This is a genomic window from Thermus brockianus (assembly GCF_021462505.1).
Classification (GTDB): Bacteria; Deinococcota; Deinococci; order Deinococcales; family Thermaceae; genus Thermus; species Thermus hydrothermalis.
This window is the reverse complement of the sequence record NZ_JAKEDV010000004.1, coordinates 51,446-104,123: the sequence shown is the minus strand read 5'-3', so window position 1 is coordinate 104,123 and position 52,678 is coordinate 51,446. Positions and strand designations below refer to the sequence as shown.

The window sequence follows — 52,678 nt, the reverse complement described above, 5'->3', positions numbered from 1 at the left end:
TGACGGGCTTCAGCCCGTGGCCCACACCTGGATTGCCCCCGTCAACCCCCTCTTCAACCCCAACGTCCGGAAGTACGAGTTTGACCTGAAGAAGGCAGAGGCCCTCCTGGCTGAGATGGGCTGGCGCAAGGGCCCGGATGGCATCCTGCAGCGCACCGTGGGCGGGCGCACCGTGCGCTTTGAGATTGAGTACGTGACCACCGCCGGCAACGCCATCCGCGAGCGCACGCAGCAGTTCTTCGCCGAGGACCTGAAGAAGATCGGCATCGCCGTCAAGATCAACAACGCCCCCTCCGCCGTGGTCTTTGCTGACGACTACATCCAGCGCGCCTCCGAGTGCAAGTGGACGGGGATGTTTGAGTTCGCCTGGGTCTCCAACCTGCAGGAGGACGGTGGCCTCTTCCAGTACAGGAACCTGAACACCGGGGCCATCATGGTGCCCACCAAGGAGAACAACTACCAGGGGCAGAACATCGGCGGCTGGCGGAACGACGAGTTTGACCGCCTCACCAGCCAGGCGGTGCTGGAGTTCGACGAGGCCAAGCGGAAGCAGCTCTTCGCCCGGGCGCAGGAGATCTGGGCCGAGGAGCTCCCCGCCCTGCCCCTCTACTTCCGCGCCAACCCCTACGTGGTGCGCCAGGGCCTCGTGAACTACGTGGCCAGCGCCTACTCCGGCGGCTACGGCTACCCCGGCTGGAACGCCTGGGAGATCGGCTGGGCCAGCCGCGGCGCCGTGAAGAAGTGGGACCAGGCGAAGTACGCGCTTTCCATCCGGTAGTCCGGGTGGTATAGTGGGGCCCGCTGGGGTTAACCCCAGCGGGCTTTTTGGTGCCATAAACGGGAGGTACAACGGTGTTTGCCTACACGGTGCGCAGGCTTTTGCAGATGATCCCTTTGCTCTTGGCGGCCAGCGTGGTGATTTACACCCTCTTGGCCCTACAGCCAGGGGACCCTTTGGAGGAACTTAGGCGGCAAAACCCCCGCATGACGGCGGAGCAGTTTGAGGCCCTGAAGCGGGCCTACGGCCTGGATAAGCCCCTCCATATTCGCTACTTCAAGTGGCTTTCCCGCGCCGTGCAGGGGGATTTGGGCTATAGCCGTACCTATGGGATCCCCGCCGCCGAGTACATCTTTGTCCAGCGCTTGCCCAAAACCCTCCTCCTCTCGGGGCTGGCCCTGACCCTGGCCCTGGTGGTGGCCATTCCCGTGGGGGTCTTCTCGGCCGTGCGTCAGTATTCCTTGGCGGACTATGTCATCACCTTCCTCTCCTTTGTGGGCTTTTCCATGCCGGTCTTCTTCCTGGGTATCCTCCTTCTCTACCTCTTTGCCATCTGGCTACCTGACCATATCCCCGGCTTTCCCCGCTTCCCCACGGGGGGTGTTCCCGGGGTGCTTTGGGAGGATGTGCGTTCGGGTGCGGTGAGCCTTTGGGGGTTTCTTGGCCAGTGGGCCTGGCACCTCGTCCTCCCCGTCATCGCCCTTTCCTCCTTGCAGATGGCCGAGTGGACCCGGTTTATGCGGGCCTCTCTCCTGGAGGTCCTCTCCCAGGACTACATCCGTACCGCCCGGGCCAAGGGGCTTTCCGAGCGGGTGGTGCTCTACAAACATGCCCTGAGGAACGCCCTCATCCCCATCGTGACCCTGGTGGGCCTGGCCATCCCGGGGGTTCTGGGCGGGGCCACCATCACCGAGACCATCTTCAGCTACCCGGGTATGGGGCGGGCCATCTTTGACGCTCTGGTGGAGAAGGACTACAACGTGGCCATGGCCGCCTTGGCCTTCTTGGCCCTAATGACCGCTCTTTTTAACCTCCTGGCGGACCTGGCCTATGCGGTGGTGGACCCCCGCATCCGCTATAGCTAGAGGTGAAACATGGCGACCGCAACCACATCCGCTAAGCCCAGGACCTTCTTTAGCCTCTTTTGGCGCCGCTTGCGGCGGCACAAGATGGCCATGGCGGGGCTGGTGGTCATCACCCTCCTCATCCTTATGGCCATTTTTGCCCCCTGGCTTGCGCCCTACGACCCCACGGCCCAGCCCACGGGGGAGGATGTGGGCCAGTACTACTTCAACCCGCCTTCCCGGGAACACCCCTTGGGCACCGATGACCTGGGGCGGGACGTCCTGTCCCGCATCATCTACGGCTCGCGCATCTCGCTCCTGGTGGGCTTTGCCGTGGCCTTCTCCAGCGTGATCCTGGGGACCATCATGGGCACGCTGGCAGGGTACTTCTCCGGGCGCCCCTTGCGGTTTTACCTAGGGCCCTTGCGCCGGGAGCGGGAGGGGTTTTATCCTTGGAGCTTCGCCCTTTGGCGGGTGGTTTCCTGGTTCCTCTACTACGGGGTGCTTTACTTGGCCCTTTCCATCGCCTGGGCCTTGGCCCAAGACGGCATCCGGGCGGGAAGCGTTGGGAGCTACCTGGGCTTTGGGCTCACCCTGGCCCTGGTGCTCTGGGCCGCCTGGTATGGGCTTAAGGGCCAGATGCGGCTGGACCTGGACGTGGCCATCAGCCGCCTCATTGACTTCATGCTCACCATCCCCACCCTGCCTTTGCTCCTGGTGCTTTCCGCCCTCCTCCGGGACCCTGGGGTCAAGGTGGGGCAGTGGGCGCAAGGGGTGTTTGGGGATGCGGCGAGCGTTTTCATCATCATCACCATCCTGGTGCTTTTCGGTTGGCTGGGCACGGCGAGGCTGGTGCGGGGGAACATCCTCTCCTTGCGGGAGCAGGACTACGCCACCGCCGCCCAGGCCCTGGGGGCCACGGACGCCCGCATCATGTTCCGCCACCTGGTGCCCAACACCTTGGCCCCCCTCATCGTCCAGGCTACCCTGCAAGTGGGTGGGGCGATCCTTACGGAGGCGGCGCTTTCCTTCCTGGGCTTTGGCATCCAGCCCCCGGTGGCCACCTGGGGCAACATGCTGACCAACGCCCAGGAGTACATCTTCACCGCCCCTTGGCTGGCCTTGCCCCCTGGCTTCATGATCTTCATCACCGTCTTGGCCTTTAACTACCTGGGGGACGGCCTGCGGGACGCCTTGGACCCGAGGAGCCGGCTTTAGGAGCCTTAGAGCTTAGGGACCGGCTAAAGCCGGTCCCTTTTACCTTCTTGGCATCAGGCGCTCTTCCGGGTAGGCCGCCTCCACGAAGTAAAGCCCTTGGGGAGGAGCCGAGGGGCCAGCGAGGCGGCGGTCTTGGGTTTCCAGGATGGCCTTTAGGCTTTCCGGGGGGCGCTTCCCCAGGCCCACCTCCAGGAGGGTGCCCACCATCCCCCGCACCTGGCCCCTGAGGAAGCTGGTGCCCCTGAAATAGAAGTGGACCTCGAGGCCCCCCTCCCCCTCCACCACAAAGACACGGGCTTCCAAGAGCTCCCTAACCCCCTCCCGCACCTCCTCCTTGGCGAAGCCCAGGAAGTTGTGCCGCCCTAGGAGGAGGGGCAGGGCTTCCTCCAGGGCCTTCAGGTCCAAGGGGCGCCGAAGCCATAGGACCCGGTGGCGCAGGAGGGGGGAGGGGTGGGGCCTTACGAGGACCCGGTAGCGGTAGGCGCGCCAAAGGGCGTCCTTGCGGGCGTGGAAGTCCTGGGCCACTTCCCTGGCGGCGAGGACCTTGAGGTCCTCCGGAAGGAGGCGGTTTAGGGCCTCGGGGACCCGTTCCACGGGGATGGAGCTGAGGAGGTCGGCGTGGAAGGGCATGGCCAAGGCGTGGACCCCAGCGTCCGTGCGGCCTGCGGCCACCGCCTTGGGAAGGGCGCCGATGGCGGCGAGGGCCTTTTCCAGCTCCCCCTGCACGGTGCGGAGGCCTTCCCTTTGCCGCTGGAGCCCGGCGAAGTGGGTTCCGTCGTACTCGGCCAGGATGAGGGTGCGGCGCACGCCTTCAGCTTAGTCCGTGCCCACGGGGGTCTTGGGGCTTTGGCCGTCCAGGGCCACCCCTTCCCCCGCCACCTTCACCGCCACCAAGTCCCCTACCCGGAAGGGGCTTTCCGGGCCTTCCTGCACCAGGACCTCCCGCTCCGGGGCCAAAAGGCGCACCCGGTAGGTGAGGTCGTGCCCCTTGAACTCCCGGGCCACCACCTGGCCCAAGGGGCCGCCTTCCTCCGGGGGGGCGAGGCGGAGGGCCTCGGGGCGTAGGGAGAGGAGCAGGGGCCCATGGGCGGGCTCGGCCAAGGGCACGGGGCCCAGGCAGGTTTCGGCGTGACGGCCTTTTCCCTCGCCCGATAGGAGGTTGGTGCGCCCCAGGAACTGGGCCACGAAGGGGGTCTTGGGCCGGAGGTAGACCTCCTCGGGGGTGCCCACCTGCAAGAGCTTTCCGTCCCGCATCACCCCCAGGCGGTCGGCGAAGGAGAGGGCTTCCTCCTGGTCGTGGGTGACCAGGAGGGCGGTGGTGCCCGTCTCTTTGAGCACCTTGCGCACCTCTTCCCGGGTGGCGGCGCGGAGGCTTGCGTCCAGGCTGGAGAAGGGCTCGTCCAGGAGGACGAGCTTGGGCCCGGGGGCCAGGGCCCGGGCCAAGGCCACCCGCTGCTGTTGCCCGCCGGAAAGCTCCCCCGGCTTGCGGTGCTGGAAGAGGGTCATGCCCACCCGCTCTAAGGCCTTCTGCGCCCTTAGAAGGCGGTCTTTCCCCTTAAGCCCGAAGGCCACGTTGCCCAAGGCGGTGAGGTGGGGGAAGAGGGCGTAGTCTTGGAAGACGAAGCCGATGCCCCGCCTTTCCGGGGGGAGGGGGGTGATGTCCTGGCCTTGGAGGACGACCCTCCCCCCGTCCGGGGTTTCCAGGCCGGCGATAACCCGGAGGAGGGTGGTCTTGCCGCAGCCCGAAGGCCCGAGCAGGGCCAGGATCTCCCCGGGGTAAAGGGCGAGGTCTATCCCCTTAAGCACCTCGTGCTCCCCGAAGCGCTTGCGGATGCCCTCTAGGGTTAAAAGCGGCGCTCGCTCCACAGCAACACCCCAACAAAGGCCGCCGAGAGGAGGACGATAAGGAGGGCGAAGGGGGCGGCCTCGGCGAACATGGCTTCTTGAGTGTAGCTGAAAACCCGGGTGGCCAGGGTGGCGTAGCCCATGGGGGCGAGGAGGAGGGTGATGGGGAGTTCCTTTACCGCCCCGATGAAGGCCAAGGCCCCTCCCGCCACCGCACCCCGCCAAAGCAGGGGAAAGGTGACGCGGAAGAAGGCCCCCGTGGGGGTCTCGCCCAGGGTTCTCGCCGCCTCCTCCAGGCGCCTCGGCACCTGGAGGAGCGCTCCCCTCACCGGGCCTAGGCTTTCCGCCAGGAAGTGGAAGGCGAGGACCAGGACCAAGAGGGGCAGGGTGCCGTAGAGGAAGGGGAGGCTTCGCAGGCTGAAGAAGATCCAGGCCAGGGCGAAGGCCAGGGGCGGGATGGCGTACCCCAGGTAGGCGATGCGTTCTAACATCCGGGATAGGCCAAGGGGGTACCGCGTGGCTAGGTAAGCGATGGGCAGGGCCATGCCCACGGCCAGGAGGCTTGCGGGTAAGGCAGCAAGGGCGGAGTGGAGGAGGGCTTCGCCGACCCCATAAAGCCTTTCCATGGGAAAACGCTGGGCCAAGTAGAAGAGCACGAAGAGGGGAAAGATCAGGCCGAAAAGAAGTGGCAGGGTTAGTACGAGATAGGCTATAGGGGCAAAGATGCCTAAGTGGACGGGCTTTGCTTTTCGGCTAGCTCCTCGTCCTGTACGCCCTATGGTGAGGCGTCGGAGGAAGAGCCCTTCTAGGGCGAGTAACCCTCCTGTGAGGAGAAGGAGCATTAGGGCTAGCCAAGCAGCGTATACCCGGTCAAAAGCGGCGTTGTATTGCAGGTAGATGGCGTAGGAGAAGGTTTCGTAGCGCAACAAGCTCACGGTACCGAAGTCCCCCAGCACGTGAAGGCCCACTACGAGGTAACCCGAAAGCAGAGCGGGCAGGAGTTGGGGAAAAGCTGCCCGGAGGAAAGCTTGCCATGGTTTGAGACCAAGTGTCCGTGCAGCTTCTTCCAGCGTGGGGTCCAAACCCAAAAAGGCGGCCCGGAGGGAAAGGAAGAGATACGGATAGGTAAATAGGGAAAGGATCAGAAGCGCTCCCCAATAGCCTTCTGGGCGTGGCAAGGGAAGGAGGCTGGACGGGCCTGTGGCTGCTAAATAGACATAGGCTCCCACGTATCCCGGAATGGCCAGGGGAAGGCTAAGGAGGGTGGTGAGGAGGCGTTTTCCTTTCAGATCTGTGCGCGTGGTGAGAAAGGCCAAAGGTAGGGCGATGAGGGTGGTGAGGGCCAGGACCCCTACGAGGAGGGCTAAGGTGTTGAGGAGGAGTTCTAGGTTTTTGGGTCGGAGGACGATTTCCCTTAGGGTGTGAGGGTCGGCCTCGAGGGCTCTAAGGACCAGGTAGACGAGGGGCAGGGCCACCCCGCCCCCCGTGAGGAGGGCGGGGATTAGGAAGGGTAGGAGCCCCGAGCGGTGGGTTAGCGGATGAACGTTCAAGGTCTAGAGGATACCCAGTTCGCGCATGAGCTGCAGCGCCTGTTCCAGGGGAAGCTTCTCAAAGTCCAGGTTTGGCGTCTTCTTGAGTGCCTCTTCCAGGGGCAGGAGCCTGGGGTCAGGAACCACGTCCTGAACCACGGGGTACTCACCGATGTTGCCCACGAAGTACTGCTGTCCCTTCGGGGAGAGGAGGTAGGTGAGGAAGCGGGTGGCAGCGCTCAGGTTGCGGCTGTTGCGGTGGATGCCCGCACCCGTCACCAGGGCGAGATTCCCTACATCTCCGTCCCGGAAAGATGCCATGCCCACCTGAAAGCCTGCCCGTTGGAAGCGTACCACGTAGTAGTGGTTGGTGGAGGCGAGGTCAATTTCTCCAGCCCGGATGGCGTCCACCATGGCTACGTTAGAGGAGCCGTAGCTTTTGGGGTTAAGGGCCTTAAAAGCGGTGAGCCATTGGCGTGCTGCCTGCTCCCCATGGAGGAGGATAATGGCAGCCACCATGTCCTGGAAGCTAGAGTAGGTGGGGGTCCAACCTATCCTCCCCTGAAGACCCTTTTCCTGGACAAAGCGGGGTAGGTCTAGAAGGCTTTGAGGCAACTCCTCAGGCTTGAACTTTTGGGGGTTATAAGCCAAGACCCGAAGGCGCACGGTTACGGGTACCCACCGCTTGGAAGCGGGGATGAAGCCCACCGGCCGCTTGAGGAGGTTCTCGCTTAGAGGGCGGAGGAGGTTTAAGGCGGCAGCACGGCCTAAGGCGCCGGATGTGTTTAGCCAGACCACGTCTGCCGGAGACCGGCTCCCTTCCTCTTGGAGGGCCGCAAGGATTTGGGCGTCGGATCCGTAGCGAACCTGGACGCGGATGCCGGTTTCCCGCTGGAACTGCTGCACCAGGGGACCCACTAAGCTTTCACCCCGGCCAGAGTAAATCGTAAGGGTTTGTTGCTGAGCCAAGCCTAAACCAAGGCCTGCCAAGCCAAGGAGACCTACGAGGAAACTTCTCCGCACCATGGTTACCTCCAAAAGGAGAGGGCGCCCTCTCGGGGAACCACTCTAAGGGGGGTGAGCTATAAAGTCAAGTATTCCGGTCGGATTTTCTAAGTTTAAAAGCGATAATCACTTGCAACCAGGGAAGGACCCCCGCCAGGTCCTGCGGCCAGAAGGGGGCTTCCCCCGAGTAGACCAGGGGCACGGGGTTTCGGGTGTGCCTGGGGTGCCAGGGCTCTTCGGCGTTGCCGTGGTCCGAGGTAAGGAGAAGCTCGCCCCCTTCGGCCAGAAAGCCTTCTAGGAAGCGGGATAGCTCCCGAAAGCGCTCCCCTAACGTTTCGGGGGCGCGGTGGGCCGCCAGGTCCAAAGCCCAGTATTCCAGGACCACGAGGTCAAAGGCCCGGGACAGGCTGGCCGCCCGCGCGCCCATGCCGTAGGGATCTGCCCAGAAGGCGGGGGGAAGGGCCAAGGGGTGGCCTAAGGGGAGGAGGGGGAGGCCCGCCAGGCTTGCCGCCTGGGCGAAGGCGGAAAGGAGAAGCCGCCTCCCTTCCGTGGCCCGCCTGAGGTATTCCGGCCGGTAGGCGTTGGCGTGGAGGACCTTTAGGCCCGCCTCTTTAGCCCAGGCGTAAAGGCTTCGCCGGAGGAGGGGTCTAAGCCTGGGGCTAGGGAAGGGCCCCTGGTGGTGGCCGAGGAGCTGGGCGGCGTTGACCCCGGTGAGGAGGGTGGTCTGCCCCGTGCCCGACTGGGGGAGGCCCTCCACCCCCAAGGTGGCGTCCAGGGGCTTAGGGGAAAGCTCCAAAAGGAGGGGGAAGAGGCCTTCTAGCGCTTCCCCGAGCCCCAGGCCGTCCACGAAGAGGAAGAGCACAAGGCCAGTGTAAAGGTGCTTTGCCTTTCTATGGGCTTGGGGGATTTGGGTATTCTGGAACCGGAGGTAAAGCTATGCCGGTGCGCCAAGCGAATGCGGTATGGGAAGGCGGTCTCCGTCAGGGCAAGGGTATCATGCGGCTCCAGAGCCAGGCCTTTGAGGGGCCCTATTCCTTCCCCTCGCGCTTTGAGGAGGGGGAGGGCACGAACCCGGAAGAGCTCATCGCCGCAGCCCATGCGGGTTGCTTCTCCATGGCCTTGGCCGCCAGCCTGGAGCGGGAGGGCTTCCCCCCCAAGCGGGTTTCCACCGAGGCCCGGGTGCACCTGGAGATGGTGGAAGGAAAGCCCACCCTCACCCGGATTGAGCTCTTGACCGAGGCGGAGGTGCCCGGGATTAGTCCCGAGAAGTTCCAAGAGATCGCCCAGGCGGCCAAGGAAGGCTGCCCCGTCTCCCGGGCTCTGGCGGCGGTGAAGGAGATTACCCTTCAGGCCAGGCTGGTCTAGGCCTCCCCTTTCCAGAGGAGGCGGCCGCAGGAGGGGCAGCGGGTGAGCTGCCCCTGGATCACCTTTTGCGCCACGTGGGTGGGGAGGACCACGTTGCACCCCTCGCAGCGGAAGACCTGGCCCTGCCGGGCCATGCGCACGATCCCCATGCCCTTGCGGGCCCGGCGGATGGCCTCGTACTCCTTGAGGACGGGGGCGGGGATGCCTTGGGCCAAGGCCGCCCGTTCCTCTAGCCTGGCCTGTATTTCCGCCTTAAGGGCTTCCACCCGCACCCGATTGGCCTCCAGGAGTTCCTCCAGCCTGGGCCTAAGCTGGGCGAGCTCGGCTTCCAAGCGGGCGATCTCGGCCTCCAGGTTCTCCATGGCCTCCATGATGGGGGTGGAGAGCTCCAGGAGCTCGCGGATGCGGTCCTTGATCTGCTGGATGCGGTTCTCGTACTGGGTCTGCTCCCGGGCGCTTTGCGCTTGGCGCTGCTCGGCCTCCGCCTGCTTTTCCTTGGCGGTGAGGTCCTCTATGTCCAGGCTGTGGCGGTTGTACTCCTTCCGTAGCTCCGCCTGGCGCTCCAGCAGGTCCTCCAGTTCCCTTTCCAGGGCTTCCACCTGGGACTTTACGGAAAGCAACTCCTCGGGGAGGCTTTCCGCTTCTTGCTGGAGCCTATCTATTTCCAAATCCTTCTCTTGGAGCCCGAAGAGGGCCTTGAGCGCCTCATGTTGTCCCCTGTGGGGAGCGTCCGGCCCGTTCACGCTTCCCATTCTAACCCCGTGAGGAAGGGGTTCGTGCGGGCCTCGAGGCCCAGGGTGGTGGAGGGCCCGTGCCCCGGGTGGACCTGGGTGTCCGGGGGAAGGGCGAGAAGGCGCTTTAGGGAGGCGAAGAGGGCCTGGGGGTCGGCTCCGGGAAGGTCGTAGCGGCCGATGCTTCCCCGGAAGAGGAGGTCCCCGGAAAAGACCGCTTGGCCTTTGGGGTCCAGGAAGGCCACGTGCCCAGGGCTATGCCCGGGGAGGTGGAGGACCTGGAGGCCAAAAAGCTCCATCCCCTCCGCCAGGGGCTCCACGGGCAAGGGGGGTTTGGGGATGGCGAAGCCCCAGGCTTGCGCCGCTTCCGCCGCCCGCTCGTAAAGGGGAAGGTCCAGGGGGTGGAGGTAGACGGGTAGGCCAAAGGCGGCCACCAAGGGGGCCACGGCCCCCACGTGGTCAAAGTGGGCGTGGGTGAGGAGGATGGCCTTTGGGGCGAGGCCCGTTTGGGCGAGGAGGGCCAGGATCCTCTCGGGCTCGTCCCCCGGGTCTATGAGGACCGCCCCCTCGGGGGTTTCCACCAGGTAGGCGTTCGCCGCCAAGGGGCCTAGGACCAGGCGGTGGGCCCTCATGGTTCCGTGGGTAGCCCCTCCTGCAGCCACTCGTGCATGGAGCCCAGGTAGTTCTGGGCCCTTACCCCCAGGCTCCGCAGGACGAAGAAGGCCACGGCGCTCCGGGCCCCGGAGTGGCAGTAGACCCCCACCTCCTGCCCGGGCTCCAGGCCGAGCCGCTCTAGAAGGCCTTCAGGGTTGAGGAAGTGCTCTAGGGGAACGTTCCGGCTTCCGGGGATGCGCCCGCCCCGGGGGCAGCAGGGGGGGTGGACCTTCCCCTGATACTCCTCGGGGCTTCGCACGTCCAGGAGGAGGGGGTGGCGGGCGGCCTCGTCGGCGGTGAGGAGCCAGTCCCGCCTTAGGCGGGCCTCCACCTGGGTGCGCTCGGGTTTGGGTTCCTCCGTTTCCGTGGCGTAGGGCTCCCACCCCTCGGTCCAGAGCTCCACCTCGAGGCCCCCCAGGCCCAGGAAGAAGGCGGTGCGGCAAAGCCGGCTGGTGAGGCCCTCATCGTAGAGGACCACGGGGCTTTGGAGGCCGAGGCTTTGGAAAAGCTCGGTGAGGCCCGCCTCCAGCGCTTTCAGCTCCGCCTCCTCCCGCAGGCGGAGCCGGGGGGCGGAGAGGTCCAGGTGGCGGGCCCCCGGCAGGTGCCCCGCCTCGTAGGCGGCCCGGGGTCGGGTGTCCACCAAAACGGCGCCTTGGGGAAGCTTCATGCCCTTGATTATAGGGGACGCAAGGGTAGGCGCTTCCGGATGAGGATACTTGACAAAAGGAGGCGCAGGTGATATAAGCGTAATCGGAGGTGATGCGTATGGCCCTGGTGCGTAGGGACGCTCGCCCTCTGGAGATCACGCCCTTTAGGACCTGGGGCCCCTTCTCCCTCCTGGAAGAGGCCAACCGGCTCTTTGAGGAGGTCTTGGGCGACTTGGGCCGGCCCGCTGTGGCCTACGTGGCCCCCGCGGACCTCTACGAGACGGACGAGGCCCTGGTCCTGGAGATGGCGGTGCCGGGCCTTGCCCCCGAGGACCTGGAGGTGAGCCTCGAGGGCAACAAGCTCACCGTCCGGGGCCAGGTGAAGCCGGCCCAGGACGTGGGGGTGCGCCGCTACTACCTCCAGGAGATCCCCCACGGCTCCTTCGTGCGCACCTTTACCCTGCCCGTGGAGGTCAAGGGGGACGAGGCCAAGGCGGAGTTCCGCCACGGCATCCTCCGGCTCACCCTGCCCAAGGTGGCGGAGGCCCGGGCCAAGCGGATCCCCATCCAGGTGGTCCAGTAAGGGCCTAAAGGGCTAACCCCCAGGCTAGTCCTGGGGGTTTTTAGCTTTCAAGGCCCCTTCCAGGCGCCTTAGGGCCTCTTCCAACACCTCGGGGTAGGTGGCGAAGTTGAGGCGCACGTACCGGTCGTACCCTTCCCCGAAGCTCTCCCCGGGGTTTAGCGCCACCCGGGCCTCCTGGAGGAAAAAGGCGGCGGCCTTGGGGATTTCCGTCTTTATCCAGGCCAGGTAGGTGCCCTCAGGGGGGAAGTGCCCTAGGCCCACCCGCCTGGCCCAGGCCGCCACCCGCTCCCGGTTGGCCTTAAGGCGGGCGAGGATTTCCCGGAGCCAGGGCTCCCCTTCCCGCAAGGCCGCCTTCCAGGCGGCCATGGCCAAGACGTTGGGGAAGGTATGGGGGAGGTGGCGCTTCAGGGCCTCCACCAGGGGCTTGGGCCCCACCACGGCCCCCAGGGGTAGCCCCGCCAGGTTGTAGGCCTTGCCCGGGCCCAGGAGGGTGAGGGTGCGCTCGGGGAGGAAGCGGGCCAGGGGCACGTGGGGCCTTTCGTAGGTGAGGGGGGCGTGGAGCTCGTCGGAAACCACGATGAGGTCGTGCCTGCGGGCGATGGCGGCGAGGGCGGCAAGCTCCTCCTCGGTGAAGACCCGGCCCGTGGGGTTTTGCGGGTGGCAGAAGAGGAGGAGGCGGCTGGCGAAGGCGAGGCGCTCTAGGCCGGGAAGGTCCAGGCGGTAGCCCTCCTCCGTTTCCCGCAAGGGGTTGGCGAGAAGGGTGCGCTTCTGCTCGCGGATGGCGGCGAGGAAGGGGGGGTAGATGGGAAGCTGGGTCAAGACCCCTTGGCCAGGGGCGGTGAAGGCGGCCACGGCGGCGTAAAGCCCCACCACCACCCCGGGCATGAAGGCCACCTCCCCTTGCAGGCCCGTCTGTTCCAGGAGGAGGGCCTTGAGCTCGGGGTCCCCTTCCCGGGGCGGATAGCCCAAAAACCCCTCCGCCCGCTCCTTCAGGGCCCGCACGATGGGCTCGGCCACGGGGAAGTCCATGTCCGCAACCCACAGGGGCAACACGTCCTCGGGGTAGGCGCTCCACTTCAGGGAGTCCTTGCGGGGCGGTAGCGTCATGGGTTTATCTTACCCGGGGCCTAGGTGTGGTCCTGGACCACCTTGAGCCCCAGGGCCTTTAGCCTTTCCACCAGGGCCCGCACCGCCCCTTTCACCCCCTCGGTGATGAGGGGGCTTCCAAAGCGGCTCACCCCGGCGTAGACGCCGTGGGCGCTTGGCCGCACCTCCAGGAGGAGGTCTTGGGTGAGGTCCTCCTCCTCGAGGTGGGTGAGGACATAAAACCCCTTTTCTCCCTTTGCGGTTTCCAAAAACACCGCCACCCCGCCCGGCACCGGCACGGGGGTTTTCCCTAGCTCCAGGGCCTCGGGCAGGCTTCCTTCCAAGAGGGCGTGGGCCACAGCGTACCTCCTTATGGGGGGCCAAGGGGTGGGGTCCTCCCCCACCTTGGTGAAGACGGCGTGGAAGAAGGGGCGCCCCGCTTCCCGCCACTTGAGGGCGTACTTGGTCCTCAGGTGGGCCTCGGGGGGCGGCTTCACCTCCACCCGGTAAAGCCCCGTCTTGGCCGCCTCCTCGAGGGCGAAGCGGAAGTACGCCTCGTGGTCCGTGGTGAGGAGGAGGCTTCCCCCTTCCCGAAGCCGGGTGGAAAGCCTGCGGAAAAAGCCTTCCTGGAGAAGGCGCCTTTCCTGGTGCCGCTTCTTGGGCCAGGGGTCGGGGAAGTTCACGATGACTTCCTGCAGGCTTCCCGGGGGCACCAGGTTCCTTAGGGCGAAGGGGCCTTCCCCGTGATAAAGGCGCACGTTTTCCACACCAAAGCGGCGCATCCTCCTGTAGGCCCTGAGGACGCTCGCCGCCGAAACCTCGGCCCCCAGGACGAGCCAACCCGGACGGGCCAGGGCGTACTCCAGGGTGAAGCGCCCATCCCCAAAGCCGATCTCCAAGGCCAAGGGGCCTTCCCGCCCGAAGAGGTCCCGGGGAGCGGGCGGCCAGGTGGGGAGGAGGGCGGGGCGCACCAGCACGAGGGGGCATTATACAGGGCTTTCAAACCCCTTTCACAGGCCGGGCCTAGGGTGAGGCTAGAGGAGGTGCCCATGGCCCTATTTGGAAGCCTCAATTCCCTGCCCCTGGAGGAAATTTTGCAGATGCTTTCCCACAAGGAGGGGGCCTTGGAGATTTGGAACCTCAAGGGGATGCCCGCCACCACCCTGTACCTCAAGCCGGGCTTTATCCGCTCCGTGGACCAAAACGGCAAGCCCCTGGATCCCGTGGCGGCCAAGGCAACCCTTCAAGCCCTGCTTTCCGCCCGGGAGGGGAGCTTTGAGTTCCTGCCGGGGGCAAGGCCTTCCCACAAGGTGCGCTTAAATCTGCCCGTGGAGAAGGTGCTCTTGGGCTTTATCACCCTCCAAGACGAGCTAGAGCGGTACCGGCCATTCCTGCCCCACCCCGAGGCCCTTTTCCAGGCGGCGGGAAACTTTCCCAAGGACCCCCGTTTTAAGGAGTTCTTCTGTCAAGCCCTTCCCCACCTGGAGCGAGGCGCCTCGGCGCAGGAGCTCGCGCAAAAGCTCCAGCTACCCCTGGACCACGTGCGCCTCTACCTATATCGGCTTCAGCTTTTGGGGATGGTGGAGCGCCTTGAGGGCCAGGAAAGGGGTCAACTTGCTCGGGGCTTGATGGCCCAGCTTAGAGGCCTGTGGAACCGAAAGGGGTAGCTATGCGCCTCTTGGTGGTGGACGATGACCCGGTGCAGCGCCGCCTCCTCATGCGGGCCCTAGCCCCCTTGGAGGTGGAGGTGGTGGAGGCCAGGAATGGCCAGGAGGCCCTGGACCTTTTCAGGGATGGCTTGCCCCACGTGGTCCTCACCGACCTCCATATGCCCGTGATGGACGGGCTGGAGCTCACGCGGCGGGTCAAGTCCCAAGACCCGCTCCTTCCCGTCATCCTCCTCACCGCCGACGGCGAGCGGGAGATGCGGCTAAAGGGGATTGAGGCGGGGGCGGACGATCTCCTAAACCGGCCCGTGGACCTGGCGGAACTCCGCCTTAGGGTCAAGGGGCACCTGGAAAGACGGCGCCTCCAGGAACGCCTGGAGGACCTGGAGCGCACCCTGCTCGCCCTCATGCGGGCGGTGGAGATGAAGGACGCCTACACCGCCGGCCACAGGGAAAGGGTGGCCCGCTACGCCCTTTGGACGGCGGAGGAGCTGGGTGCCCGGGAGGAGGAGCGTAGGGACCTCTACCTGGGGGCTTTGCTGCACGATGTGGGGAAGATCGCCATTCCCGACCACATCCTGCGGGGCGGCTACACCCTCACGGAGGCGGAGTGGCGCCTTATCCGGGAGCACCCGGTGAAGGGGGACGAGATCCTGAAGCCCCTCAGGGCCTACCCCCGCCTCCGCCCCTACGTGCGCTGGCACCACGAGAAGCTGGACGGCTCCGGCTACCCGGACGGGATCACCGAGGTGCCCCCTTTGGTCCAAGCGGTGGCCGTCGCCGACATCTACGATGCCCTTACCAGCGTGCGCACCTACCGCCACCCGGCAAGGCCAGAGGAGGCCCTGGAAGCCCTGAGGAAGGAAGCGGACCAGGGCCGGCTTTCCCAGGAAGTGGTGCGGGCTTTTAGGAGCGCCCTTTTGCGAAACCGCGCCCTGCGTTAAAGCCCGTACTCCTCCCAGCGGGCCTCCACCAGGGCCTGCACCTTGGGGTCCATGCGGATCCGCTCGGGCCAGACCCGCTGGAAGCCCTCCTCGGGGAGCTTCCGGGTGCCGTCCAGGACCAGCACGGGGCCTTCCACCCCGGGCATCACCCGGGCGTCCCGCTCGGGGTCAATGTTGTTGAGCACGGCCCAAAGGAGCTCTTCCGGGGTCAGGGCGGTGTCGGCGTCTGCGAGGAGGAGGAGGCGGATGCCGGCGCTTTGGGGTGCCTTTAGGAGCCTTTCCGCCACCTCCCAGGCCTGGTGGGGCCGCCTCTTCTCCAAGGCCACCCCCCAAAGCCCCGGCCACTGCCGTTGGGCGAGGGCCTCCGGGTCCTCCGGGAGGGCGGCGTGGGCCTTGGGGGTGAAGGGCACCTCTCCTCCTTCTTCGGGGAGCTTGCGCGTGCCGTCTAGGAAGAGCTTCCCCCCGAAGGCGAAGGCGCGGGCACTATGGTCCAGGACGTCCACGGGGCCCCGGAGGAGGAGGGTGTCGCGGCCGGGGAGGGCGTGCTTTAGGGCTTCCAGGAGGGCGGCGAAGCCGGGTTTCACGGGCACCTCCCCGTCCACCGCCACAATGACCTTGGCAAACATCATCTGTCCGAGGCCCAGCATCCCGTAGGCCACCTTGTAGGCCTGGCCCGGGTACGCCTTCCTTAGGCTCACGTTCACCCAGTTGTGGGCCACTCCCTCGGGGGGCATGTGGTAGTCCACCACCTCGGGCAACACGAGGCGCAGGGCGGGGAGGAAGAGCCTTTCCGTGGCCTCAATGAGGTAGGCGTCCTCCATGGGGGGTACCCCCACGATGGTGGCGGGGTAGATGGCTCCCTTGCGGTGGGTGAGGGCGGTGACGTGGAAGCGGGGGTAAAGGTCCACGGGGGTGTAGAAGCCCGTGTGGTCGCCAAAGGGGCCTTCCTCCACCAAGGGCTCCTCCGGGTCAATGTAGCCCTCGAGGACGAACTCCGCCTCCGCCGGCACCGGGAGGTCCACCGTGACCCCCCGGGCGAGCTCCAGGGGAGCCCCCCGGAGGAAGCCCGCCAGGTGGAACTCGCTCACCCCGGGCAGAGGAGGAAGGGGGGCGGTGGCGGCGTAGGTGAGGACCGGGTCCCCCCCAAGGGCCACGGCCACCTCCAGCTTTTTCCCCATTTTTTTGGCCTTCTCCAGGTGGCGCCGGCCCACCTTGTGGAGTTGCCAGTGCATGGCGGTGCTCCTTTGGTCCAGCACCTGCATGCGGTACATGCCGAGGTTGATCTCCCCCGTCTCCGGGTCCTTGGTGATGACGAGGGGCAGGGTGAGGAAGGGCCCCCCGTCCAGGGGCCAGCACTTGAGGACGGGGAGGCGGCTTAGGTCCACCGCTTCGCCCCGATAGACCACCTCCTGCACCGGGGCGCGGCGCACCCGCCTGGGGAAAAAGCCCCTGAGGAGGGGGAGCTTGGGGAGAAGCCCCATGAGGGCGGAAAGCCCCCCCTTGCCCGGGTTCAGGGCCAGGAGGGCCTCCACCTTCTTGGCCAGCGCGTCCAGGTCCTCCACCCCCAGGGCGAAGGCCGTGCGCTCCCGGGTGCCGAAGAGGCCGATGGCCACCGGAAAGTCCTTTTCCAAAACCCGCTCAAAGAGGAGGGCAGGGCCGCCTTGCTTCACCATCCGGTCGGCGATCTCGGTGATTTCCAGCTCGGCGCTCACCGGGACCCGGATGCGCTTAAGCTCGCCCCGGGCCTCCAGGGCTTCCAGGTAGGCCCTCAGGTTCCTGAACACGCCCCTAAGCTTACCCAAAGCCCCAAGGGGCCAAAAGGGGCCTAGACCTCCAACACCCGGTGCTCCAACCGGAAGGCTTCGGGGCTTCCGTGGACCAAGACCGCCTCCAGGCGCACGGGGAGGTCGTCCCGTCCGAGGAGGTAGCGGGCGCTTTGGAGGAGGCGGGAAAGCTTCCTAGGGGTGAGGGCCTCGAGGGGGGTGCCGAAGCGGTCCGTGCGCCGTTGCTTCACCTCCACCACCACGTAAACCCCATCCTTTTCCATAAAAAGGTCCACCTCCCCGAAGGGGGTGCGGCGGTTTTGCCCAAGGAGCCGGTAGCCCTTTTGCCGGAGGTGGGCCAAGGCCGCCTCCTCCGCCCACCGCCCCTTCACGGCGCCCACTCCTGGAAGAGGACCCCGTCCAGGTAGAGCCGGAAACGGGCCTCCCCTCGCACGGGGTAGGTGCCTTCAAGCCTAAGCCCCGCTTGGCCTATCCCCTCGTAGACCACCCGTTCCCCATTTCCGTCCAAAAGGACCAGGCGCACCTCCCGTCCCTCCGCTTCCGGCGGGAGGTCTAGGGCCAAGGAAACGCTCCTTTCCGCCCCAGGGGGAGGCGAAGGGGGCAGGAGCACCTCGCCCCGGACCGCTACCCGGAGGCGCACCCCGCTCCCTTCGGGCATGGGGGTGCCGGGGGCGGGTTCTTGGGCGATCACCGTGTCCTGGGGGGCGCCGGAGGGCACCTCCTCCACCTCCACCTTGAGCCCAGCGGCGTTGAGGAGGAAGAGGGCCTCCTTGCGGGAAAGCCCCACCAGGCGGGGCAAGGGCCAGGTGGGCCCGGAGGGGGCCCCCTGGGAGAGGAGGAGCCGCACCCCGCCCCCCGGGGCCAAGGGGGTGCCGGCCGGGGGGAAGGCGGCGAGGACCGTGCCTAGGGGTTCTGGGCTCGGGAGCTCCGCTATCCCCTCCACCCGGAAGCCGAGGGCCCTAAGCCTGGCCTCCGCCTCTTCCCGCCTAAGGCCCAAAAGCTCGGGTACCGGGTTCAGCCGCGCCTGGTTGAGGGTGAGGCGCACCGTCCGGCCGGCCCTTAAGCGGGTGCCGGGCGGGGGGTCTTGGGCCAGGACCACCTCCTTGGGCTTGGTGGGGTCGTTCCCCTCTTCCACCGCGAGCGTTAGCCCGGTGTCCTTCAGGAGGAGGAAGGCTTCCCGGGCGCTTTTGCCCACCAGGTCGGGGACGGTGTACTCGGGGGGGTTGAAGTAGCGGTAGAGGCCTTGGGAGAGGAGGAAAACCCCTAGGGCGAGGAGGAAGACCCCGGGGGCCACCCCCAGGAGGCGGGGCCTTCGCCCGGGCGTGAGGGAGGAAGCCTTTTTCCCCAGGGGCCAGGGGGCGAGGTAGGCGACGCCGTCTTCCGCCATGGCCAGGTGCTCCCGGCCGAAGCCCAAGGGGGCCAGGGCCTCCAGGGCCTTCTTGGGCGGGGCCTTGCGGGAAAGGGGCTTTTCCGGGAAGAAGGCGTAGTGGCGGCCGGGTTTGGCGGAGACGTGGGCCTCGAGGAGCCCCAGCTCCATGAGGCGCCTTAGGGCCGCCCGGTAGCGGTAAAAGCGCTCCTTGTCCTCGGGGGTCTTCACGTCAAAGAAAAAGACGAGCCCGCCCTCCACCCGGTAGAGGGTGATGCCCTCCCGGCTTTCCAAGGTTTCCAGCACCGGGTAGCGGTCGTCCAAGACCATGCGCCGCCGATTATACCCCCCACTTGTCCCCGCCCCGTATACTCTAAAGGGTTATGTGGGACGTGCTTGTGGTGGGCGGTGGACCTTCGGGCCTTTCTGCGGCCCTTTTCCTGGCCCGGGCGGGCCTGAAGACCTTGGTTCTGGATGGCGGGCGCTCCCAGGTCCTCCAGGTGAGCCAGGTGCCCAACTACCCTGGGCTTCTGGACGAGCCCTCGGGAGAAGAGCTCCTCGCCCGCTTGAGGGCCCACGCCGAGCGCTACGGGGCCGAGGTGCGCCGGGGGGTGGTGAAGGGGGTCAGGGACCTGGGCGGGGTGTTTGAGGTGGAGACGGAGGAGGGCGTGGTGGAGGCGGAAAGGCTTCTCCTTTGCACCCACAAAGACCCCACCCTCCCCTCCCTCCTGGGCCTTAACCGCAAGGGCACCTTCATTGACACCGACGAGGGGGGGCGCACCAGCTACCCCCGGGTCTACGCCGCCGGGGTGGCCCGGGGCAAGGTGCCGGGCCACGCCATCGTGAGCGCCGGGGACGGGGCCTACGTGGCGGTGCACCTCATCTCCGACCTGCGGGGCGAGCCCTACAAGGACCACGCCAAGTAGGGCCTTCCCTTTCTCATCCTTCCCCCGTAGGGTGGGGAAGGTATGCTCCGGCGCCTCCTCTCCCTCACCCGCCCCCTTTACTGGTACTACGAGCGCCGCCTCCTGAAGGAGGTGAAGGGGGGGCCCATGCCCCGGCACCTGGGCCTCATCCTGGACGGGAACCGCCGCTACGCCAAGGCCTTGGGGCTTTCCCCCACCAAGGGGCACGAGTTCGGGGTGCACAAGGCCTACGAGGTCCTGGAGTGGTGCCTGGAGATGGGCATCAGGACGGTTACCGTCTGGGTCTTCTCCACGGACAACTTCAACCGCCCCCCGGAGGAGGTGGAGGAGCTCATGCGCCTCTTCGTGCGGGAGGCGGAAAGGATGGCGGAGGACCACCGGATCCTGGAGCACCAGGTGCAGGTGCGGGTGATCGGGCGGCGGGAGGGGTTTTCCGAGGAGGTGCTCAGGGCCCTTGAGCGCCTGGAGGAAAGCACCCGCCACCACCAGGGCATGGTGCTCAACATCGCCATGGGCTACGGGGGGCGGGAAGAGATTGTGGATGCGGTGAAGAGGCTTCTCCTCGAGGCCGAGGAAAAGGGGCTTAGCCCGGGCCAGGTGGCGGCCTCCCTCACCCCCGAGGAGATCGCCCAAAGGCTTTACACCGCCGGGCTTCCCGACCCCGACTTCATCATCCGCACCTCGGGGGAGATAAGGCTTTCGGGGTTTTTGCTCTGGCAGTCCGCCTACTCCGAGTTCTACTTCGCCGATGTGCTCTGGCCGGAGTTTCGCAAGATTGACTTCCTGCGCGCCCTAAGGAGCTACCAGGCCCGGGAGCGCCGGTTCGGGCGTTGACAAAATGCGGGGCTTCGTATACCCTTACAGGCAAGATGCTGGCCCGTGCGAAAAAACTCGGCCGCCGGGGGGTAGGATAGCCCTCTAAGGGTACCTTATCCCCCGGCCCGAGTTCGGGCCGGTTTTCTTTTTAGGGAGGGGCGCATGCGGGAATGGAAGATTATAGACTCTACGCTTCGGGAAGGCGAGCAGTTTGAGCGGGCGAACTTTTCCACGGAGGACAAGATTGAGATCGCCAAGGCCCTGGACGAGTTCGGCGTGGAGTATATAGAGGTCACCACCCCCATGGCCTCCCCTCAGTCCCGCAAGGATGCGGAAGTCTTGGCCTCCTTGGGCCTAAAGGCCAAGGTGGTGACCCACATCCAAACCCGCCTGGATGCGGCCAAGGTGGCGGTGGAAACCGGGGTGCAAGGGATTGACCTCCTCTTCGGCACCAGCAAGTACCTACGGGCGGCCCACGGCCGGGACATCCCCCGCATCATTGAGGAGGCGCGGGAGGTGATCGGCTACATCCGGGAGCACGCCCCCCACGTGGAGGTGCGCTTCTCCGCCGAGGACACCTTCCGCTCGGACGAGCACGACCTCCTGGCGGTGTACGAGGCCATCGCCCCCTATGTGGACCGGGTGGGCTTGGCGGACACCGTGGGTGTGGCCACCCCGAGGCAGGTCTACGCCTTGGTGCGGGAGGTGCGGCGGGTGGTGGGGCCCAACGTGGACATAGAGTTCCACGGCCACAACGACACGGGTTGCGCCATCGCCAACGCCTACGAGGCCATTGAGGCGGGGGCCACCCACGTGGACACCACCATCCTGGGCATTGGGGAAAGGAACGGCATCACCCCCTTAGGCGGGTTCCTCGCCCGCATGTACACCCTGCAGCCCGAGTACGTGCGGCGGAAGTACAAGCTGGAGATGCTCCCCGAGCTAGACCGCATGGTGGCCAGGATGGTGGGGATAGAGATCCCCTTCAACAACTACATCACCGGGGAGACGGCCTTCAGCCACAAGGCAGGGATGCACCTCAAGGCCATCTACATCAACCCCGAGGCCTACGAGCCCTACCCCCCCGAGGTCTTTGGGGTCAAGCGCAAGCTCATCATCGCCTCCAAGCTCACGGGCCGGCACGCCATCAAGGCGCGGGCGGAGGAACTCGGCCTCCACTATGGGGAGGAGGAGCTTCACCGCATCACCCAGCACATCAAGGCCTTGGCGGACCGGGGGCAGCTCACCTTGGAGGAGCTAGACCGCATCCTCAGGGAGTGGATCACGGCATGAGCCTAAAGGCGGCGGAACTCTTCTTCGGTGAGGCCTATCTGTTGCAGGATTTTCTTAAAGGTTCCCTTGGGCAGCTCTCCGCTGTGGAAGGGTACCACCACCATACGCCCATCGGGATGCGTATAAAGGCGGTGGCTCCCTTTACCCATCCGTTCGGTAAAGCCCAGGCGTTTGAGCTTGCGAGCCACCTCCTCTGGCCTAGGCGGCATCCACGCTTACCTCGGCTACCTGGACATCGGCGGGCAGGGGTTGTCCCTCCGACCGGAGGAAGGTTAGAACCAGTTCCAGGGCTTCCTTGGCACGGGCCAAAGCCTCTTCGGGAGTTTGGCCGAAGGAATGCGCCTGGGGTAGGGCGGGGAACTCGGCGATCCAGTACCCTGGGCTTTCTGGGTCCTCGTAGACGAGGGCCGTGTACTTGGGCATACCCTCATTATAGGAGGTGGGCATGGGCTTAACCCTAGCGGAAAAGATCCTCTCCCACAAGGCAGGGCGCCAGGTACGGGCGGGGGAACTGGTGGTGGTGGAGGTGGACCAGGTGATGGTGGTGGACTCCATCGCCGGGAGCTTCTTCAAGCGCCTAGCGTACCTGGAAGCCACCCCCCGCTACCCCGAGCGGGTTTCCATCGTCATAGACCACGTGGCCCCTGCGGCCAACCTGGAGGTGGCCAAGGCCCAGAAGGAGATCCGGGAGTGGGGCAGGCGGCACGGCATCCGGGTCTTTGACGTGGGGCGGGGGGTGTGCCACCAGGTCCTCGTGGAGGAGGGCCTGGCCCAGCCCGGCTGGATCGTGGTGGGCTCGGACTCCCACTCCACCACCTACGGGGCTGTGGCGGCCTTCGGCACGGGCATGGGGGCCACGGACATCGCCCTTGCGGCGGCTTCGGGCCGCACCTGGCTAAAGGTGCCGGAGAGCGTCAAGGTGGTCTTCCGGGGAAAGCTTGCTAAAGGGGTCACGGCCAAGGACGCCGCCCTAGAGATGGTCCGCCTCCTCACCGCGGAAGGGGCCACCTACATGGCGGTGGAGATCCACCTGGTGGACGGGGCAGAAAGCCTTTCCCGTGGGGAGCGCATGACCCTGGCCAACCTCACGGTGGAGGCGGGGGCCAAGGCGGGCCTTGTGGTGCCGAGCGGGGAGATCCTGGAGATGTACCAGGTGCCCGAGTGGCTTTACCCCGACCCCGACGCCCAGTACGCCCGGGAGGTGGAGATTGACCTCTCCGCCCTCACCCCCAGGGTTTCCGTGCCCTTCTACGTGGACAACGTGCACGAGGTGGCGGCGGTGAAGGGGAAGCGGGTGGACCAGGTCTTCATCGGCACCTGCACCAACGGGCGCATAGAGGACCTGAGGGCGGCGGCGGAGGTGCTAAAGGGCAGGAAGGTGGCTCCTTGGGTGCGGCTCCTCGTGGTGCCCGCTTCCAGCCAGGTCCTGGAGGAGGCGGCCAAGGACGGCACCCTTCTCACCCTCCTCGAGGCCGGGGCCACCATCGGCACCCCGGGGTGCGGCCCCTGCATGGGGCGGCACATGGGGGTCCTGGCCCCCGGGGAGGTGTGCGTCTCCACCTCCAACCGCAACTTCCGCGGGCGCATGGGAGCCCCGGACGCCGAGATCTACCTGGCAAGCCCCCGGGTGGCGGCGGCGAGCGCCGTGGCCGGGTACCTCACCACCCCGGAGGAGCTGGAGGTGGCCCATGCCTAGGGTGTGGAAGTTCGGCGACCAGATCAACACGGACGATATCCTTCCCGGGAAGTACGCCCCCTTCATGGTGGGGGAGGACCGCTTCCACCAGTTTGCCTTCGCCCACCTAAGGCCCGGGTTCGCCCAGGAGGTCCGCCCGGGGGACATCCTGGTCTTCGGCCGGAACGCCGGGCTAGGCTCTAGCCGGGAGTACGCCCCCGAGGCCCTCAAGCGCCTGGGGATACGGGCGATCATCGCCAAGAGCTACGCCCGCATCTTCTTCCGCAACCTGGTGAACCTGGGCATCGTTCCCTTTGAATCGGAGGAGGTGGTGGATGCGCTAGAGGACGGCGACGAGGTGGACCTGGACCTGGAAAGGGGGGTTTTGCGGAAGGGCGACCAGAGCTTCGCCCTCCGTCCCCCGCCCCCGTTCCTCCTGGAGGCGCTCAAGGAGGGTTCGCTCCTGGACTACTACAAGAAGCACGGGCGCTTCCCGGGGGAGTAAACTTTGGGCATGGAGGACCTAGAGATCGTCTGTCCGGTGTGCGGCGAGGCCAGCGTGGTGTTGGCCGAGGACCTGGAGACCCTCGAGGTGGGGGACGTCCTGGAGTGCGAGGCCTGCGGGGCCTTCTTGGAGGTGGTTTCCCTGGACCCCTTGGAGGTGGAGGTGACGGAGGAGGGCCTGGAAGGCTTCTTCGTGGACTGCCCCCGTTGCGGCTACACCTTTGAGGTGTCCGAGGAGGACCAGGGCCAAGAGGTGCAGTGCCCCGAGTGCGGCTTTGGCTTTGTCCCCGACTGGAGCGAGGTGGAAGAGGAGGACGAGGAATGGTAGCTACTTGTCCCGAGTGCGGTGCGGAGATTCGCCTGGAGAACCCGGAGCTTGGCGAGCTTTTGGTTTGCGAGGACTGCGGGGCGGAGCTGGAGGTGGTGGGGCTAGACCCCTTGCGCCTGGAGCCCGCCCCCGAGGAGGCGGAGGACTGGGGCGAGTGAGGCCCTGAGGACCTAGGGGAAGGCTTCCTGGCCTTCCCCCTTTTCTGAACCATGCTGGCCATCCTGTACGACCGCATTCGCCCCGACGAGAAGATGCTCTTTGAAAGGGCCGAGGCCCTGGGCATTCCCTACAAGAAGGTCTACGTTCCCGCCCTGCCCATGGTCCTGGGGGAAAGGCCCAAGGAGCTGGAGGGGGTCACGGCGGCCCTGGAGCGGTGCGTGAGCCAAAGCCGGGGCCTGGCCGTGGCCCGTTACCTTACCGCCCTGGGCATCCCCGTGGTGAACCGGCCCGAGGTGATGGAAACCTGCGGGGACAAGTGGGCCACCAGCGTGGCCCTGGCCCGCGCCGGGGTGCCCCAGCCCAGGACCGCCCTCCTCACGGACACCGAAGAGGCCTTAAAGCTCATGGAGGCCTGGGGCTACCCCGTAGTCCTCAAGCCCGTCATCGGGAGCTGGGGCCGGCTCCTCGCTAAGATTACGGACCGGGAGGCGGCGGAGGCCATTTTGGAGCACAAGGAGGTCCTGGGGGGCTTCCAGCACCAACTCCTCTACCTGCAGGAGTACGTGCGGAAGCCCGGACGGGACATCCGGGTCTTCGTGGTGGGGGAGAGGGCCATCGCCGCCATCTACCGCAAAAGCCCCCACTGGATCACCAACACCGCCCGGGGCGGCCAGGCGGAGAACTGCCCCCTCACCGAGGAAATCGCGGAGCTTTCCGTGCGGGCGGCCGAGGCTGTGGGGGGCGGGGTGGTGGCCATTGACCTCTTTGAGTCCGAGCGGGGGCTTTTGGTGAACGAGGTGAACCACACCATGGAGTTCAAGAACTCCGTGCACACCACGGGGGTGGACATCCCCGGGGAGATCCTGCGCTACGCCTGGGAGGTGGCCCGTGGATAGGAAGACCGTTTCCATCGTGGGGGCCTCGGGGTACGCCGGAGGGGAGTTTTTGCGCCTGGCCCTTTCCCACCCCTACCTGGAGGTGAAGCAGGTGACCTCGAGGCGCTTCGCCGGCGAGCCCGTGCACTTCGTCCACCCCAACCTCAGGGGGAGAACGAACCTCAAGTTCATCCCCCCGGAGAAGCTGGAGCCCGCCGACATCCTGGTCCTGGCCCTGCCCCACGGGGTCTTGGCCCGGGAGTTTGACCGCTACGCCGCCCTGGCCCCCATCCTCATAGACCTCTCCGCCGACTTCCGGCTTAAGGACCCGGAGCTCTACCGCAGGTACTACGGGGAGCACCCCCGGCCCGACCTCCTGGGGCGCTTCGTCTACGCCGTGCCCGAGCTTTACCGGGAGGCCCTTAAGGAGGCGGACTGGATGGCCGGGGCCGGGTGCAACGCCACCGCCACCCTGCTCGGCCTCTACCCCCTCTTGAAGGGCGGGGTGCTCAAGCCCACCCCCATCTTCGTGACCCTCCTCATCTCCACCTCCGCCGCCGGGGCCGAGGCCACCCCGGCGAGCCATCACCCGGAGCGGGCGGGGTCCATCCGGGTTTACAAGCCCACAGGCCACCGCCACACCGCCGAGGTGGTGGAAAACCTCCCGGGCCGCCCCGAGGTCCACCTCACCGCCATCGCCACCGACCGGGTTCGGGGCATCCTCATGACCGCCCAGTGCTTCCTGCAGGACGGCTGGAGCGAAAGGGACGTGTGGCAGGCCTACCGCGAGGCCTACGGGGCCGAGCCTTTCGTCCGCCTAGTGAAGCAGAAAAAGGGCGTCCACCGCTACCCCGACCCCCGCTTCGTCCAGGGCACCAACTACGCCGACATCGGCTTTGAGCTGGAGGAGGACACGGGCAGGCTGGTGGTCATGACGGCCATTGACAACCTGGTGAAGGGCACCGCCGGCCACGCCCTCCAGGCCCTCAACATCCGCATGGGCTGGCCGGAGACCCTGGGCCTGGACTTCCCCGGGCTCCACCCTTAAGGAGGCGCCATGATCGTGGTCAAGGTGGGCGGTGCCGAGGGCATCAACTACGAGGCGGTGGCCAAGGATGCGGCCTCCCTCTGGCGGGAGGGCGTGCGGCTCATCCTGGTCCATGGGGGGAGCAGCGAGACCAACAAGGTGGCGGAGGCCTTGGGCCACCCGCCCCGCTTCCTCACCCACCCCGGGGGGCAGGTGAGCCGCCTCACGGACCGCAGGACCCTGGAGATCTTTGAGATGGTCTACTGCGGCCTGGTGAACAAGCGCCTGGTGGAGCTTTTGCAACGGGAAGGGGCGAACGCCATTGGGCTTTCCGGTTTGGACGGGAGGCTTTTTGTGGGCCGCAGGAAGACCGCGGTGAAGTACGTGGAAGACGGCAAAATCAAAATCCACCGCGGGGACTACACGGGCACGGTGGAGGAGGTGAACCGGGCCCTTCTGGACCTCCTTCTGGGGGCGGGCTACCTTCCCGTGCTCACCCCACCCGCCCTAAGCTACGAGAACGAGGCCATCAACACGGACGGGGACCAGATCGCCGCCCTCCTCGCCACCACCTACCAGGCGGAGGCCTTGGTGTACCTCTCCAACGTGCCGGGGCTTCTCGCCCGCTACCCCGACGAGGGGAGCCTGGTGCGGGAAATCCCCGTGGACCGGGTGGAGGACCCCGAGTACCTGGCCCTGGCGCAGGGGCGGATGAAGCGCAAGGTCATGGGGGCGGTGGAGGCGGTGCGGGGCGGGGTGAAGCGGGTGGTCTTCGCCGACGCCCGGGTGGAAAACCCCATCCGGCGCGCCCTGGCCGGGGAAGGCACCGTGGTACGCTAGGCCCATGGCGCGCTTTGCCCTGGTCCTCCACGGCCACCTTCCCTACGTGCGGGCCCACGGGATGTGGCCCTTTGGGGAGGAGACCCTCTACGAGGCCATGGCCGAAACCTACCTGCCCCTTCTTCGGGCCTTGGAAAGGCTTTGGCAGGAAGGGGTGGAGGCCCGCTTTACCCTGGGCATCACGCCCATTCTGGCGGAGCAACTGGCGGACGCCCGCATCCGGGAAGGCTTTGTCGCCTACGCCCGCGACCGCCTGGAAAGGGCCCAAGGGGACTACCTCCGCTACCAGGGCACGGATCTGGAGAAAAGCGCCCGCCACCAGGTGGGGTTTTGGGAGCTAACCCTAGACCACTTCCATGCCCTTTCCGGGGAGATCCTCCCCGCCTTCCGCCGGGCCCAGGACCGGGGCCAGGTGGAGCTCATCACCTCCAACGCCACCCACGGCTACTCGCCCCTTTTGGGCTACGACGAGGCCCTTTGGGCCCAGATCAAGACCGGGGTGGCCACCCACCGCCGCCACTTCGCCCAGCACCCCACGGGGTTTTGGCTGCCCGAGATGGCCTACCGCCCCAAAGGGTTTTGGAAGCCCCCGGTGGAGGGTCCCCCGGAGGGGCTCAGGGCCGGGGTGGACGAGCTTTTGATGCGGGCTGGGATCCGCTACACCTTTGTGGACGCCCACCTGGTGCAAGGGGGAAGGCCCCTTGCCCCATACGGAGAGGCTAGCGCAGGGCCGGTGGAGAGCGGGGAAGCCACCTTTTACGTGCACGAGCTGGAGTCGGGGCTTAGGGTGCTCGCCCGCAACCAGGAGACGGCCCTGCAGGTCTGGAGCGCCGACTATGGCTACCCCGGGGAGGGGCTATACCGGGAGTTCCACCGCAAGGACCCCCTGTCCGGCCTCCACCACTGGCGGGTGACCCACCGCAAGGCGGACCTCGCCGCCAAAGCCCCCTATGACCCCGAGGCGGCCTTCGCCAAGGTGCGGGAGCATGCGGCCCACTTCGTGGGCCTGGTGGGGCGGCTTGCCCAGGGGCACCCGGAAGGGGTGATCCTCGCTCCCTACGACGCCGAGCTTTTCGGCCACTGGTGGTACGAGGGGGTGGCGTGGCTGGAGGAGGTGCTTCGCCTTCTGGCCCGGGAAGAAGGGGTGAAGGCGGTGACGGCCAAGGAGGCGGTCCAGGGGCCTGCCCTCCGCACCGCCTTGCCCGAGGGGTCCTGGGGCCGGGGTGGGGACCACCGGGTCTGGCTCAACGGGGCCACCTTGGACTACTGGCGGCAGGTGTACCGGGCGGAGGGGGCCATGCGGGAGGCGGTGCGGCGCGGGGTTTTGCCCCCAAAGGTCCTGCAGCAGGCCATGCGGGAGCTCCTCCTCCTGGAGGCCTCCGACTGGCCCTTCCTCATAGACACCGGCCAGGCCCGGGAGTACGCGGAGGAGCGGTATAAGGCCCATGCGGAGCGGTTCTTCCGCCTCCTCCAGGGGGTTTCCCCGGAGGAGCTTAAGGCCTTGGAGGAAGAGGACAACCCCTTCCCCGAGGCCGAGTATCGGCTTTACCTGGGCCTCGAGGGGTAGGATAAGGCCGTGGTCCGGCATGCCATCGTGCAGTTCCGGCCGGAAAAGGGGCGGATCCGGGAGAGCCTTGGCCGTCTGGCCGAAGCCCTCCGCCTCCTAAAGCCCCACGCCCCTGAGGTGGTGGTCCTGCCCGAGGCCGCCCTCACGGGGTACTTCCTGCAAGGGGGGGTGCGGGAGCTCGCCCTCACCCGGTACGAGCTATTGGAACTCCTCTCCCAGGTGTACAAGGAGGTGGGGTGGGAGGGGCTTTTGGACGTGGTGGTGGGGTTTTACGAGCGGGACGAGGGGGCTTACTACAACAGCGCCGCCTACCTAGAGCTTCCCCACCGGGTGGTCCACGTGCACCGCAAGGTCTTCCTCCCCACCTACGGGGTTTTTGACGAGGAGCGCTACCTGGCCCGGGGCCGGCGGGTGGAGGCCTTCAACACCCGCTTCGGCCGGGCGGCCATCCTCATCTGCGAGGACTTTTGGCACTCCGTCACCGCCACCATCGCCGCCTTGGACGGGGCGGAGGTCATCTACGTGCCGGCGGCGAGCCCGGCCCGGGGCTTCCAAGGGGAGCGGCCGGAGAACGTGGCCCGCTGGCGGACCCTGGCCCAGGCGGTGGCGGCGGAGCACGGGGTGTACGTGGTCCTGGCGAGCCTGGTGGGGTTTGAGGCGGGGAAGGGGATGAGCGGGGGGAGCTTGGTGGCGGGCCCGGAGGGGCGGATCCTGGCCGAGGCCCCCCTTTTTGAGGAGGCGGCCCTCCTCTTTGCCCTGGACCGGGAGCGGATCCCCCCGGTGCGCTACGATAGCCCCCTCCTCTCCGACCTCGAGGCGGGCCTTCCCCTTCTCCTCCAAGACCTCACCCGGGTCCTAAGCGGGAGGCGGCATGAAGCTCCTTGAGGCCCCAAAGGCGCACGAGGTGTTGGAGCTCAACTGGCCCCTGGTGGCGGACTTCCTCACCCGCTTCCTCCGGGAGGAGCTCGCCTGGCGGGGCTACGGGAAGGCCATCGTGGCGGTTTCGGGAGGGGTGGACTCCGCCACCACCTTGGCCTTGGCGGTGAGGGCCTTGGGGCCAGGGAACGTCCACGCCCTCTTCCTGCCCCACAGGGACTCGAGCCCCCTTTCCCGGGAGCACGCCTACCTGGTGGCGGCAACCTTCGGCGTGGCCCTGGAGGAGGTGGACATCACCCCCATGGTGGAGGGGTACGCCGCCCTAACCCCCGACCTCACCCCCCACCGGAAGGGGAACGTCATGGCCCGGGCCCGCATGATCGTCCTCTTTGACAAGTCCGAGGCCTACAAGGCCCTCCCCTTGGGCACGGGCAACAAGACGGAAAGGCTTTTCGGCTACTTCACCTGGCACGGGGACGACACCCCTCCGGTGAACCCCTTGGGCGACCTCTACAAGACCCAGGTGTGGCGCCTGGCGGAGTACCTGGGGGTGCCGGAGGCGGTGGTGAAAAAGCCCCCCACCGCTGACCTCATCCCCGGCCAGACGGACGAGGCGGACCTGGGGGTGCGCTACCTGCGGGCGGACGTGATCCTGGAGCACTACCTCAAGGGCTACCCGGACGCCTACATCCTAAGCCTCGGCTACACCGAGGAGGAGCTAAAGCGGGTGAAGGAGCGGGTGAACCGCACCCACTGGAAGCGGGCCCTGCCCACCGTGGCCCTCCTTTCCTCCACGGCCATCGGGGAGTTCTACCTGAGGCCCTTGGACTATAGGCTTTGAGCATGGCGCGCCAAGTGGGCAAAGCGGGAAAGACGCTTTCTAGAAAGCTCTGGCGGGTGGCCGGGGTTTTGCTGGGCTTTGGGTTTTTGGTCTGGCTCTTGGTAAAGCTCTTGGTCCCCTGGGCGGGGTTTTTGGCGCTACCCGTGGCGGTTCTGGTGGTGGCCAGACTCCTCCAGGACAAGGAGGTGGAGCGGGCGGTGGTGGCCAATGCCCGGGGCTACCTCGGGGAGGCCCGTGTGGGCCAGGTCCTGGCCGGCCTCCCCTCCACCTGGCGGGTCTTCCATGACGTGGACCTGGGTGGGGAGAACGCCGACCACGTGGTGGTGGGACCGCCTGGGGTCTTCAACGTGGAGGTCAAGAACTATACCGGCAAGATCCGGGCCACCCCCAAGGGCCTTTGGATCCGGGGGGAGCGCCGGGATGACCTCGTCCGCCAGGCTTGGCGCCAGGCGCATAAGCTCCGGGAGCTTTTGGGGGTGGAGGTGGAGCCCCTTCTGGTCTTTGTGAGCGGGGAGTTGGAGGGCCGCCAAGTGGGCCGGCTTCCCGTGCTCCGCCCCGAGGAGGCGGTGCCCTACCTCAAAGGACTTCCCCCCCGCTTGGGCTTTGCCGAGGCGCAAAGGATAGCCCAGGTTTTGGAAAGGAAGGTGAAGTGATGGAGGACGCGGCCTTGCGGGCTTACCTGGAGAAGGCCCGGACCATCGCCGTCCTGGGCGCCCACAAGGACCCTTCCCGCCCCGCCCACTACGTGCCCAGGTACCTGTGGGAGAGGGGCTACCGCATCCTGCCCGTAAACCCCCGCTTCGCCGGGGAGGTGCTCTTTGGGGAAAAGGTGGCGGCGAGCCTAGGGGAGCTTTCGGAGGGCGTGGACCTTCTGGACGTCTTCCGCCCCCCTTCCGCCCTCATGGGGCACCTGGAGGAAATCCTGGCCCTGAGGCCCGGCCTCGTCTGGCTCCAGTCCGGCATCCGCCACCCGGCCTTTGAGGAGGCCCTGAAGGGGGCCGGCATACCCGTGGTGGCGGACCGCTGCCTCATGGTGGAGCACAAGCGCCTCTTTAGGGGCCCCATTCCCTTGCCGTGAGGCTTCAGGAGGTCCTCCTCGCCTGGTACCGGGAAAACGCCCGCTCCCTGCCCTGGCGGGGGGAGAAGGACCCCTACCGCATCCTGGTTTCCGAGGTCCTCCTGCAACAGACCCGGGTGGCCCAGGCCATCCCCTACTACCACCGCTTTTTGGCCCGTTTCCCCACCCTAAAGGCCTTGCGGGAAGCGCCTTTGGAGGAGGTCCTCAAGGCGTGGCAGGGGGCAGGGTATTACCGCCGGGCGGAGAACCTTCACCGCTTGGCCCAAGCGGTGGAGGCCCTTCCCAAAAGCTTCGCCGAGCTCCAGAAGCTTCCCGGCCTAGGCCCCTACACGGCGGCGGCGGTGGCCTCCCTGGCCTTTGGGGAGCGGGTGGCGGCGGTGGACGGGAACGTGCGCCGGGTGCTCTCCCGCCTCTTCGCCCGGGAAAGCCCTTCCCCAAAGGAGCTCTTGGCCCTGGCGGGGGGGCTTCTCCCCGAGGGGGAGGACCCCGGGGAGTGGAACCAGGCCCTCATGGAGCTTGGGGCCACGGTCTGCCTTCCCCGGAAACCCCTTTGCCCCGCCTGCCCCCTAAAGGCCTTCTGCCAGGGCCAGGGGGCTTGGGAGCGCTACCCGAGGCCGAGGCGGCGGGAAGTGCCGGAGGAGCGGCTTGCCGCCTTGGTCCTTTGGGGCGAAGGGGGCGTCTATTTGGAGCGGCTTTCGGGGCGTTTCCGGGGGCTTTACGGGGTCCCCCTTTTCCCGGAGGAGGAGCTTGGGGCTAGGGCCCAGGCCTTTGGCGTGGCCCCCCGGTACCTCGCCGAGGTGCGCCACGCCCTCACCCACCGGCGGCTTCGGGTAAAGGTCTACGGGGCCCTTTGGGAAGGGGTGGGGGAGGACCCCAAGGCGAGGCCCCTACCCAAGCTCGTGGAGAAGGTGCTGGGCAAGGTGCTTCCCCTCCTCGCTCATGCGGGCGTAGTCCCCTTCCCCGACGCAAAGCCCCACGGCGTAGAGCCCCGCTAGGCGCTTGAGCCGGAAGGTTTCCGCTTCCCACTCCTCCGGGTGGAAGGCGTGGTAGCGCACCCGGTAGCCGGGGGTGGTGGGGGTTTCCGGGACCGCGCCCTCCCTTTCCACGAAGCGGAAGCCCAGGGCCCTAAGCGCCTCAAAGAGGTCGGGGTAGCTGGCCTCGGAGAGCCTTCCCGCCTCCTCCTCCACCTCCCCCAGGAAAAGCCGGGCCCCGAGGAAGCTTCCCACGGCGAGGACCACCCGCTCGGCCAGGGCCGGGGGGCCCTCCCAGGTCCGCACCCCCACCGCCCGCCCTCCCTCCAGGAGGAGGTCCGTGGCCGTGGCCTGGAAGAGGTGGAGGCGGGGTTCGGCCTCGAGGAGGTACTTGGCCCGGGCGTGGAAGGCCCAGACCCGCTCGTCCTTAGGGTCGTAGGCCTTTTCCAGGAGGCTTTCTGGGGGAAAAGGGGGCTTTGGGGGAAGGAAGGGCATCATCACCGAGTCCAGGCTCTGGGTGAGGAGGCCCACCTCCACCCCGGCCCGGGCCAGGTGCCAGGCGGCCTCGGCCCCGGCGAACCCCGCCCCCACGATGAGAACCTGATAGCGGCGCATGGCTCAACAAAAAGGCCCTCCGAGAGGAGGGCGCGCTGGCGGGCCGTGAAGGACTCGAACCTCCAACCCCCGGTTTTGGAGACCGGTGCTCTGCCAATTGAGCTAACGGCCCCCGCCTTGGGGATTGTAGCACACCCTAGCGGCCAAGGGGAAGGGGGCGGTGGGGTAAAATCGTTCCATGCCCCGCCTCCTTGTGGCCGTGGCCCTTTGCCTTCTGGCCTTCGCCCAAGAGGCCACCCACCGGGTGGCGCCCGGGGACACCCTCTTCTCCATCGCCCGGCGCTACGGGACCACGGTGGAGGAGCTCATGCGGCTGAACGGGCTAGAGAGCTTCCTCATCCGGCCCGGCCAGGTCCTGAAGGTGAAGCCGGGGGAAAGCCCCCCTTCCCCGACCCACACCGTGGCCCCGGGGGACACCCTTTTCTCCCTTGCCCGGCGGTATGGGACCACGGTGGAGGAACTCATGCGCTTGAACGGCCTCGCCTCCCCCGAGCTCAAGGTGGGCCAGGTGCTTAGGCTTCCCGCCAAAGCGGAGGAGGTCCCGCCCGCCCAGGGGACGGGGGATACCCAAGGGGAAGGGGGAGGCGAAGAGGACTGGGACCCCGAAAGCCCCCTCCTTCGGGTGGTATTCCGCTACCTGGGGGTGCCCTACAAGTACGGGGCGAACTCCCCCTTGGCCCTGGACTGCTCCGCCTTCGTGGCCCAGGTGTACGCCGAGCTGGGCGTGTCCCTGCCCAGGACCACGAAAGAGCAGTACCAAGCCTTTTACCCCGTGGACACCCTGCGCCCGGGGGACTTGGTCTTCTTTAGCTTCGGGGGCAAGGAGGTGGACCACGTGGGGATCTACCTGGGCCGAGGGGTCTTCGCCCACGCCAGTAGCTACGGGAGCCGGGTGGTGGTGGAGAGCCTCGAGGCCCCCTTCTACCAGAAGGCCTACCGGGGGGCTAGGCGGGTGGTCCAGGAGGGGGGGCGCTAGGGCCAGTCGGGTACCTCTCCCCGCGCCTTCCTGAGGGCGGTGAGGAGGGCTTCTCCTGGCCTCCCTTCGCCCCGGAAGGCTTCCTGTTCCCGCTCCAGCCAGGCCTCGCCCGGGCGGAAGAGGACCCCTCGGGCCTCGGCCAAGGCCTCCTCCAAAAGGGCCCCGAAGGAGTAGAAGGGGGCGCCTTGGGGCAGGTCAGGGTCAAAGCCCTGGCGGCTCGCCGCCCGGCCATAGGGCCTTTCCCGCTCCTCCATGGTCCCCCCTTGGGCGAAGTAGCGCCTTAGCACCCGGTTCCAGTCCCCCACCCGGCTATAGGGGGCCATGGCCTGGTAGGCCCTTTCCAGGTCCTCCTCGGCGTAGGGGTGGTAGTGGTCCTCGTGGACCACGAGGTCCCGGGGAAGCCTGGGCCTTGGCGGGCCCTCCTCGTCGGGCACGCCCACGGCGAGCCCCGCCACGGGCAGGACCCCTGGGGGAAGCTTGAGGAGGTCAATGAGGGCCTCTATTCCGTTCAGTACCCCGCCGATGAAGCAGACCCCATACCCTAAGGCCTCCGCCGTGAGGGCCAGGTAGGCCCCAGCAAGCCCCGCATCCAGGATGGCGAAGTGGAGAGCGGTCCGGGGCCAAGGGGCCATGGCCTGGCCCCGGTGGGCGAGAAGCCTTTCCAGGCGGTGGATGTCCGCCAGGAGCACGAAGAACTCCGCCGCCTGCCGGATGTGCTCCTGCTCCCCGGAAAGCCTGGCGATGGTGTCCCGGAGCGCGGGATCTTTCACCCGGATGACGGAGTAGAGCTGGGCGCTGGCGTCCGTGGGGGCGCGCTGCAGGGCGAAAAGGAGCTTATTTAGGTCCCCCTCGGGAATGGGCTCGGGCTTGAAGCGGCGGACGCTCCGCCTTCGGGCGAGGACGGCCAAGAGGTCCACGGAGGCCAGGATACTACTTGGAGGGAAGCTCCATCCGCACCACCCTCCACCCGAAAAGCCCCTAGCCGAGCCCAAGCCAAGCCAGGTAGGCCCGCCACAGGGTTTCTCCAAAGAAGAAGGCCGCCACCCCCCCAAGGGCCAAATAGGGGCCGAAGGGGATTTTGCGTTGGCGGAAGAGGAGGCCCACCACGGCTCCGGCGAAGACCCCAAGGAAAAGGGCCAGGAAGGCGTAGGGCCCAAGCCAAGCCCCTAAGGCCCCAAGGAGCTTCACGTCCCCGTAGCCCATGGCCACGGGCTCCTCTTCCTCGCCCTCCGGCACCGGCCGGAAGGCCCAGTAAAGCCCCCCGGCCAGGGCCAGGCCCCCGGCGGCGAGGAGGGCCCCCTTAAGGCTTAGGAGGAAGTCCAGGTCCAGGGCGGGGGCGAGGAGGAGGGCGAGGGGCAGGAGGGGCAGGGTGAGGCGGTCGGGGAGGACCACGGGCTTCCCCGTTCGGGCGGAAAGGGCCCAGGTGAGGAAGGCCAGGGCCATCCCCACCCCGGGGCCCAAAAGCGCCCCGAAAAGGGCTGCCATATGCACCTGGTGGGGGCCCACGGGCACCTCCGCCCGGCCCTCTTGGAAGCGCCTCAGGAAGAGGTTGGCGTAGCCGGCGATGAGCCCAAGCCCCCCCGCCGCCAGGAGGGCCCCGTCCAGGGCTTCCCGGAAGGGAAGGGGAAAGGAGCGGAGCCAGGCGGAGAAGAGACCCAGGAAGAGGAGGCCGTAGGTGAGGGCATCGGGAAGCTCAAAGGTGTCCAGGTCAATGAAGGAAAGGGCCACCAGGAGGCCCAAGAAGGCGAAGACCAAAAGGGCTTCCACCGAGGGCGGGTAGAAGAGGGCGGCGAGGAGGAAAAGCCCCCCGGTTAGGCCCTCCACCAGGGGGTAGCGGGGGCTTATGGGCTTGCCGCAGTAGCGGCACCGCCCCTTAAGGGCCAGGTAGGAAAGGACGGGGACCAGGTCCATGGGGGAAAGCCGATGCCCGCAATGGGGGCAACGGGAAGGGGGGAAGGCGATGGACTCCCCTTTGGGCAGGCGGTGGATGACCACGTTGAGGAATGAGCCCACCACGAGGCCTAAGACCAGGGCGAAGAGGGGCCACATGGGGGCATTCTACGCACCCTGGGGTGGGGGGCGAAAGGCCTTTTGCCAAGCTTTCACGGCCCGGGTGTAGGATGCTTCCGTGACGCCGGAAACCGCTTACCAAAACCTCTTGGAGTTCCAAAGGGAAACCGCCTACCTGGCCTCCTTAGGGGCCTTGGCCGCCTGGGACCAACGCACCATGATCCCCAAGAAGGGGCACGAGCACCGGGCAAGGCAGATGGCCGCCCTGGCCCGGCTCCTCCACCAGCGCATGACCGACCCCCGGATCGGGGAGTGGCTGGAGAAGGTGGAGGGTTCTAGCCTGGTGCAGGACCCCTATTCGGATGCGGCGGTGAACGTGCGGGAGTGGCGCCAGGCCTACGAGAGGACCCGGGCCATTCCCGAAAGGCTTGCCGTGGAGCTTGCCCAGGCGGAAAGCGAGAGCGAAAGCTTCTGGGAAGAGGCGAGGCCCCGCAACGATTGGCAAGGTTTCCTCCCGTATCTGAAGCGGGTTTTCTCCCTCACCCAGGAGAAGGCAAAGATCCTCTATAGCCTTCCCCCCGCTCCTGGGGACCCGCCCTACGGGGAGGTCTACGACGCCCTTTTGGACGGGTACGAGCCGGGGATGCGCGTGGCGGAGCTTTTGCCCCTCTTCGCCGAGCTCAGGGAGGGATTGAAGAAGCTTCTGGACCAAATCCAGGGTAGCCCCAAGCGGCCCAGGACGGAGGTCCTCCACCGCCATTACCCCAAGGAGGCCCAGCGGGCCTTTGCCCTGGAGCTTCTTCAGGCGTGCGGGTATGACCTCGAGGCCGGCCGCCTGGACCCCACGGCCCACCCCTTTGAGATCTCCATCGGCCCCGGGGACGTGCGCATCACCACCCGGTACTTTGAGGACTTCTTCAACGCCGGCATCTTCGGCACCCTGCACGAGATGGGCCACGCCCTCTACGAGCAGGGCCTGCCCAAGGAGCACTGGGGCACCCCCAGGGGGGAGGCGGTCTCCTTGGGGGTGCACGAGTCGCAAAGCCGCACCTGGGAGAACCTGGTGGGCCGCTCCCGGGGCTTTTGGGAGCGCTTCTTCCCCCGGGCGAAGGAGGTCTTCCCCAGCCTCGCCGACGTGCACCTGGAGGAGTTCCACTTCGCCGTGAACGCCGTGGAGCCCTCCCTGATCCGGGTGGAGGCGGACGAGGTCACCTACAACCTCCACATCCTGGTGCGCCTGGAGCTCGAGGTGGCCCTCTTCCGGGGCGAGCTCGCCCTGGAAGACCTCTCCGAGGCCTGGGCGGAGAAGTACCGGGCCTACCTTGGGGTAGCGCCCAAGGACTACAAGGACGGGGTCATGCAGGACGTCCACTGGTCCGGGGGGCTTTTCGGCTACTTCCCCACCTACACCCTGGGCAACCTCTACGCCGCCCAGTTCTTCAAGAAGGCGGAGGCGGAGCTTGGGGCCTTGGAGCCCTTCTTCGCCCGGGGGGAGTTCCGCCCCTTTTTGGACTGGAGCCGGGCCAAGATCCACGCCGAGGGGAGCCGCCTCCGCCCCAAGGCCCTGGTGGAGCGGGTGACCGGGGAGGCCCCAAGCGCCAAGCCCTTCCTCGCCTACCTGGAGCGCAAGTTCAGCGCCCTTTACGGCCTCTGAGGCCAGGCGGGGAGGAGGGCGAAGGCCAGGAGGCCGCTTGCCACCCACAAGGCCCCCTCTCCCCGGCCCAGGGCCTCGGCCCCCAGGCCCGCCAGGGCCGGGCCTAAGGCTTGGCCCAGGGCGAAGGCTGCCGTGGAAAGCCCCATGGCCCTAGGCCAGGCGGAAGGGGGGAGGAGGGCGCGGAAGGCCTGGGTGATGGCGGTGATGACCCCCAGGAAGGAGAGGCCAAAGAGGAAGGCGCTAAGCCCGGGAAGCCCTTGGGCCAAGGGGGGTAAGCTTCCCAGAAAGAGCACCAGGAGTACGTGGAATAGCCCCCGCCTCCCCCCCACCCGCTCCACCCAGGGGCCCCAGACCACCCCCGTGAGGAGGGCCCCCAGGCCGAGGAGGGTGAATAGCAGGGTCCAGTCCCCCACCGCCGTGGTCACGAAGGTCATGTAGCCGATGTACCCCGCCCCGTAAAGGCCGTAGGCCAGGAGGAGGGGGAGGATGGGCCTGAGGCTTCCCTCCCCCCGGGCGGGGGGCGGGGGTTCCTTGAGCGCTCCCCAGGCGGCGAGGGGGGCTAGGGAGAGGAGAAAGCCCCCAAGGCCAAGCCGCCCGAAGGCCCCTTCCGGCGTGTCCGCCCCCAGGAGGAGCCAAGGGGCGAGGAGGATGCCAAGGCCCACCCCGCCGTAGTAGGCGCCCAAGGCCCGGCCCGTACCCCCAAGGGCCATGAGCAGGGCAGCCCCGCCCACGAAGACCAGAGCCCCGAGCGCGCCCTGGAGAAGCCTCAGGCCAAAGGCCCAGGTGTAGCCCCCCGCCCCGGTGAGGGCAAGGACCCCTCCTTGAAGGAGGAGAGCCAGGAAAAACCCCCTTCGGTAGCCGAGCCATGCCAGAAGGCGGTGGCTAAAGAGGGCCCCCAGGAAGTAGCCCAAGGTGTTGGCGCTACCCAAAAGCCCCCCCTGGGCGTAGGAAAGCCCCCAGGCGGCCTGCATGAGGGGGAGGACCAAAGCGTAAGCGAAGCGCCCAAGGCCCAGGGCCACCCCTGGCCCCAGGGCGAGGAGGAGGGCTTTAGTAGCCATGGAGAAGCCCAAGCCGCTTGGCCCGGCGCACCGCCCCCTGGAAGAGGAGGACGCCCAAGCCCAAATAGGCGAGCCCGTTGAGAAAGGCAAGGCCTAAGGCCCCGGGGTCCAAGGGCGCGCCCTCCGCCAGCATCCCCCGGGCCAGGGCCGCCCCCGGGGCCAAGGGCAGGAGGGCGAAAAGCCCCTTGCCCGGAGCCTGGAGGAGGAAGAGGAGGAGGAACTGGGAAAGCCCCAGAAGCTGGCCCACCCGTTTGTAGAGGAGGGCAAGGCTACCCATGGCGAAGCCTAGGCCATAGCCGCCCAAAAGCACCGCCAGGAAGGGGAGGACCACCCCAGGGGCGAAGGCCAGGCGGGCCCCGGTGAGGGCCATGAGCACCAGGGCGATGAGGAAGACCAAGAGCCCCTGGGAAAGGAGTCCCGCCAAGTTCCGCACCAGAAAGAGGGGGATGGGGCCATAGGGGGTGAGGAAGACCTGCTCCAGGGTGCCCGTCTGAGCTTCCTCCATGAGGCCGAAGGAAAGGCCGTTGTAAGCGGATAGGGCAAAGGTCCAAAGGAGGTAGCCCACCAGGACCGCTTCCAGCCTTCCCCCGAACTCCGCCCCCGGTCCCGCCAGGAAGCGGGCGCCCAGGAAGAGGAGGTAGAAGATGAGGCTCAGGGTGACCACCGCCCCCAAAAGCTCCAAAGGATAGCGGCGGAGGTAGAGGAGGCTTCGCCAAAACTCGGCCAGGAAAAGTTCAAGCATGGCCCACCACCTTTAAGAAGACCTCCAAGAGGTCCGCTTCCGCCTTGGCCACGCGCTTTAGGGGGAGGGGCTTTAGGACGTCCAGCACGGCCCAAAGGGCCTTTCCATCCCCCCGGAAGAGGAAAGGCCCCTCCCCTTCCACCCCCAAGGCCCGAAGCCTTGCGAGCACGGCCTCTGGGAGGGGGGCTTCCACCTCCAGCACGTAGTGGTCCCCGGCGAAGCGGGCGAGGAGGGCGTCCTTTTCCTCCTCCAGCACCACCTCCCCCCGGTGGATGATGGCGATGCGGTCCGCCAGGGCCTCGGCCACCTCCAGCTGGTGGGTGGTGAGGAGGATGGCCTTGCCGCTTTGGGCAAGGGCGCGAACCTTTGCCCGCACCAAAAGGGCGGTTTCCACGTCCAGGCCCAGGGTGGGTTCGTCCAAAAGGAGCACCTCCGGGTCGTGGATGAGGGCCTGGAGGAGGGCGAGCTTCTGTTGCATGCCCCGGGAGAGGTGGCGCACCTCGGTGTGGGCCTTTTCCAAAAGGCCGTACTCCTCCAAAAGGGCCAAGGCCCGCTTCCTGGCGGCTCCAAGCCGAAGCCCCCGGGCCACGCCGAAATAGACCAGGTTCTCCAAGGGCGTAAGCCGCCAGTAGACGTTGCGGTTTCCCTCCAGCACCGCCCCCAGGTGGCGGAGGGCCCAAGGGTTCTGGAAGGGGTCTTGCCCCAAAAGGCGCACCTCCCCCGCATCGGGTAGGAGGAGGCTTGCCAGCATCTTCACCGTGGTGGTCTTGCCGGCCCCGTTTTTGCCCAAGAAGGCCAGGACCTCTCCGGGGCGCAGGGCGAGGCTTACGTGGTGCACTGCGGTTAGGGACCCGAAGCGCTTCACGAGCCCCCGGGCCTGGAGGAGGGGTTCCATGGCCCTAGTCTAAAGGGCGCACCGGCCCGTGGCCCGGGTAAACGAGGCGGGCGCCCTTGGCCCGGAGGGAGGCCCAGCTTTGTAAAGCCGAGGGGTTGTTCCAAGCCCCTTCCTCCGGAGGCAGGTCCCCGGTGAAGGCCCGGCCGTCGTCCAGCAAAAGGGAAACGCAGTGGTCCGTGTGCCCTGGGGTGGGGAGAATCTCCCCCGGGATGCCCAAGGAGGCCAGGAAAGCCCGGCTTTCGGCGAAGGAGAGCAGGCGGTTGCCCGCAGGCTGGATCGCGCGGTAGCGGTCCTGGGGTTTGGCGAAGCGCTTCATGAGGGGAATGGCTTCCACCTGGCTTTCCATGACCAAAAGGGTCATCCCCGCTTCCTTGAGCTCCTGGGCCAGGCCTGCGTGGTCTATGTGGTAGTGGGTGGCGAGGCCGAAGCGCACCTCCTTTAGGTCTACGCCCACCCGTCTTAGCGCCACTTTTAGGGCGCCGAAGGTGCCAGGCCAGCCCAGGTCCACCAAAAGGCGGACCGGTCCTTGGCCGATGAGCCAGTAATGGGTGGAGCGGTAGCCCACGTCCAAGACGGGAATGTCGCTCACGGACGGCTCCAGCGCTCGGCGTCCCGCTTTTGGTACTTCTCCATGGCCTTGCGGAAGGCCTCCTCCAGGTCAATCCCTTCCCGGTTGGCCAAGGAGATGAGGACGAAAAGGAGGTCGGCCAATTCCTCCGCCAAATCCCCTTCCGCCTCTCCCGGCTTGGGCTTCTTGCCGTGGCGGTGGGCCAGGACCCGGGCTACCTCCCCAAGCTCCTCCGCCAGGCGGGCGAGCATGAGGAGGGGCGGGAAGTAGCCCTCCTTGAACTGGGAGATCCAGGCGTCCACCTGGCGTTGCGCCTCCTTGAAGGTGAGGGGCTCCATGCCCCAAGCGTACAATGCCCCCATGCGGGCCCTTGCCCTCATCGCCCACGATGCCAAGAAGGAGGAGATGGTGGCCTTCTGCCGGAGGCACCGGGAGCTCCTCGCCCGCTTTGCCCTGGTGGCCACGGGCACCACGGGCAGGCGGATAGAGGAGGCCACGGGGCTTAAGGTGGAAAAGCTCCTTTCCGGGCCCCTGGGTGGGGACCAGCAGATGGGGGCCCGGGTGGCGGAAGGGCGGATCCTGGCGGTTTTCTTCTTCCGCGACCCCCTCACCGCCCAGCCCCACGAGCCCGATGTCCAGGCCCTCCTGCGTGTCTGCGACGTGCACGGGGTGCCCCTCGCCACCAACCCCACGGCGGCGGAGGCCCTCATCCCCTGGCTTCGGACCCTGGTGGGGGGCTAGAGGCTCTTGCGGTAGGCCAAGGCCTCGGCCACGTGGGCCTCCTCCACCCGTTCCGCCCCCATGAGGTCGGCGATGGTGCGGGCTACCCGCAAGAGGCGGTCGTAGCTCCTTGCGGAAAGGAGCATCTTCTTGGCGGCGGATTGCAGAAGGGCCTCGGCGCCGGGGGTGAGGCGCACCTGCTCCCGCAGGGCCTTGCCGGCGAGTTCCCCGTTGGGCCTTCCCTGGCGGGCGAGCATCCTTTCCCGGGCCCTATAGACCCTTTCCCGCACGGCCTCGGTGCTTTCCCCTTCGGGGGCGCGGGCGAGCTCTAGGGGGGTGAGGCGGGGGACCTCCACCACCAGGTCAAAGCGGTCCAAGAGGGGTCCGGAGATCCTGCCGGCGTAGCGTTGCCGGGCGGAGGGGGTGCAGGTACAGGGCCTTTCCGGGTCCCCGTACCAGCCGCAGGGGCAGGGGTTCATGGCGGCCACCAGGAGGAAGCGGGCGGGGAAGGTGAGGCTTGCCCGGGCCCGGGCCACGGTGACCACCCCGTCCTCCAGGGGTTGGCGGAGGGCCTCGAGGGCGTCCCGGGAGAACTCGGGAAACTCGTCCAAAAAGAGCACGCCCCGGTGGGCCAGGGAAACCTCCCCTGGCTTGGGGATGGCCCCGCCCCCGATGAGCCCGGCGTAGCTCACCGTGTGGTGGGGGGCGCGGAAGGGGGGCGTGCGGAGGAGGCCCTTGACGGGTTTGCCGGCGGCGGAGTGGATGCGGGTGACCTCGAGGGCGGCCTCCCGGGGGAGGGGAGGGAGGAGGAAAGGAAGGCGCCTCGCCAGCATGGTCTTCCCCGAGCCCGGGCTTCCCACCATGAGGAGGTGGTGGTACCCGGCGGCGGCGATCTCCAGGGCCCGTTTGGCCTTGGCCTGGCCCTTCACGTCCCTGAGATCCAGGACCTCTAGGGCCTCCAGGGGGTCTTTGGGCGCCAGGGGGGAAAGGGCTTCCTCCCCCTTTAGGTGGGCCACGGCCTCGGCCAAGGTCTCCGTCCCCAGGGCCACCACGCCCTCCACCAGGGCCGCTTCCTTGGCGCTTTCCTTGGGGAGGAGGAGGGCCTTCCCCTCCGCCAGGGCGCCCAGGGCCAGGTTCACCGCCCCCGGCACGGGGCGGAGCGTCCCGTCCAGCCCCAGTTCCCCCGCCACGGCGAGGCCCGCCAGGGCCTCGAGGGGCACCACCCCTTGCGCCGCCAAAAGCCCCAGGGCGATGGGAAGGTCAAAGTGGCTCCCCTCCTTCTTGAGCTCCGCCGGGGCCAGGTTCACCACCACCCGGGCCTGGGGGTAGGGGAAGCCAGCGTTTTTTAGGGCGGCCCGGACCCTTTCCCGGCTCTCCTCCACCGCCTTGTCCGGAAGGCCCACCAGGGCGTAGGAGGGAAGCCCGGGGCTAACATCCACCTCCACGGTCACGGGAACTGCGTCCAGGCCGAAAAGGGTGTAGCTTCGCACCTGGGCTAGCATGTAAGGAGTTTAACAGGGGTTTGTTAACCCAAGTTGCCACCTATCCCCGGCTTTGAAACCATAGCGGCCGGTATGCTTTCGCGCATCATACCGGCCCTCTGCATAGACGATGCCCTCCAAGCCCTGGGCCACCGGGATGACCCCCAAGCCAAGACCCCCGCATCCGCCATCCTCACCCTGGCCAGCTTGGCCGCCATGGAACGGGGAGGCAAGCACAACAAAGCCCTGGCCCTCGCCAAAGACCTGAAGCGCTTCAGCCACATCCCCTCCCCAAGCCGCTTCCACCGCAGGCTCCACGCCCTCTCCCCCCTCCTCCTGCTCCCTGCAAAGCTCCCACCCATCCGGCCCGACTGGCCTGACCGGGTGGCCGAACTCCAGCGCCCCCTCTTTCACCCAGAGGACCTCTGAAGCAGGGGCAGGTAAAGCCCCAGGGCCAAAAGGAGCAAAAGGAGAAGCCCCCCAAAGGCCCACGTGTACCCCAGGCTTCCCACCACCACCCCCACCCCCCACTGCAGGAGGAAGGTGCCGCCGATGCCGAAGAGGTTCACCAAGGTGGTGCCCCGCCCCACCAGGTGGCTTGGCACCAGTTCCCGGGCCTGGGTGAGGGTGAGGATGTTGAAGGCCCCGAAAAAGCCCAGGAGGGCGTAGGCGGGGACGAGGAGCTTTAGGAGAAGGAGGAGGAGGCCCAGGGCGAAGGCCAAGGCGGAAAGGAAAAGTACCCTTGCCGTGCCGAAGCGGTCCGCCAGGTATCCGGAAACCAAAAACCCCAAGACCGCCATCCCCGAGTAGAGGAAAAGGAGGTTGCCCACCGCCACCGCCGAAAGCCCCAGGTGGTAGCCGTAAGCCCCCGCCCAAAGGGTCTGGAGGGCGAGGAAGCTCCCGGCGAAGGCCAGGGCCAGGAAGGCCACCCTTAGAAGCCTTCCGTTCCCCCAGACCTCCCGAAGCCCGCCCGCTCCTCCGGCCTTGGGCCAGGCAATGCCCGGGGGGGTGTTCCGCACCCCCAGGTAGATGGCGAGGGCCACCAAAACCACTCCCAAGGCCCCCAAGAGGAAGACCCCCCGCCAGCCCAACACCTCCTTGAGGAGGGCCAGGGGCGTGGCCGCCAGAAGCCCGCCCGTGGCCCCAAGGCCCACGAGAAGCGTGGACACCGTGGCGTAGTTCTTGGGAAACCAGAGGCTAAAGGCTTTTAGGGCCCCCATGAGGGCCGCCGCCATGCCCACCCCGATGAGGGCCCGGCCTAGGGCCAAGACGGGAAAGCTCGGCGCCAGGGCGAAGACCACGCTCCCCAGAGCCGCCACCAGGAGGAGGGCCGGGGTCACCACCCGGGGCCCCATCCGGTCCAAGAACCCTCCCAAGGGGAGTTGCACGGCGGCGAAGGCCAGGTAGAAGAGGCTCGTCATGAAGCCGAGCTCCGCCGGTCCAAGCCCCAGGTCCTGGGAGAGGTCCTTGGAAAGCACGGCGTTGGCCGAGCGGTAGAAGTAGGAGAGGAAGTAGCCCAAGGTGAAGAGAAAAAACACCCGTAGAGCCATATCACCTCCGGTTTAAGGCTACCCCCAAAAGGATGAGGCCACCCCCCAAAAGCGCCTCCGGCCGTAAGGGCTCGCCCGCTAAGGGCCAGGCGAAGAGGGCCCCGGCCACGGGTTCCAGCATGGCGAGGAGCGTGGCCTCCCGGGCGGGGACCACCCGCACGCCCTGCAGGAAGAGGGCGAAGGGGAGGAGGGTCCCGAAGAGCACCAGGTAGGCCACCCCGCCCCAGTCCTCGAGGCCCAAGGAAAGGAGCCCGGGCAGGTTGAGGAAGAGCGCAGGAAGGGCGAGGAGGCTTCCCACCCCCGTGGCCACCCCCAGGCTCACCAGGGGTGGGGTCTTGAGCCCCTGGGAGGTGGCGGCGTAGAGGGCGAAGGAAAGGGCGGCAAGAAGGCCAAAGGCCACGCCCACGGGGCTACCCTCTAGCCCCTCTCCCCCGGCCACCAGGATGTAGGCCCCGAGGAGGGCCAGGGCTACCCCAAAAAGGGCCCGGGCGGGAAGCCTTTCCCGGCACAGGAGGGCGTAAAGGGTGAGGAGGGCGGGGGCCAGGTACTGGAGGAAGATCCCCGTGGCCACGGTGGTGGCGTGGATGGCCAGGTAGTAAAAGGCCTGGGCCCCGGAAAGGGCGAACCCCACGCCCAGGAGGCGGCGCCTTTCCTCGGGCCTTGGGGGGTAGCGGAGGACGAGGGGAAGGAGGAGGAGAAAGCTTAGGAGAAAGCGCAAGGGGATGAGGAGCCCTGGGGGGATACCCTCCATGAACCGCCCGGCCAAGGCGCCCCCCAGGCCCCAAAGGAGGGCGGCCAAGACCACGAAAATCACCGCCTACCTCCCACCACGGCGAGGCCCACGCCGAGGAGAAGGACCAAGGCCCCAAGGAGCACAGGTAGCCCAGGGAGCTCCCCGAAGAGCAGGAAGGCGAGGAGGCTTGCCCCCACCGGCTCAAAGAGGATGGCCAGGGTGACGAGAACCGGGGGGATGTGCCGCGTGGCCCAGTTGAAGCTGGTGTGCCCCACGAGTTGCGGGAGGAGGGCCATGAGGAGGAGGTAGCCGTAGACGGCCAGGGGGTACCCCCCGTACCCGCCCCCGAAGAGGTAGGGGAGGGGAAGGAGGACCAAAGCCGCCGTGGTGTAGGCGACCCGGATGTATTCCAGGGTGGAGAGCCCCCGCCTTTGGGCTTCCCGACCCAGGAGGAAGTAAAAGGAAACCGTCACCGCCCCCAAGACCGCCAAGAGGTCCCCGAGGAGGGGGTTTTTCCCTCCTCCTCCCTCCGCATCCCCAAGCCCGATGCATAGCCCCCCCACGAGGGCCACGGCCACCCCGAGGAGGGTGGTGCCGGAGGGCTTTTCCCCAAAGAAAAGCCAGCCGAAGAGGGTGACCCAGACGGGGTTGGTGGTGACCAAAGCGGTGCTGGCGGCCACGGAGGTGTAGGAAAGCGAAGTGATCCAGAAGGCGAAGTGGAGGGCCAAGAAGACCCCGGCGGCCACGGCGAAGGGAAGGCCCTTGCGGGAGGAGAGGGGCTTAAACCACCCTGGGGCGAGGAGGAGGGCGGCGAGGCCCAGGCGCCCGGCGCTCATCACCAGGCTGAAGGCGAGGCTTCGGTCCCCCGAGGCCTCGAGGCTCAGGCGCACCAGGATGCTGCCGAAGCTGATGGCCAGGATGCCCAGGAGGAGGACGGCGAGGATTTGGGGCCTCGAGGGGCGCATGCCGGTATTCTTCCACGGAAGCGGGGTTCTTGCGAAGGGGTTTTCCCTCTTGCGGGGTGTTTTGGCCGCGGGTTTGGGCGGTGTAGACCCTTTTTTGGGGTGGTGTAAAGGGGGGCCTCCGCTTGGGACAGGCGTCCTTACCCGTGCTGGTATACTTCCCCCGAAGGAGGTCCTATGGTGACCGTAGCGGTTCCCAAGGAACGGGCTCCGGGAGAGCGAAGGGTAGCCCTGGTGCCCGAGGTGGTGGCCCGCCTGGTCAAGGGGGGCGCCCGGGTGCGGGTGGAACGGGGCGCCGGGGAAGGCGCCTATTACCCGGACGCCGCTTACCAAGAGGCGGGGGCGGAGGTGGTGGAGCGAGGCGAGCTCTTAAAGGGCGCCAACCTCCTCTTCACCGTTCAGCCGCCCCCGGAAGACCTCATCGGGGCGCTGGAGCCTGGGGCGATTGTGGTGGGCTTTGTCCAGGCCCACAAGAACCCCGAGCTGGTGCGGGCGCTTGCCGCCAAAAAGGCCACGGTGATCGCCATGGAGCTCATCCCCCGCATCACCCGGGCCCAGAGCATGGACGCCCTCTCCAGCCAGGCCACGGTGGCGGGCTACCTGGCGGCGGTCCACGCAGCTCGGCTTTCTCCCCGCTTCTTCCCCATGCTCACCACGGCGGCGGGCACCATCCGCCCGGCCAAGGTGATGGTCATGGGGGTGGGGGTGGCGGGGCTCATGGCCATCGCCACCGCCAAGCGTTTGGGCGCCCAGGTCTTCGCCTACGACGTGCGCAAGGCGGCGGTGGAGCAGGCGGTCTCCTTGGGGGCCAAGCCCATTGAGCTTCCCATTAGCGCCGAGGGGGAGGGCGGCTACGCCCGGGAGCTCACCGAGGAGGAGAAGCGCATCCAGCACGAGGCCTTGCGGGAGCACGTGGCGGGCATGGACGTCCTCATCACCACCGCCCAGGTGCCGGGCCGCCGCGCCCCCATCCTCCTCACCGAGGACATGATGGAAAGGCTCAAGCCCGGCACCGTGGTGGTGGACCTGGCGGCCGAGAGCGGGGGCAACTGCGTCCTCACCAAGCCGGGGGAGGTGGTGGAGGTGAAGGGGGTGCGGATCTATGGCCCCTTGAACCTCCCGAGCGAGCTTTCCGTGCACGCTTCGGAGATGTACGCCAAGAACCTCCTCAACCTCTCCAGCCTCCTTATTGAAAAGGGCGAGTTCGCCCCCAAGTGGGAGGACGAGATCATCCAAGGAGCGCTTCTGATGAGGGAAGGGGAGATCCTGCACGGGCCCACCAAGGCCCTTCTGGGAGGTGCGTGATGGAGTTCGGCTTCTGGTCGGCCCTTTACATCTTCGTGCTCACGGCCTTCTTGGGCTACGAGCTCATCACCCGGGTTCCGGTGATCCTCCACACCCCCCTCATGTCCGGGTCCAACTTCATCCACGGGGTGGTGGTGGTGGGGGCCATGGTGGTCCTGGGGCATGCGGAAACCGGCTTGGAAAAGCTCATCGGTTTCCTGGGCGTGGTCCTAGGGGCAGCCAACGCCGCCGGGGGGTACGCCGTCACCGTGCGTATGCTGGAGATGTTTGAGAAAAAGCCCGGCAAGGGGGGTGGTCAGTAATGGACCTCATCCAGGCAGCGTACTTCGTGGTGGCCATCCTCTTCATCGTGGGCCTGAAGCGCATGGCCCACCCCACCACCGCCAAAAGCGGCATCGTCTGGGCGGGCTGGGGCATGGTGCTGGCCGTTTTGGCCACCTTCTTCTGGCCGGAGATGGGGAACTTCGGCCTCATGCTCCTGGCCTTGGCGCTGGGCTCGGTGGTGGCCTGGTGGGCGGCGGTGAAGGTGGCCATGACGGACATGCCCCAGATGGTGGCCATTTACAACGGCATGGGCGGGGGTGCCGCCGCCACCATCGCCGCGGTGGAGCTCCTGAAGGGGGCCTTTGAGAACCCTGGGCTCATGGCCCTGGCCATCCTGGGCGGGCTCATCGGCTCGGTGGCCTTCACGGGGAGCCTCATCGCCTTCGCCAAGCTCCAGGGCCTCATGCGAAGCCGCCCCATCCTCTTCCCGGGGCAGAAGGTGGTGAACGCCCTGGTCCTTCTGGTCACGGTGGTCTTGGGCTTCTCCCTCCTTTGGAACGACCCCACCCTTAGCATCGTCCTCTTCTTCCTCCTCGCCCTCCTTTTTGGCGTGCTCATGACGCTTCCCATCGGCGGCGGGGACATGCCCGTGGCCATCTCCTTCTACAACGCCTTTACCGGTATGGCCGTGGGCTTTGAGGGCTTCGCCGTGGGGAACCCGGCCCTCATGGTGGCCGGCACCCTGGTGGGGGCGGCGGGTACTCTCCTCACCGTGCTCATGGCCCGGGCCATGAACCGCTCGGTGTGGAGCGTCCTGGTGGGCGGCTTTGGCGTGGAGCAGGAGGCGGGGGAAGTCAAGGGGAGCCTGAAGCCCATTGACGTGGAGGACGCCGCCGTGATGCTGGCCTACGCCAACAAGGTGGTCTTCGTGCCCGGGTACGGCATGGCCCTCTCCCAGGCCCAGCACAAGGTGAAGGAGCTCGCCGACCTCTTGGAAAGCCGGGGCGTGGAGGTGAAGTTCGCCATTCACCCCGTGGCGGGCCGGATGCCGGGGCACATGAACGTCCTCCTGGCGGAGGCGGGGGTGGACTACGACAAGCTCAAGGACCTGGAGGAGATCAACCCCGAGTTCCCCACCGTGGACGTGGCGGTGGTCATCGGGGCCAACGACGTGGTGAACCCCGCCGCTCGCCGTCCGGGGAGCCCCCTCTACGGCATGCCCATCCTGGACGTGGACAAGGCCAAGAACGTCATCGTCATCAAGCGGGGGCAGGGGAAGGGCTTCGCCGGGGTGGAAAACGAGCTCTTCTACGCCGACAACACCCGCATGCTCTACGGGGACGCCCAACAGGTTCTGACCCAGCTCACCCAGGCCCTGAAGAAGCTCTAGCGCCAGAAGAGCCTGCCCCGGGGTTTCCCCGGGGCAGGCGTTTTAGGCCAAGAGGAGCACGGGGTTTTCCAGGTAAAGGGCCACCCTTTCCAAAAGCTTCCGGGCCACGGGGGCTTCCAGGCCCGAGGCGGCGAGGACCCCTTCCGGGGAGAGGAAAAGGCTTGGGCGGCCCGTGTGGACCTCCTCTTCCCCGGCGAAGCAGAGGAGGCCCTCCCCCTCTTCGCCCCCTTCCTGGCGGAAAAGGGCGAGGAAGCCGCCTAGGGGCTTCACGCCATAGACCCTTTCCCCCTCCGCATGGCCCCGCAGGGCCCGCAAGGGAAGTTCCAGCTCCGCCAAGGCCCTTTCCGCACCCCTAAGGAGGAAGGGCAAGGGGTTTTGGGGTACCCCGTGGATGCGGGCGAAGGCCTCGAGGGCTCCCTTTAGGGGGGCGGGGTCAAACCGGCGGCGGTAGACCTTGAGGAGGGTGGGCGTTGCCGGGGTGGGGGCCATTGGGGCGGCCACGCCGGGGGTTGGGGTGGGGATGGGGGTTAGGGGAGGGGGTGCGGGCGTGGGCTCGGGGGGAGGCGGGGTGGTTTCCTCGGCCAGGAAGTCCTCCTCCGCCAAAAGCGTTTCGGGAAGGGGCTCTTCCTCGGCGAGGAGGGCGGCGAGCTCCTCCACCGGGGTGGTTTCCGCCGGCCCCGCCGGGGAGGGCTCCTCGGCCAGGAGGGCTTCCAATTCCTCGTCCAGGGGGCTTGGCGTAGGGGGTTCTAGGGCCTCCTCCGGGAGGGGGGCCAGGTCCTCTTCGGGAACCGGGGGCGGGGGCTCCTCTGCCAGAAGGACCTCGTCCTCCAGGTCTAGCTCCAGGTCCATCTCCTCCAGGACCGGCTCCAAGTCTAGGGCCTCCTCTTCCAACTCTTCCAACTGCACCGTGGGGGTTTTGGGGGGCTCGGGGAGGAGCTCCGAGAGGTCCACCCCCTCCTTCCCCAGGGCCTCCTGGGCCCGCCTTAGGTCTTCCTCCGGCAAGACGGGGGGCGGCTCCTCCGGCATGGGGGGCAGGTCCACCTCTCCCGCCATCACCTTGGCCAAAAAGGCCAGGATATCCCGCTCCACGATGGTGCCCTCGGGGCCCGTGCCTTGAAGGCGGCGCCAGTCAATGCCGTTTTCCTCGGCGAGCCGCCTTGCCAGGGGCGTGATCTTGGGTTCTTCCATCTTGGCCCTATGATAGCAGGGTGGAGGCGCGTTTTGCCGAGCTTTTGGCCGGGTACTGCCTCGAGGCGGGCCCCGGCGAGACCGTCCTGGTGGAGGCGGAAACCCCGGCCCTTCCCCTCATCCCCCACCTGAAGCGGGCCCTCCTCGCCCGGGGGGCCTACCCCCTTTTCCGCCTGGCCTACCCCGGGGAGGAGCGGGACTTCCTCCTCCATGGGGGAGCGTGGCTGGAGAGGATCCCCGAGGCCGAATGGGCCCTCTACGAGAAGGCGGACAAGTTCTTGCGGGTCCTTTCGGCGGAAAACCCCCTGGAGGGGGCCGGCTTGGACCCCGAGCTTGCTTTGCGCCAAAGGCGGGCCTGGCGGCCCTTGCAGGAGATGCGCCTGAGGAAGCGCTGGACCCTCACCCTCTACCCCACCGTGGGCTACGCCGTGGGGGCGGGGATGGGCACGGAGGCGTTTAGGGCTTACCTGGAAAGGGCGCTTTTCCTGGACCAGGAGGACCCCATCGCCGCCTGGAAAGCCCTTTCCCGCTTCCAGGAGGCCCTCATCCGGAGGCTTTCCCAGGGGAAAGAGCTCCGCATCCTGGCCCCGGGCACGGACCTTACCCTTTCCGTGGCGGGGAGGGTGTGGGTGAACTCCGACGGGAAGCGGAACATGCCCTCGGGGGAGGTCTTCACGGGCCCGGTGGAGGATAGCGCCCAAGGGGAGGTGCGCTTCAACCTCCCCGCTTTCGTGGGGGGCAGGCGGGTGGAAGGGGTCTACCTCCGCTTTGAGGAGGGGCGGGTGGTGGAGGCCCGGGCGGCGGTGGGGGAGGACTACCTGCTCCGCGCCCTGGACACGGACGAGGGGGCCAGGCGGCTTGGGGAGGTGGGGATCGGCACCAACTTCGGCCTCACCCGGCCCACGGGCCTCATCCTCTTGGACGAGAAGATGGGGGGCACGGTCCACCTGGCCTTGGGCCAAAGCTACCCGGAAACGGGCGGGAAGAACCAAAGCGCCCTCCACTGGGACCTGGTGCTTTCCCTGAAGGAAGGCAAACTCCTTCTGGACGGCAAGCCTCTTCTTTCCGAAGGCCGCTTCCTGGAGGGCTAGAGGTCCTTGCGTTCAAAGATGAGGGCCGCCAGGAAGGCGAAGCCCAGGGTGTAGATGAAAAGGAGGGAAAGCCCAAGCCCCGCCGCCTCGGGCCTTAGGTGGAGGTCCAGGTAGGTGGTGAGGAGGAAGGGCGTTAGGGCGGGAAAGGCCACGAGGAGGCGCATGAGGAGGAGGGTGGCCACCGCCGCCAGGGCGCTTGCGGTGGTGGAGAGGAAAAGCGTCCCGTAGAGAAGGGCCAAAGCGGCGAGGGGCACGAGCACCGCCCCCGCCAGGAGGTGCGCCCTTAGGAGCTCCGCTAGGGCTTTCCCTGGGGCCAGGAGCCCCACCCCGGCGAAGCCCCCTTCCCCGAGGCCCGTGCCGCCGAAGAAGGGGCCAAGCCCGTGGGGCAGGCCGGCGAGGAGGCTTCCCAGGAAACTGGCCCCAAGGAGCACGAAAGGGTAAAGGAGCGTGGCGAAAAGCTTGCTCAAGAGGAGGAGGCTTCGGGGAAGGGGTCTTAGGAGGAGGGTCTTTAGGGTGCCTTGGGCCACCTCGCTCCCCAAGGACTCGCTCGCCGCCATGACCACCAGGAAAGGGAAGAGGAACTCCATCCCGGCGAGGAGGCTTAGGGACACCACCTGCCACCCCGAGGCCAGGACGAGGCCGTAGACCTCCTTGAGCCCGGGGGCCAGGGCCCAGAGGAAGGGGAGGAGGAAGGCGAAGAGGAGCCCCAGGGCCACGGAGCGCAAGCGGAAGAGCTTATAGAGTTCAAAGAAGAAGAGCCTAAGCATGCTTCACCCTCTCCTGGTAGTAGGTGAGGAGGTCAAACCGCTCGGGGTGAAGGGCCTTCACCCGGTAGCCCTCTTGGAGGAGGGCCTTTAACGCCGCTTCCGGGTTCCCCTCAAAGAGGATGGCCCCTCCCTGGAGCCGGGCCTGGGCCACCTGGGGGAGGGTTTTGAGGAGGGCCAGGGCCCCTTCCGGGGGGTGGGCCTCGAGGCGGTACACTTCCCGCCCGGAAAGCGCCACCTCGTCCAAAAGCCTTCCCCCGCCCAGGATCCCCACCTTGTGGGCGTACTGGCTCACCTCCTGCAGGTGGTGGGTGGAAAGGAGGACCGCCACCCCTTCCCGGGAGAGCTCCCTTAAGAGCCCATGGACCAGCTCCACCCCCTCGGGGTCCAGGCCGCTCGTGGGCTCGTCCAGGACCAGGACCTTGGGCCGGTGGAGGATGGCCGCCGCCAGGCCCAGGCGCTGCCGCTGCCCTAGGGAGTAGCTCCCCACCTTCTGGTCCGCCACTGCCAGGAGCTTTAGACGGGCCAGCACCTCGCCGATGCGGCTTTCCTCCTTAACCCCGGCCAAGTAGGCCTGCAAGCGGAGGTTTTCCCGCCCCGTGAGGTAGGGGTAGAAGGCCGCCGGGGCCTCCACCACTGCTCCCAGGTAGCGCCTGGCCGAGGGGTTCTT

60 protein-coding genes, 1 tRNA gene and 1 pseudogene (2 of these 62 cut by a window edge) are annotated in these 52,678 nt (G+C 67.2%); 31 read left to right on the top strand and 31 right to left on the bottom strand.

From position 1 onward, the window contains the following. The 3 genes from LXN00_RS06500 to LXN00_RS06490 form a co-directional block, all read left to right on the top strand. Positions 1-778, top strand: the 3' end of a protein-coding gene (locus LXN00_RS06500) for a peptide ABC transporter substrate-binding protein (protein WP_234506521.1). It extends 1,103 nt beyond the left edge of the window; the window shows 778 of its 1,881 coding nt (coding positions 1,104-1,881); its start codon lies off the left edge, out of view; it ends in the stop codon at positions 776-778. A gap of 74 nt (positions 779-852) precedes the next feature. Next, positions 853-1,863: an ABC transporter permease gene (locus LXN00_RS06495; RefSeq protein ID WP_234506518.1), complete on the top strand. Its 1,011-nt coding sequence runs from the start codon at positions 853-855 to the stop codon at positions 1,861-1,863. A gap of 9 nt (positions 1,864-1,872) precedes the next feature. Continuing rightward, the gene (locus tag LXN00_RS06490) at positions 1,873-3,060 is read left to right on the top strand and encodes an ABC transporter permease (protein WP_234506516.1); all 1,188 of its coding nucleotides are present in this window, start codon (positions 1,873-1,875) and stop codon (positions 3,058-3,060) included. Positions 3,061-3,099: 39 nt separating this feature from the next. Here the strand turns inward: LXN00_RS06490 and truA are convergent, their stop codons facing one another. The 5 genes from truA to LXN00_RS06465 form a co-directional block, all read right to left on the bottom strand. After that, positions 3,100-3,867 carry a tRNA pseudouridine(38-40) synthase TruA gene (gene truA / locus LXN00_RS06485; protein ID WP_234506512.1) on the bottom strand — a complete coding sequence of 256 codons (768 nt, stop codon included), beginning with the start codon at positions 3,865-3,867 and terminating at the stop codon, positions 3,100-3,102. Between the two features lie 9 nt (positions 3,868-3,876). Beyond that, positions 3,877-4,926 (bottom strand): ABC transporter ATP-binding protein, encoded by a 1,050-nt coding sequence (locus LXN00_RS06480; RefSeq protein ID WP_234506509.1) that lies wholly within the window; start codon positions 4,924-4,926, stop codon positions 3,877-3,879. After that, on the bottom strand, positions 4,905-6,455 hold the full coding sequence (locus LXN00_RS06475) for an ABC transporter permease (RefSeq protein ID WP_234506507.1): 1,551 nt from the start codon (positions 6,453-6,455) through the stop codon (positions 4,905-4,907). Before LXN00_RS06475 ends, LXN00_RS06480 begins: the two co-directional genes overlap by 22 nt. Positions 6,456-6,458: 3 nt before the next feature. Continuing rightward, a complete protein-coding gene (locus LXN00_RS06470) occupies positions 6,459-7,460 on the bottom strand; it encodes an iron ABC transporter substrate-binding protein (protein ID WP_234506504.1) in 1,002 nt (333 codons plus the stop codon). Between the two features lie 64 nt (positions 7,461-7,524). After that, on the bottom strand, positions 7,525-8,301 hold the full coding sequence (locus LXN00_RS06465; protein ID WP_234506501.1) for a metalloenzyme: 777 nt from the start codon (positions 8,299-8,301) through the stop codon (positions 7,525-7,527). A gap of 74 nt (positions 8,302-8,375) precedes the next feature. Between LXN00_RS06465 and LXN00_RS06460 the strand changes: the two genes are divergently transcribed. After that, the gene (locus tag LXN00_RS06460; RefSeq protein WP_234506498.1) at positions 8,376-8,804 is read left to right on the top strand and encodes an OsmC family protein; all 429 of its coding nucleotides are present in this window, start codon (positions 8,376-8,378) and stop codon (positions 8,802-8,804) included. Here LXN00_RS06460 and LXN00_RS06455 read toward each other — a convergent pair. Genes LXN00_RS06455 through LXN00_RS06445 form a run of 3 tightly spaced genes read right to left on the bottom strand, consistent with a single transcriptional unit; the run spans position 8,801 to position 10,856 of the window. Further along, complete coding sequence (locus LXN00_RS06455; protein ID WP_234506495.1) at positions 8,801-9,556, bottom strand: zinc ribbon domain-containing protein; 756 nt, start codon at positions 9,554-9,556, stop codon at positions 8,801-8,803. The genes LXN00_RS06460 and LXN00_RS06455 overlap by 4 nt on opposite strands. Then, positions 9,544-10,167: an MBL fold metallo-hydrolase gene (locus tag LXN00_RS06450; protein WP_234506492.1), complete on the bottom strand. Its 624-nt coding sequence runs from the start codon at positions 10,165-10,167 to the stop codon at positions 9,544-9,546. The genes LXN00_RS06455 and LXN00_RS06450 overlap by 13 nt, the downstream gene beginning before the upstream one ends. Beyond that, positions 10,164-10,856 (bottom strand): sulfurtransferase, encoded by a 693-nt coding sequence (locus LXN00_RS06445; RefSeq protein WP_234506489.1) that lies wholly within the window; start codon positions 10,854-10,856, stop codon positions 10,164-10,166. The genes LXN00_RS06450 and LXN00_RS06445 overlap by 4 nt, the downstream gene beginning before the upstream one ends. 98 nt (positions 10,857-10,954) lie before the next feature. Here LXN00_RS06445 and LXN00_RS06440 point away from each other — a divergent pair, with 98 nt between their 5' ends. After that, positions 10,955-11,419: an Hsp20/alpha crystallin family protein gene (locus LXN00_RS06440; protein WP_234506486.1), complete on the top strand. Its 465-nt coding sequence runs from the start codon at positions 10,955-10,957 to the stop codon at positions 11,417-11,419. Between the two features lie 24 nt (positions 11,420-11,443). On the opposite strand, the gene LXN00_RS06435 is transcribed toward LXN00_RS06440, so the two are convergent. Beyond that, positions 11,444-12,526, bottom strand: a complete 1,083-nt coding sequence (locus tag LXN00_RS06435; RefSeq protein ID WP_234506483.1) for a MalY/PatB family protein — start codon at positions 12,524-12,526, stop codon at positions 11,444-11,446. 20 nt (positions 12,527-12,546) lie between these two features. After that, complete coding sequence (gene trmB / locus LXN00_RS06430) at positions 12,547-13,482, bottom strand: tRNA (guanosine(46)-N7)-methyltransferase TrmB (RefSeq protein WP_234506481.1); 936 nt, start codon at positions 13,480-13,482, stop codon at positions 12,547-12,549. Between the two features lie 72 nt (positions 13,483-13,554). Here trmB and LXN00_RS06425 point away from each other — a divergent pair, with 72 nt between their 5' ends. Beyond that, positions 13,555-14,172, top strand: a complete 618-nt coding sequence (locus tag LXN00_RS06425; RefSeq protein WP_234506478.1) for a DUF4388 domain-containing protein — start codon at positions 13,555-13,557, stop codon at positions 14,170-14,172. Between the two features lie 2 nt (positions 14,173-14,174). Beyond that, entirely contained in the window at positions 14,175-15,116 is a 942-nt protein-coding gene (locus tag LXN00_RS06420; RefSeq protein ID WP_234506475.1) for an HD-GYP domain-containing protein, read from the top strand. On the opposite strand, the gene LXN00_RS06415 is transcribed toward LXN00_RS06420, so the two are convergent. From LXN00_RS06415 to LXN00_RS06405, 3 genes are read right to left on the bottom strand one after another with little or no spacing between them, the layout of a single operon-like run. Then, positions 15,113-16,900, bottom strand: coding sequence for a menaquinone biosynthesis decarboxylase (locus LXN00_RS06415; protein WP_234506473.1), 1,788 nt, complete (start codon positions 16,898-16,900; stop codon positions 15,113-15,115). The two genes, LXN00_RS06420 and LXN00_RS06415, sit on opposite strands and share 4 nt — an antisense overlap. A gap of 41 nt (positions 16,901-16,941) precedes the next feature. Further along, on the bottom strand, positions 16,942-17,280 hold the full coding sequence (locus tag LXN00_RS06410) for a YraN family protein (RefSeq protein ID WP_234506470.1): 339 nt from the start codon (positions 17,278-17,280) through the stop codon (positions 16,942-16,944). Further along, the gene (locus LXN00_RS06405) at positions 17,268-18,596 is read right to left on the bottom strand and encodes a PASTA domain-containing protein (RefSeq protein ID WP_234506467.1); all 1,329 of its coding nucleotides are present in this window, start codon (positions 18,594-18,596) and stop codon (positions 17,268-17,270) included. The genes LXN00_RS06410 and LXN00_RS06405 overlap by 13 nt, the downstream gene beginning before the upstream one ends. A gap of 53 nt (positions 18,597-18,649) precedes the next feature. Here LXN00_RS06405 and LXN00_RS06400 point away from each other — a divergent pair, with 53 nt between their 5' ends. The 3 genes from LXN00_RS06400 (at position 18,650) to lysS (ending at position 21,301) form a co-directional block, all read left to right on the top strand. After that, positions 18,650-19,192 carry an FAD-dependent oxidoreductase gene (locus LXN00_RS06400; RefSeq protein WP_234506464.1) on the top strand — a complete coding sequence of 181 codons (543 nt, stop codon included), beginning with the start codon at positions 18,650-18,652 and terminating at the stop codon, positions 19,190-19,192. Between the two features lie 42 nt (positions 19,193-19,234). After that, positions 19,235-20,026, top strand: coding sequence for an isoprenyl transferase (locus LXN00_RS06395; protein WP_234506461.1), 792 nt, complete (start codon positions 19,235-19,237; stop codon positions 20,024-20,026). A 144-nt stretch (positions 20,027-20,170) separates the two neighbouring features. Then, positions 20,171-21,301, top strand: coding sequence for a homocitrate synthase (gene lysS / locus LXN00_RS06390; RefSeq protein ID WP_234506459.1), 1,131 nt, complete (start codon positions 20,171-20,173; stop codon positions 21,299-21,301). A gap of 2 nt (positions 21,302-21,303) precedes the next feature. On the opposite strand, the gene LXN00_RS06385 is transcribed toward lysS, so the two are convergent. Continuing rightward, complete coding sequence (locus tag LXN00_RS06385) at positions 21,304-21,510, bottom strand: type II toxin-antitoxin system HicA family toxin (protein ID WP_234506456.1); 207 nt, start codon at positions 21,508-21,510, stop codon at positions 21,304-21,306. Continuing rightward, positions 21,500-21,724: a type II toxin-antitoxin system HicB family antitoxin gene (locus LXN00_RS06380; RefSeq protein ID WP_234506451.1), complete on the bottom strand. Its 225-nt coding sequence runs from the start codon at positions 21,722-21,724 to the stop codon at positions 21,500-21,502. Before LXN00_RS06380 ends, LXN00_RS06385 begins: the two co-directional genes overlap by 11 nt. A 22-nt stretch (positions 21,725-21,746) precedes the next feature. Between LXN00_RS06380 and LXN00_RS06375 the strand changes: the two genes are divergently transcribed. The 13 genes from LXN00_RS06375 to LXN00_RS06315 are packed head-to-tail and all read left to right on the top strand — an operon-like array spanning position 21,747 to position 32,066. Beyond that, entirely contained in the window at positions 21,747-22,997 is a 1,251-nt protein-coding gene (locus LXN00_RS06375; protein ID WP_234506448.1) for a 3-isopropylmalate dehydratase large subunit, read from the top strand. Next, positions 22,990-23,481, top strand: coding sequence for a homoaconitate hydratase (locus tag LXN00_RS06370; RefSeq protein WP_234506446.1), 492 nt, complete (start codon positions 22,990-22,992; stop codon positions 23,479-23,481). The genes LXN00_RS06375 and LXN00_RS06370 overlap by 8 nt, the downstream gene beginning before the upstream one ends. Positions 23,482-23,490: 9 nt before the next feature. Further along, entirely contained in the window at positions 23,491-23,808 is a 318-nt protein-coding gene (locus LXN00_RS06365) for a paraquat-inducible protein A (RefSeq protein WP_234506444.1), read from the top strand. Beyond that, positions 23,802-23,966, top strand: a complete 165-nt coding sequence (gene lysW, locus LXN00_RS06360) for a lysine biosynthesis protein LysW (protein ID WP_234506441.1) — start codon at positions 23,802-23,804, stop codon at positions 23,964-23,966. Before LXN00_RS06365 ends, lysW begins: the two co-directional genes overlap by 7 nt. A 51-nt stretch (positions 23,967-24,017) precedes the next feature. Next, positions 24,018-24,863 (top strand): lysine biosynthesis protein LysX, encoded by an 846-nt coding sequence (gene lysX / locus LXN00_RS06355; protein ID WP_234506439.1) that lies wholly within the window; start codon positions 24,018-24,020, stop codon positions 24,861-24,863. After that, positions 24,856-25,890 (top strand): N-acetyl-gamma-glutamyl-phosphate reductase, encoded by a 1,035-nt coding sequence (gene argC / locus LXN00_RS06350; RefSeq protein WP_234506436.1) that lies wholly within the window; start codon positions 24,856-24,858, stop codon positions 25,888-25,890. The genes lysX and argC overlap by 8 nt, the downstream gene beginning before the upstream one ends. A 9-nt stretch (positions 25,891-25,899) precedes the next feature. Next, entirely contained in the window at positions 25,900-26,709 is an 810-nt protein-coding gene (locus LXN00_RS06345) for a [LysW]-aminoadipate kinase (RefSeq protein WP_234506433.1), read from the top strand. A gap of 4 nt (positions 26,710-26,713) precedes the next feature. Then, entirely contained in the window at positions 26,714-28,276 is a 1,563-nt protein-coding gene (locus LXN00_RS06340; RefSeq protein ID WP_234506430.1) for a 1,4-alpha-glucan branching protein, read from the top strand. 9 nt (positions 28,277-28,285) lie between these two features. Beyond that, positions 28,286-29,161, top strand: a complete 876-nt coding sequence (locus LXN00_RS06335; RefSeq protein WP_234506427.1) for a nitrilase-related carbon-nitrogen hydrolase — start codon at positions 28,286-28,288, stop codon at positions 29,159-29,161. Next, the gene (locus LXN00_RS06330) at positions 29,148-29,993 is read left to right on the top strand and encodes an NAD+ synthase (RefSeq protein ID WP_234506424.1); all 846 of its coding nucleotides are present in this window, start codon (positions 29,148-29,150) and stop codon (positions 29,991-29,993) included. The genes LXN00_RS06335 and LXN00_RS06330 overlap by 14 nt, the downstream gene beginning before the upstream one ends. 2 nt (positions 29,994-29,995) lie before the next feature. Next, positions 29,996-30,646: a nuclease-related domain-containing protein gene (locus LXN00_RS06325; protein WP_234506421.1), complete on the top strand. Its 651-nt coding sequence runs from the start codon at positions 29,996-29,998 to the stop codon at positions 30,644-30,646. Continuing rightward, on the top strand, positions 30,646-31,071 hold the full coding sequence (locus tag LXN00_RS06320) for a CoA-binding protein (RefSeq protein WP_234506419.1): 426 nt from the start codon (positions 30,646-30,648) through the stop codon (positions 31,069-31,071). The genes LXN00_RS06325 and LXN00_RS06320 overlap by 1 nt, the downstream gene beginning before the upstream one ends. Beyond that, positions 31,068-32,066: an A/G-specific adenine glycosylase gene (locus tag LXN00_RS06315; protein WP_234506414.1), complete on the top strand. Its 999-nt coding sequence runs from the start codon at positions 31,068-31,070 to the stop codon at positions 32,064-32,066. The genes LXN00_RS06320 and LXN00_RS06315 overlap by 4 nt, the downstream gene beginning before the upstream one ends. Here LXN00_RS06315 and LXN00_RS06310 read toward each other — a convergent pair. Together LXN00_RS06310 and LXN00_RS06305 are read right to left on the bottom strand one after the other, a co-directional pair. Then, entirely contained in the window at positions 31,959-32,657 is a 699-nt protein-coding gene (locus LXN00_RS06310) for an FAD-dependent oxidoreductase (RefSeq protein WP_234506412.1), read from the bottom strand. The two genes, LXN00_RS06315 and LXN00_RS06310, sit on opposite strands and share 108 nt — an antisense overlap. A 36-nt stretch (positions 32,658-32,693) precedes the next feature. After that, positions 32,694-32,769, bottom strand: a tRNA-Trp gene (locus LXN00_RS06305). Positions 32,770-32,835: 66 nt separating this feature from the next. On the opposite strand from LXN00_RS06305, the gene LXN00_RS06300 reads away from it, so the two are divergent. Further along, positions 32,836-33,633 (top strand): C40 family peptidase, encoded by a 798-nt coding sequence (locus LXN00_RS06300; protein WP_234506408.1) that lies wholly within the window; start codon positions 32,836-32,838, stop codon positions 33,631-33,633. Here the strand turns inward: LXN00_RS06300 and LXN00_RS06295 are convergent. Next, positions 33,630-34,550 (bottom strand): nitroreductase family protein, encoded by a 921-nt coding sequence (locus LXN00_RS06295; protein ID WP_234506406.1) that lies wholly within the window; start codon positions 34,548-34,550, stop codon positions 33,630-33,632. The two genes, LXN00_RS06300 and LXN00_RS06295, sit on opposite strands and share 4 nt — an antisense overlap. A gap of 61 nt (positions 34,551-34,611) precedes the next feature. Then, positions 34,612-35,682 carry a prepilin peptidase gene (locus LXN00_RS06290; protein ID WP_234506403.1) on the bottom strand — a complete coding sequence of 357 codons (1,071 nt, stop codon included), beginning with the start codon at positions 35,680-35,682 and terminating at the stop codon, positions 34,612-34,614. A 79-nt stretch (positions 35,683-35,761) separates the two neighbouring features. On the opposite strand from LXN00_RS06290, the gene LXN00_RS06285 reads away from it, so the two are divergent. After that, positions 35,762-37,297: a carboxypeptidase M32 gene (locus tag LXN00_RS06285; RefSeq protein ID WP_234506400.1), complete on the top strand. Its 1,536-nt coding sequence runs from the start codon at positions 35,762-35,764 to the stop codon at positions 37,295-37,297. On the opposite strand, the gene LXN00_RS06280 is transcribed toward LXN00_RS06285, so the two are convergent. The 5 genes from LXN00_RS06280 to LXN00_RS06260 are packed head-to-tail and all read right to left on the bottom strand — an operon-like array spanning position 37,285 to position 40,898. Then, positions 37,285-38,355, bottom strand: coding sequence for a YbfB/YjiJ family MFS transporter (locus LXN00_RS06280; RefSeq protein WP_234506399.1), 1,071 nt, complete (start codon positions 38,353-38,355; stop codon positions 37,285-37,287). The genes LXN00_RS06285 and LXN00_RS06280 overlap by 13 nt on opposite strands. Next, positions 38,345-39,097, bottom strand: coding sequence for an ABC transporter permease (locus LXN00_RS06275; RefSeq protein WP_234506396.1), 753 nt, complete (start codon positions 39,095-39,097; stop codon positions 38,345-38,347). The genes LXN00_RS06280 and LXN00_RS06275 overlap by 11 nt, the downstream gene beginning before the upstream one ends. Then, positions 39,090-39,992, bottom strand: coding sequence for an ABC transporter ATP-binding protein (locus LXN00_RS06270; protein ID WP_234506392.1), 903 nt, complete (start codon positions 39,990-39,992; stop codon positions 39,090-39,092). Before LXN00_RS06270 ends, LXN00_RS06275 begins: the two co-directional genes overlap by 8 nt. A gap of 4 nt (positions 39,993-39,996) precedes the next feature. Further along, on the bottom strand, positions 39,997-40,581 hold the full coding sequence (locus LXN00_RS06265; protein WP_234506389.1) for an MBL fold metallo-hydrolase: 585 nt from the start codon (positions 40,579-40,581) through the stop codon (positions 39,997-39,999). Further along, a complete protein-coding gene (locus LXN00_RS06260; RefSeq protein ID WP_234506385.1) occupies positions 40,578-40,898 on the bottom strand; it encodes a nucleotide pyrophosphohydrolase in 321 nt (106 codons plus the stop codon). The genes LXN00_RS06265 and LXN00_RS06260 overlap by 4 nt, the downstream gene beginning before the upstream one ends. A gap of 22 nt (positions 40,899-40,920) precedes the next feature. Here LXN00_RS06260 and mgsA point away from each other — a divergent pair, with 22 nt between their 5' ends. After that, complete coding sequence (gene mgsA / locus LXN00_RS06255; RefSeq protein WP_234506383.1) at positions 40,921-41,301, top strand: methylglyoxal synthase; 381 nt, start codon at positions 40,921-40,923, stop codon at positions 41,299-41,301. Here the strand turns inward: mgsA and LXN00_RS06250 are convergent. Further along, the gene (locus tag LXN00_RS06250; RefSeq protein WP_234506380.1) at positions 41,298-42,782 is read right to left on the bottom strand and encodes a YifB family Mg chelatase-like AAA ATPase; all 1,485 of its coding nucleotides are present in this window, start codon (positions 42,780-42,782) and stop codon (positions 41,298-41,300) included. The genes mgsA and LXN00_RS06250 overlap by 4 nt on opposite strands. A gap of 72 nt (positions 42,783-42,854) precedes the next feature. On the opposite strand from LXN00_RS06250, the pseudogene LXN00_RS06245 reads away from it, so the two are divergent. Next, a pseudogene (locus LXN00_RS06245) lies at positions 42,855-43,100 on the top strand (IS982 family transposase); the annotation flags it as partial. Positions 43,101-43,171: 71 nt separating this feature from the next. Here the strand turns inward: LXN00_RS06245 and LXN00_RS06240 are convergent. From LXN00_RS06240 to LXN00_RS06230, 3 genes are read right to left on the bottom strand one after another with little or no spacing between them, the layout of a single operon-like run. After that, a complete protein-coding gene (locus tag LXN00_RS06240) occupies positions 43,172-44,311 on the bottom strand; it encodes an MFS transporter (RefSeq protein WP_234506374.1) in 1,140 nt (379 codons plus the stop codon). Between the two features lies 1 nt (position 44,312). After that, on the bottom strand, positions 44,313-45,125 hold the full coding sequence (locus tag LXN00_RS06235) for a DMT family transporter (protein ID WP_234506372.1): 813 nt from the start codon (positions 45,123-45,125) through the stop codon (positions 44,313-44,315). Then, positions 45,122-46,009: a DMT family transporter gene (locus tag LXN00_RS06230; protein WP_234506368.1), complete on the bottom strand. Its 888-nt coding sequence runs from the start codon at positions 46,007-46,009 to the stop codon at positions 45,122-45,124. The genes LXN00_RS06235 and LXN00_RS06230 overlap by 4 nt, the downstream gene beginning before the upstream one ends. Before the next feature lie 174 nt (positions 46,010-46,183). Between LXN00_RS06230 and LXN00_RS06225 the strand changes: the two genes are divergently transcribed. Genes LXN00_RS06225 through LXN00_RS06215 form a run of 3 tightly spaced genes read left to right on the top strand, consistent with a single transcriptional unit; the run spans position 46,184 to position 48,965 of the window. Beyond that, positions 46,184-47,311, top strand: a complete 1,128-nt coding sequence (locus tag LXN00_RS06225) for an NAD(P) transhydrogenase subunit alpha (protein ID WP_234506365.1) — start codon at positions 46,184-46,186, stop codon at positions 47,309-47,311. Further along, positions 47,311-47,613 carry a proton-translocating transhydrogenase family protein gene (locus LXN00_RS06220; protein ID WP_234506362.1) on the top strand — a complete coding sequence of 101 codons (303 nt, stop codon included), beginning with the start codon at positions 47,311-47,313 and terminating at the stop codon, positions 47,611-47,613. The genes LXN00_RS06225 and LXN00_RS06220 overlap by 1 nt, the downstream gene beginning before the upstream one ends. Then, entirely contained in the window at positions 47,613-48,965 is a 1,353-nt protein-coding gene (locus LXN00_RS06215) for an NAD(P)(+) transhydrogenase (Re/Si-specific) subunit beta (protein ID WP_234506361.1), read from the top strand. The genes LXN00_RS06220 and LXN00_RS06215 overlap by 1 nt, the downstream gene beginning before the upstream one ends. Positions 48,966-49,007: 42 nt before the next feature. Here LXN00_RS06215 and LXN00_RS06210 read toward each other — a convergent pair whose 3' ends face one another. Beyond that, positions 49,008-50,153 (bottom strand): E3 binding domain-containing protein, encoded by a 1,146-nt coding sequence (locus tag LXN00_RS06210; RefSeq protein ID WP_234506358.1) that lies wholly within the window; start codon positions 50,151-50,153, stop codon positions 49,008-49,010. A 20-nt stretch (positions 50,154-50,173) separates the two neighbouring features. Between LXN00_RS06210 and LXN00_RS06205 the strand changes: the two genes are divergently transcribed. Beyond that, the gene (locus LXN00_RS06205; protein ID WP_234506355.1) at positions 50,174-51,244 is read left to right on the top strand and encodes an aminopeptidase; all 1,071 of its coding nucleotides are present in this window, start codon (positions 50,174-50,176) and stop codon (positions 51,242-51,244) included. Here LXN00_RS06205 and LXN00_RS06200 read toward each other — a convergent pair. Both LXN00_RS06200 and LXN00_RS06195 read right to left on the bottom strand, forming a co-directional pair. Beyond that, positions 51,241-52,011: an ABC transporter permease gene (locus LXN00_RS06200; RefSeq protein ID WP_234506351.1), complete on the bottom strand. Its 771-nt coding sequence runs from the start codon at positions 52,009-52,011 to the stop codon at positions 51,241-51,243. The two genes, LXN00_RS06205 and LXN00_RS06200, sit on opposite strands and share 4 nt — an antisense overlap. Next, positions 52,004-52,678 carry the 3' portion of an ABC transporter ATP-binding protein gene (locus LXN00_RS06195; RefSeq protein WP_234506348.1) on the bottom strand. It continues 204 nt past the right edge of the window, so the window shows 675 of its 879 coding nt (coding positions 205-879); the start codon falls outside the window, past its right edge — the gene reads right to left on this strand; its stop codon occupies positions 52,004-52,006. The genes LXN00_RS06200 and LXN00_RS06195 overlap by 8 nt, the downstream gene beginning before the upstream one ends.

Excerpts from the sequence above, each read along its gene's own strand:
- LXN00_RS06490 (WP_234506516.1), top strand. The coding sequence starts at position 1,873 with ATGGCGACCGCAACCACATCCGCTAAGCCCAGGACCTTCTTTAGCCTC.
- LXN00_RS06470 (WP_234506504.1), bottom strand. The coding sequence starts at position 7,460 with ATGGTGCGGAGAAGTTTCCTCGTAGGTCTCCTTGGCTTGGCAGGCCTT.
- LXN00_RS06460 (WP_234506498.1), top strand. The coding sequence starts at position 8,376 with ATGCCGGTGCGCCAAGCGAATGCGGTATGGGAAGGCGGTCTCCGTCAG.
- LXN00_RS06455 (WP_234506495.1), bottom strand. The coding sequence starts at position 9,556 with ATGGGAAGCGTGAACGGGCCGGACGCTCCCCACAGGGGACAACATGAG.
- LXN00_RS06450 (WP_234506492.1), bottom strand. The coding sequence starts at position 10,167 with ATGAGGGCCCACCGCCTGGTCCTAGGCCCCTTGGCGGCGAACGCCTAC.
- LXN00_RS06445 (WP_234506489.1), bottom strand. The coding sequence starts at position 10,856 with ATGAAGCTTCCCCAAGGCGCCGTTTTGGTGGACACCCGACCCCGGGCC.
- LXN00_RS06440 (WP_234506486.1), top strand. The coding sequence starts at position 10,955 with ATGGCCCTGGTGCGTAGGGACGCTCGCCCTCTGGAGATCACGCCCTTT.
- LXN00_RS06435 (WP_234506483.1), bottom strand. The coding sequence starts at position 12,526 with ATGACGCTACCGCCCCGCAAGGACTCCCTGAAGTGGAGCGCCTACCCC.
- LXN00_RS06425 (WP_234506478.1), top strand. The coding sequence starts at position 13,555 with ATGGCCCTATTTGGAAGCCTCAATTCCCTGCCCCTGGAGGAAATTTTG.
- LXN00_RS06420 (WP_234506475.1), top strand. The coding sequence starts at position 14,175 with ATGCGCCTCTTGGTGGTGGACGATGACCCGGTGCAGCGCCGCCTCCTC.
- LXN00_RS06405 (WP_234506467.1), bottom strand. The coding sequence starts at position 18,596 with ATGGTCTTGGACGACCGCTACCCGGTGCTGGAAACCTTGGAAAGCCGG.
- LXN00_RS06400 (WP_234506464.1), top strand. The coding sequence starts at position 18,650 with ATGTGGGACGTGCTTGTGGTGGGCGGTGGACCTTCGGGCCTTTCTGCG.
- LXN00_RS06395 (WP_234506461.1), top strand. The coding sequence starts at position 19,235 with ATGCTCCGGCGCCTCCTCTCCCTCACCCGCCCCCTTTACTGGTACTAC.
- lysS (WP_234506459.1), top strand. The coding sequence starts at position 20,171 with ATGCGGGAATGGAAGATTATAGACTCTACGCTTCGGGAAGGCGAGCAG.
- LXN00_RS06385 (WP_234506456.1), bottom strand. The coding sequence starts at position 21,510 with ATGCCGCCTAGGCCAGAGGAGGTGGCTCGCAAGCTCAAACGCCTGGGC.
- LXN00_RS06380 (WP_234506451.1), bottom strand. The coding sequence starts at position 21,724 with ATGCCCAAGTACACGGCCCTCGTCTACGAGGACCCAGAAAGCCCAGGG.
- LXN00_RS06375 (WP_234506448.1), top strand. The coding sequence starts at position 21,747 with ATGGGCTTAACCCTAGCGGAAAAGATCCTCTCCCACAAGGCAGGGCGC.
- LXN00_RS06370 (WP_234506446.1), top strand. The coding sequence starts at position 22,990 with ATGCCTAGGGTGTGGAAGTTCGGCGACCAGATCAACACGGACGATATC.
- LXN00_RS06365 (WP_234506444.1), top strand. The coding sequence starts at position 23,491 with ATGGAGGACCTAGAGATCGTCTGTCCGGTGTGCGGCGAGGCCAGCGTG.
- lysW (WP_234506441.1), top strand. The coding sequence starts at position 23,802 with ATGGTAGCTACTTGTCCCGAGTGCGGTGCGGAGATTCGCCTGGAGAAC.
- lysX (WP_234506439.1), top strand. The coding sequence starts at position 24,018 with ATGCTGGCCATCCTGTACGACCGCATTCGCCCCGACGAGAAGATGCTC.
- LXN00_RS06345 (WP_234506433.1), top strand. The coding sequence starts at position 25,900 with ATGATCGTGGTCAAGGTGGGCGGTGCCGAGGGCATCAACTACGAGGCG.
- LXN00_RS06340 (WP_234506430.1), top strand. The coding sequence starts at position 26,714 with ATGGCGCGCTTTGCCCTGGTCCTCCACGGCCACCTTCCCTACGTGCGG.
- LXN00_RS06330 (WP_234506424.1), top strand. The coding sequence starts at position 29,148 with ATGAAGCTCCTTGAGGCCCCAAAGGCGCACGAGGTGTTGGAGCTCAAC.
- LXN00_RS06325 (WP_234506421.1), top strand. The coding sequence starts at position 29,996 with ATGGCGCGCCAAGTGGGCAAAGCGGGAAAGACGCTTTCTAGAAAGCTC.
- LXN00_RS06320 (WP_234506419.1), top strand. The coding sequence starts at position 30,646 with ATGGAGGACGCGGCCTTGCGGGCTTACCTGGAGAAGGCCCGGACCATC.
- LXN00_RS06310 (WP_234506412.1), bottom strand. The coding sequence starts at position 32,657 with ATGCGCCGCTATCAGGTTCTCATCGTGGGGGCGGGGTTCGCCGGGGCC.
- LXN00_RS06300 (WP_234506408.1), top strand. The coding sequence starts at position 32,836 with ATGCCCCGCCTCCTTGTGGCCGTGGCCCTTTGCCTTCTGGCCTTCGCC.
- LXN00_RS06290 (WP_234506403.1), bottom strand. The coding sequence starts at position 35,682 with ATGTGGCCCCTCTTCGCCCTGGTCTTAGGCCTCGTGGTGGGCTCATTC.
- LXN00_RS06280 (WP_234506399.1), bottom strand. The coding sequence starts at position 38,355 with ATGGCTACTAAAGCCCTCCTCCTCGCCCTGGGGCCAGGGGTGGCCCTG.
- LXN00_RS06275 (WP_234506396.1), bottom strand. The coding sequence starts at position 39,097 with ATGCTTGAACTTTTCCTGGCCGAGTTTTGGCGAAGCCTCCTCTACCTC.
- LXN00_RS06270 (WP_234506392.1), bottom strand. The coding sequence starts at position 39,992 with ATGGAACCCCTCCTCCAGGCCCGGGGGCTCGTGAAGCGCTTCGGGTCC.
- LXN00_RS06260 (WP_234506385.1), bottom strand. The coding sequence starts at position 40,898 with ATGGAGCCCCTCACCTTCAAGGAGGCGCAACGCCAGGTGGACGCCTGG.
- mgsA (WP_234506383.1), top strand. The coding sequence starts at position 40,921 with ATGCGGGCCCTTGCCCTCATCGCCCACGATGCCAAGAAGGAGGAGATG.
- LXN00_RS06250 (WP_234506380.1), bottom strand. The coding sequence starts at position 42,782 with ATGCTAGCCCAGGTGCGAAGCTACACCCTTTTCGGCCTGGACGCAGTT.
- LXN00_RS06240 (WP_234506374.1), bottom strand. The coding sequence starts at position 44,311 with ATGGCTCTACGGGTGTTTTTTCTCTTCACCTTGGGCTACTTCCTCTCC.
- LXN00_RS06230 (WP_234506368.1), bottom strand. The coding sequence starts at position 46,009 with ATGCGCCCCTCGAGGCCCCAAATCCTCGCCGTCCTCCTCCTGGGCATC.
- LXN00_RS06225 (WP_234506365.1), top strand. The coding sequence starts at position 46,184 with ATGGTGACCGTAGCGGTTCCCAAGGAACGGGCTCCGGGAGAGCGAAGG.
- LXN00_RS06220 (WP_234506362.1), top strand. The coding sequence starts at position 47,311 with ATGGAGTTCGGCTTCTGGTCGGCCCTTTACATCTTCGTGCTCACGGCC.
- LXN00_RS06215 (WP_234506361.1), top strand. The coding sequence starts at position 47,613 with ATGGACCTCATCCAGGCAGCGTACTTCGTGGTGGCCATCCTCTTCATC.
- LXN00_RS06210 (WP_234506358.1), bottom strand. The coding sequence starts at position 50,153 with ATGGAAGAACCCAAGATCACGCCCCTGGCAAGGCGGCTCGCCGAGGAA.
- LXN00_RS06200 (WP_234506351.1), bottom strand. The coding sequence starts at position 52,011 with ATGCTTAGGCTCTTCTTCTTTGAACTCTATAAGCTCTTCCGCTTGCGC.